This is a genomic window from Brevibacillus borstelensis (assembly GCF_037834415.1).
In the GTDB taxonomy this organism is placed as follows: Bacteria; Bacillota; Bacilli; order Brevibacillales; family Brevibacillaceae; genus Brevibacillus; species Brevibacillus borstelensis_A.
Genome location: NZ_JAUMSJ010000027.1, coordinates 1 through 57,671, shown reverse-complemented (window position 1 = coordinate 57,671; position 57,671 = coordinate 1). Strand labels below are relative to the sequence as shown.

Sequence of the window (57,671 nt, the reverse complement as noted above, 5' to 3'; positions counted from 1 at the left end):
AGCTCCACATAATCCTCGTGCGTAACCGTCTGATACGACAGGTATGCGTTTTTGATCTGCTCTGTATTGACCAATCCCTTGTCGCGGATGTATTGAAACAGCTCCGGTCCCGACATCGCCGTCCACCCTTTGTTCTGGACGTAGCGGTCCAGATCGATCAGGGAACGGTCCATCGTCACTACCTGGCCCGCTTCCATCGTCACCCGGATCGTGTCGATCGGGTAGCCTTCCTTGCTGTAGAGCGGATACGCTCCGATGTACTGGCGGAAGGTAACGACGTCTTTCTCGTTATAGCTTTTTTTGATCGTCTCGAAATGAAAATCATCTGTCCATCCCAAATGCTTGTTAATAAAGGAAACCGCCGCTTTTACCTTTTCCTCGTCCGTCAGCTCCGGTGCGGCTGACAGAATGGCCGGATCCGTAAACGTGATCGCCTGCTGATCCGAACGCAGCTGGATCGAACGGCTGCCATCGGTGTAAATGATCGTCTTGTCCCGCTCTACGATTTGGCGGACGAGCGTCCGGTCGAGAAAGTACGCATCCAGCAGCTGATCGTTGTCAATCGCCCGGTAGGTAAAGCGAAACGCCTGCATTTTCACCGGGTTTTTCGGCAAATAGTAGATCGATCCCGCAGATTTTCCCTGCTCCAAAATCGGGAGGACAGGGTTCGGCTTGACGACCTTCATGATTTGTTCCGGCATCAGGTTGCCCGTCGGCAGATAGGACTGCCGCAAATCCTTTGGACTGATCGAGGTACGGCTTCTGAGAACCATATCCTCGCCGGAGAGGATAAACAAGGCGTAGACCAGGTCTTCCTCCTCCTCGTAATAAAGCATCAGGCGGTCGATTCCCTTTCCTTTTTCGCTTACCTCATCGCGAAATGTCACAAGCCGTCCGACGACAGACAGAGGGATGCTGTTGCGAAAGCGAATTTCGATTCCTTGCTTCTCCCGGGCAATCTTCTCCCACTTTTCGATCGGGAGCGAAAACGGAGCGAAATCAAGGAAGATCCATTTCCTCATCTCTTCCTTGACGATCCGATACTGGCCGTCCGTCGCCGTCGCTTTGGTGTGCCGGTTCTCCCCGTAGTGAAAGATAACCGACTCCGGAGCGATCAGGTCTTCCAATTGTCTTTCCTGTACCGGCTTTGACTCCTTGTACTGAGCCGGCTCGATCAATTGAAATTGGGGCTGGTTCGTCCACAATAGCGCGGTCAACAGAAAGCTGGACAGAACCAGCAAGGCGAGCAGCAAGGTTTTGGCCGGCTCCTTCCACCGTATCATCCCGCCGTCCCTCCTTTAGCAAACGGCACCCAAAAGGTGACGGTCGTACCCACATTCAATTCGCTCGAAATCTCGATTTCCGCTCCGTGAGCCTGAACCAATTCCCGGGCAATAGCGAGGCCGAGGCCTGTTCCGCCCTGTCCGCGCGAACGGGCCTTGTCCACTCGGTAAAAGCGTTCAAAGATGCGTTTCAAATCCCGGCTGGGAATCCCGATCCCGGTATCGGAAATGGAGATGTAGAGTCGCTTTTGGTGCCGGTTGACCTGTGCCATGAGCACGACCGTGCCTCCCTCCGGCGTATACTTGACCGCATTGGACAGCAGGTTGTCCAGCACCTGGTTGATCGCATCCTTGTCGACATAGATCGGAGGCAGATTTTCCGGCACCTCCAGCCTGAGCTGTACGCCCTGCTGTTCCCCGAACATGGAAAAGCGGTCTGCCGCATAACGTAGGAGCTGGTCGGCATCCACTTCTTTGCAATGCAGATGAATGCCCTGCGAGTCAAAACGGGACAGCTGGAGCAGGTCGTTTACGAGGCGGATCATCCGTTCTGTCTCCGACATGGTCACCTTTAAAAACCGGTTGGACAGATCAGGGTCCTCCACAGCGCCGTCCAGCAACGCTTCCACATAGCTTTTGATCGTCGTCAACGGCGTCCGCAGCTCGTGCGATACGTTGGCGACGAACTCCTTGCGCTGCTGGTCCAGCCGTTGCTGCTCCGTCACGTCCTGCAGCACCGTGATCAGGCCGCCTCGCTTGCCGCTGTCATGCTGCAGCGGCGTAAAGGTCACGCGCAGGATTAGAACTTCGCGGTTTGGCAGCACCATATCGATGATCAACGGCTCCACCTGCGAAGACAGCGGCATTTCTTCTTCCGGCGGCAGCTTCAACAAATTGTACAGGGTCAATCCCTTGACCATGCAGTCGGCCATGGTGACCTGCAGCATCTCTTCCGCCGAACGGTTCATCAAAATGATTTGACCGTTGCGGTTGGAGGCGACCACCCCATCAGACATGTTCCTGAGGATACCCGCCAGCTTCTCCCGCTCTTCCTCCTGCTGCATGATAGCTTCTTGCAGCCTGAAGGTCATATGGTTGAAGGCCATGCCGAGCTGTCCAATTTCATCATCACTATAAACACGTACATTTCTATTAAAATCTCCGTCAGCAACCGCCCGCGCCTGACGAGTCATTTCCTTCACCGGCGTCGTAATCGTCCTGGCCAGCACGACACCCAGAGCTGCGGTGAAAAGCAGCGCAATCATCGTCCCGGAGGCGAGAATCCCGTTCATCTTGCGGATCGTCGTATAGGTCGCCTCCATGGAAGCAGCCATGTAAACAGCGCCGTAGACGATGTTGTCCCCCTTTACCGGCAGCACGAGCACCTTGACCCGATCCCCTGTCCGCGGATCGATCCGGGTCGACTCGCTGCGCGTCCCCAGCAGCGCGATCGTTACCTCCGGCTGCGTGTTCCGCTGCCCGATCGTCCGCTTGTCTTCCGTCGTGCTGATGACCGTCCCGTTCGAATCGATCACGCGGACATTGGCTCCGTTCAGCTTCACCAGATGGGTGATGAGGTTGTCGATTCCTTGCCGGACCTCTTCCTGGGTTTGCTCCTTGCTTTCGTTTGGCCGCAGGTATCCTTGGGAAAGCGTCGCCAAAAGGCTCGCCTGCGCGTTTAACGTCTCCGAGAAGTTGTTGATGTAGTAGCTCTCCACTTCCCGGGCAAAGTACGCCCCGATGAACTGCATCGCCATCAGGATCAGCAGCATGTAGATGACGACCATTTTCCACTGGACCGTCTTGAAAACGCGGAACATACGGAATAGGCGAAACGGCCTCATCCGTGAGTGCCTCCCGCTCCCGGGTTGCGCATCGTATAGCCAAGTCCGCGCCTCGTGATGATATACCTCGGCTGACTCGGGTCGTCTTCGATTTTTTCGCGCAACCGGCGGATCGTCACATCGACCGTTCGCACATCTCCGAAGTAATCAAATCCCCAGACCGATTGGAGCAGATGTTCCCTCGTCATGACCTGCCCCTGATGGCGCGCCAGATATACGAGCAGCTCAAATTCCCGGTGGGTCAGCTCCAGCTGCTCCCCGAACTTCTCGACTGTATAAGAGTTCAGGTCGATCTCCAGTTCGTGAATCCGCAGCTGGTGATTGTCCTGCTCCTCACTCTTGGGCTGCTGGCGGCGAAGCTGTGCCTTGACTCTGGCCACCAGCTCCCGTGCGCTGAAGGGCTTGGTCACGTAATCATCCGCTCCCAGCTCCAGCCCCAGCACCTTGTCTACTTCGGAATCCTTGGCCGTCAGCATGATGATCGGCACATCGCAGCTTTTCCGAACGGAGCGGCAGACATCCATGCCGTCCCGGCCCGGAAGCATCACATCCAATAAAATAAGGTCCGGTTTTTCATTCTGCACAAGAAGAAGAGCCTCCTCTCCATCGTAGGCGCAGACTACCTGGTACCCTTCCTTTTCAAACGTAAACTTCAAGATATCGGCAATTGGTTTTTCATCGTCCACAACCAGGAGTTTTGCCATACCGCGCTCTCCCCCTTCTGTACGTAATGGATTCCACGAAAAGTGCGTGATCTCCTTCACCTCTGACGCCTGGTAATCTTTCCAGACACCATGCTCTTTCAGGCACCATTCTCTTATTGTATCAGACTGCTGCCATGGACGCTTCTTTCTGTGCCATAGGAAAAGGGCTCCCTCATTTGCGAGAGAACCCTTTGCTTTGTATCGATGAATGCAGGTTTTTGCAATTTCCTGTACTTTCCTGCTTATTTTAAGAAACGAACCGGGTTTTGAAGTCGTCCATTTTGTATAACCTCAAAATGCAGGTGGACACCGGTGGAATCTCCGGTAGATCCCATGATCCCGATTGCTTTGCCTTGGGAGACTACATCTCCCACTTTGACGCTGATCGAGCGGAGGTGACCGTAACGGGTCTTCATGCCGTTTCCGTGGTCGATCAAAATGGAATTTCCGTAATCGCCGTCCCATCCAGCCGATACGACGCGGCCGTTGTCGGCAGCGCGAACAGCTCCGGAGCCTGCAATGTCAATTCCTTTGTGCAGACGTCCCCAACGCATGCCAAAACCACTGCTGATCTTGCCTCTCGCCGGCCAGGAAAGACGGCCTGTCCCACGAGACGGAATCACCTTGGTTCCGCGTTCGACGATTTTCACCAACGGTTGCTCCATGACTTGCTGATCCAGAATGTTTCGGCCGATAACTTGTCCATTTTCTTTGACGACGAGATAACGGACATTTTTGCTGCCTTCTTTTCCTTCCTGGACAACCTTTGTTTCTCCTTTTGGCAGCTTTTCGTTGTTCTTGACCTGTGTCGTAAACGGAATGGCTTCTTTTTGGCTGACCTCTTCCTTCACCTGCACAGTCACTAACGGACGAAGAGCAGTTACATTGATCTTTTGACCCAATTGCAGCAATGTATTTTCAGTTATGCCAGGGTTGTTGGCATAAATATCTTTCGATGTAATGCCGTACTTTTTGGCGATGCAGCCGACGCAATCTCCCTCGACTACGGTATGGGTTACTTGCTTGAACGTGCCTTTGGACAGCAATTCCTCCAGCTTGTCCACCGGAAGAACCTGTGCGGCGGTTACCGAATCGTTTTCCAGCTTCACGTCTTCCTTGATCGACACCTCAACGGCAGGAGGCGCTTTTGGCTGATCGGTCGATGCGGCCGCTACCGCTTGTTTTTTCGCGTTGTTTACGGGAATGCCGGAGAACTTCTCCTTCACGAAATTCAATGCTTCCTCGGCTGCCTGCTTGTTTTCGGCATAACCGATCACTTTTCCGTCCACGACCAATTTGACAGCCTCTACCTTGATGTCGGCAATATCCGACAGAGCTTTGATGGCTGCCTCGTTATCGTAGTGTCCCTTATACAGTTTTTCTTCGGTAAACGTGATATAGTCGGACATCGTCAGGTTCAGGCCGTGCTTCGCCTTTTCCTCGTCCAATTTTGCCTTTGTCCACGAATGAACGACTTCCGGATTGTTGACGACGCCAATCTCCTGTCCATTCACGGCTACATGGTAAATCGAAATGATGTTGCTTTTGTAATAATAGTAGGCGGATGCCCCAATTGCTGTTGTGAGTACGAGTCCTGCTGTAATCGTTAGCGTTTGCTTTTTGTAAGTGCGGACAAACGTGCTTGCTCTCTCGACCGCCCGCTGTGTAGCTCGGCTGCTGTTTTCAACGAAGCTCTTCGTCTTGTTTTGCAGCTTGGCCATCCATTCGGCCCATTGCATACCTTGTCCCTCCTGAAAACAGATACATCTCCTTCATGAACGTAACTATTTTTTTAAATTTTTATACGATATGTACTAGGTCTAATATCCTGGATATTCATCTAGAATTATCTGCCAAATTGCCTAAAGAAACCAACTATGTCGACTTTACCACAAAAATAACGACAACATCAAGTGTAAAATGCCGTCGAATAAATTTTCGATTTCTACTCATAATAGGTACACCATATCTGACAGTTTTGATCAATAGGGTACGAGAGGAGCGGCGGGCTGTGAAGGAACGCAACATTTTAGCTGGCTTTAAGACGATGGAAGCGGCGGAGAAAGCGGCACAATCCCTTCGCCAGGCAGGCTTTGAAACCATTCAGATCGCACAGATTGGACAGTACCCCGGGGACGGTCTGGAGGAGATCACGAATCCCATTACGAGCGATTTCCCCAGCCTGGCCACTCTGACAGAGGCCGGTGATTTTCCCAATGGGCGGGATGCCAGCGTCCTGGCTGCCGCCGGTCCGGATGCTAGCGGAATGGCTGATCGCAGGGAGGAAAACATCGGAAGCATCCTGCTGACAGCAGTCGTCCCCGAAGAGCGGGGCGATGAAGCCGTGCAGATCATCGAATCGTGCGGGGGCGCCATATAACGGCAGCTACCTGCAAACGTATCAGCCGTAGAGACGAAAGCGCAACAAACGAGCCACCTCTCCCATTTCGGGACAGGTGGCTATATGCCGTTACGCATCTTGCTCCTACACCTCTACCATGGACGTAATGTCTTTGACAGCCAAACGGCGAATTGTCGTTTTTTGTTTGTCCTGTTGCTTGTACGTGGTAATAAAGCAAAGATAGCCGTTGTTAAAATGAGTCATGGTTCCTTTGATGACGACACCGTTAAACATCTTTACCTGAACATTCTTGCCCAGGAGCTTCATCGCTTTTTGATCAAATCCCATCATCATGGCCACCTCATTTTTCCGATATGCCTTACCATATGCCCAGAAGTCTGCTTTTCGTGTCTGTCCGGCAAAAAAAAAACGAGAAAAATCCCGGAAGCCGTGTCCCCCTCTTGCTCCCCCCTCCAATGTCTCACGGAAACGCGGAAAAGGAGAGGGGGTGCCGAAGACTTTGAAAAACATCCGCATGGGTTATCAGACAATCTCCAAAAGAGGTGAAAACGCTCCCGCCTTATCACAAAAAAGCTGCCGACCCCATGTCGGCAGCTTGAAAAGCAGACAGCTCCTTGTTTATCCGTAAATACCGCGTACAACAACCGTTTGCTCGCGATCCGGTCCGACGGAGAAGATGGAAAGCGGAATACCGGTCAGTTGGGTGATGCGTTCGATGTAATGACGAGCGTTTTCAGGCAGCTCGTGCAGGCTGCGAACGCCAGTGATATCCTCTTTCCAGCCTGGCAGCTCCTCGTAAACCGGCTCGCACTTCGCGAGTTGGTTCAGATTCGCCGGGAAGGACTCGATCAGCTCGCCGTTGTACTTGTAGGCTGTGCAAATGCGCAGCGTATCGATACCGCTCAGCGTGTCCAGCTTGGTGATGGCAAGTCCGGTAATGCCGCTCACACGGCGCGCATGGCGGACAACCACGCTGTCGAACCAGCCGACGCGGCGAGGACGGCCAGTCGTCGTTCCGTACTCATACCCTACCTCGCGGATGTGATCGCCGGTTGCATCGGTCAATTCGGTCAGGAACGGACCGTCGCCAACGCGAGTTGTATACGATTTGGCCACACCGATAACCTGATTGATCTTGGTCGGACCAACGCCGGAACCGATGGTGACGCCGCCGGCAATCGGGTTGGAAGAAGTCACGAACGGATACGTACCTTGATCGATGTCCAGCAGAACGCCTTGGGCGCCTTCAAACAGCACGCGGCTGCCCTGATCGATGGCATCGTTTAAGACAACAGACGTATCGGTAACGTACGGACGAATGATTTCGGCATAGCCAAGGTACTCTTCCAGCACCTCTTTCAGCTCAAACCCGCTCGTGTTGTACATTTTTTCCAACAGCATATTTTTCTCGGCGAGGTTGCGCTCCAGCTTGCGGGCAAACTCGTCCTTGTCCATCAGGTCGGCAATGCGAATGCCGATGCGCGCCGCCTTGTCCATGTAAGCCGGTCCGATGCCTTTACGGGTTGTGCCGATCTTGTTTGCGCCGCGGCTGTCTTCTTCCACGGCATCCAGCTTGATGTGGTATGGAAGGATCACATGCGCGCGATCGCTAATTTTCAAATTGTTTGTCTTGAAGCCAAAGCTGTGAATGTAATCCAGCTCCGTTACCAGCGCTTTCGGATCGATAACCATTCCGTTGCCGATGACGCAAGTTTTATCTGTATAAAAAATTCCGGATGGAATCAAGTGCAGCTTGTATTTGTTACCGTCAAAAATAATCGTGTGTCCAGCATTGTTACCGCCTTGGTATCTGGCTACCACTTCGGCGCTTTCCGCCAGATAATCGGTAATTTTCCCTTTACCTTCATCGCCCCATTGGGTTCCGACGACAACTACAGTTGACATCGAAAAACACCTCCTGATTTCATCATTGCCTTACCGGGCCTGAAACAATCTAAGTGTACTAAACGATTTGGCTGCTGTCAACGAAAATACGAACGTTAACAATTCAGAAACTTTATACGTTCGGTATTTTCATAATAGAAAAAAAGCCGGAGCATGTTCCGGCTTTTCCGTAAAAAAGGCGATTTTTAATCTGATCAAACGAATTTTCACCATTCCTCTTTACCCGGCAGCATCGCGGTAGCGATTGTCCAGGCTGACAAACTTGTTGTACTCCTTCAAAAAAGCCAGCTCCACCGTCCCGGTCGGGCCGTTACGCTGCTTGGCAATGATGATTTCGATGACGTTTTTGTTCTCGGTTTCCTTGTCGTAATAGTCATCGCGATAAAGGAATGCGACGATGTCGGCGTCCTGCTCGATCGAACCCGACTCGCGGATGTCGGACATCATCGGACGCTTGTCCTGCCGTTGCTCCACCGAACGGCTCAGCTGGGACAAGGCGATGACCGGCACGTTCAATTCCCTCGCGATTCCCTTCAACGTACGGGAAATTTCCGATACTTCCTGTTGGCGGTTGTCGCCTTTTCCCCGTCCGTGAATCAGCTGCAGGTAGTCGATCAGGATCATGCCCAGGCCGCGCTCCGCTTGCAGACGGCGGCATTTGGCCCTGATGTCCTGCACCGTTACGCCCGGCGTATCGTCGATGTAGATCGGGGCTTTCGCCAGTGTACCGATCGCCATTGTCAGCTTTTGCCAGTCGTCCTCTTCCAGCCAACCCGAACGCATGCGGGATGCGTCGAGATTGCCCTCGGCGCAAATCATCCGCTGCACCAACTGGGAAGCGGCCATCTCCAGTGAGAAGATGGCCACTGTCTCGCCAGCGCGGGCAGCTACATTCTGGGCTACATTCAAGGCGAAGGCCGTCTTCCCGACAGAAGGGCGGGCCGCCAAAATAATCAGGTCGCTTCGCTGGAAGCCGGCGGTCATCTTGTCCAGATCGGGATACCCGGAAGGAATCCCCGTGACGTCCCCGCGCCGCTGACTGAGAAATTCAATCCGCTCGTAGGTCTCCAAGAGGACGTCGCGAATCGGCGTAAAGCCGCCGCTGTTCCGGTTCTGGGCAATTTCGAGGATGTACTTCTCCGCATCCGCGATGATCTCCCCGACCTCGTCTTCACGGGAGTACCCTTCATTGGCAATTTTCGTCGCTGTCAGGATCAACCGCCGCAAGAGCGACTTCTCCTCGACGATCTTCGCGTAATACTCGATGTTGGCCGCAGTCGGAACCGAGCTGGCAATCTCCGTGAGATAGGGAACGCCGCCCACCTCATCCAGCAGCTTGTGATCCTGCAGCTCTGCCGTCACCGTTACGAGGTCGACCGGCTCCCCCTTGTCGTAGAGGTCCTGCATCGTTTTAAAAATGCGCTGGTGGGCGGTTTTATAAAAATCTTCAGGTCGAAGAATTTCAATTGCCGTGATGAGAGCTTCCTTCGATAAGAACACGGCCCCCAGAACTGACTGTTCCGCTTCGTTGTTTTGCGGCGGCACACGGTCCAAAAACAGGTCGCTCACGTCACACCCCTCACTTATCTCGTATTAGCATGAATACTGCTTGTTATTCTTCCACGACATGAACCTTGAGCGTTGCGGTCACTTCATTATGCAGCTTCACTTTTACCTGGGTCACGCCCAATGCGCGAATCGCTTCCATTTCGAGCTTGCGTTTGTCCAGTTTGATTTGGAACTGGTCTTCCAATGCCTGAATAACCTGCTTGCTGGAAATAGCGCCGAACAAACGGCCGCCTTCCCCGGCTTTCCCCGAAACCTTCACCGTGATCTCGTTCATCTTTTCAGCCAGCTGCTGCGCCTCGATCTTTTCCTGCTCCTTGCGCTTGGCTTCGCTGCGCTGCTGTGCATCCAGCGTCTTCATATTGGCCTCGGTGGCTTCCTTGACCAGTCCCCGCGGCAGCAGGAAGTTGCGTACATAGCCTTCCGACAAATCCTTGACTTCCCCTTTTTTGCCTTGACCCTTTACGTCTTTCAGAAAAATAACTTTCATCTGTGTTTCCTCCTCCTCTAGACGGCTGTTCTAAACGACTGCATCGATTGCTTCCTTCAGACGTCTGACGGCCTCTTTTAAGGAAATTCCTTCGATCTGGTTGGCAGCCGCGGTCAAATGCCCGCCGCCGCCCATGTGTTCCATGATCGACTGGACGTTGATGTCGCCCAGCGAGCGGGCGCTGATCAGTACCGTATCGTCGGCCCTTCTGGCAACGACAAACGACGCCTGAATGCCTGACAGCGTCAACAGCTGTTCGGCTGCCTGGGCCACCTGTACCTGCGTATACTCCTCGTTGGGATCGCCCACTGCGATCGCCATGTTATCCCGGTAGGTCTCGGTGTTCATGATCACCCGGGCGCGTTTTACATATTGCGTCAAGTCTTCCTTCAGCAAGCGTTGGACCGCTGCCGTATCCGCGCCATTCCGGCGAAGAAACGAGGCTGCTTCAAACGTGCGCGAGCCGGTGCGGAAAGCAAAGCTCTTCGTATCCACCACGATCCCTGCCAACAGGGCGGTTGCGATCAGGTTGTCGATGTTCAGACGATCGCTCTGATATTGCAAAAGCTCCGTAACCAGCTCGCTCGTAGAAGAAGCATACGGCTCCAGATACAAAAGCACGGGCTCGATAAATTCCTCCGAGCGCCTGTGATGGTCGATCACCACGATCCGGCTTGTTTCGCTGAGCAGGCGCGGCTCGATAACGAGCGACGGGCGATGCGTGTCGACGACGACCAAAAGGGTCCGCCCCGTAATCAGGCGTATCGCCTGCTCCGGCGTGATAAAAGCCTCGGCCAGCTCTTCATGGGCGTAAATTTCCTTCATCAGACGCTCCACGGACGAGTTGCCTTCGTCCATCACGATATACGCGTCTTTCTTGTGGAGCTGTACGGCTTTCAATACGCCCAAAGAAGCGCCGATCGAATCCATGTCAGGCTGCTTGTGCCCCATGACGATGACGTGCTCCGCCTCGTGGATCAGGTCGCGCAGCGCATGCGCGATCACGCGGGCACGCACGCGCGTCCGCTTTTCTACGGCATTGGACTTGCCGCCGAAAAACGTCAGTTTGTTTCCGATCTTGACCGCCGCCTGGTCTCCGCCGCGGCCCAATGCAATGTCCAAACTGGATTGAGCCATTTGTCCCAGCTCGATATAGGAGTTGGCGGCAGCGCCGGCCCCGATGCTCAGCGTGATCGGAATCTTGTTGTCTGCGGTCATCTCCCGGACTACGTCCAGAATGTCAAAACGGCTTTCTTCCAGTTTGTCCAGCGTTTCCCGCTCCATCAGAGCCAGGAATTTATCTGCGGAAATACGGCGCAGATAGATGCCGTGCCTGTTTGCCCACTCGGTAATAACCCCTGCCACACTCGTAGAAAGCAGCGTCCGGCTTTGGTCGTCCATCACTTGACCGACCTCGTCCAGATTGTCGAGGTGGATGATGGCCAGCACGGCCTTTTCACGGTGGTAGCGCAGCGTCAATTCTTTGAAGTTGGTGATGTCCGTAAAGTAAAGCAGACGCTCCTCTGCTCGGACAAGCACCTCATAGGTCCGCTCGTTGTAAACAAACTCCAGCCTTTTTTGGTCCGGTTTAATCACCAGCTGCGGGAATACATCAGGAAGTGTTTTCCCGATCATCATTTCATCACCGGACATATTGGTCATAAAGGGATTTACCCATTCGATGGTCTTTTCTTCGTTGAACAACAAAATCCCGATCGGCATTTCCTGGATGACGCCTTCGCCCGCTTTTTTCACCCGGTGCGTAACCGTAGCCAAATAAAGACGAAGGTCCCGCTGAAAGCCTTTTTCTGCCTGCAGCGCATAAACGACGAGCCCGATCAGGCAAATGATCCCGATCGCCCCGTACATCCAGTGATGAAGCGTCAAAATTCCCAACAGCAACAAGCTAAAGCTTAGAGCCAAGACCATGTGCAGCCCGTACCAACGCTTTAACAGGAATTTGGGCATTTCCTCAGCCCCTCTTCACTCTTGTTTCCAGTCTCTTTCGCAAGCCTAAACCCAAATCAAAGATGCCTAATAAGCTAAGTATAGTGGTTAGCGGGGGAAAAATAAATAGAGAGACAATAAGCACGGGGGCCAATCCCTTCCTGTTGTACAAATGAATGGCAAACAGACAAAAAGCAAGACCCTGCAACGTAAGGATCACATCGAGGATCACCTTTACGTTGAGTACGGCGCTTGTCCAAAACGTTCCCTGCAATTCTTCTCCCATCAAAAGAATGCTGACCATAGATATAAAGTAGTAGTAGAGGATGGAACGCGGAAAGGACCACTCTCTTGCGGGCGGCAAGGCCGGAACGGAAAGTCTCATCCGTTTGCCCACCAGTCGAGATACCCAGTGCGTTATCCCGCTTTGTATAAAACTCATCATCACTAAAAAGGCCGGCATGACCATTTTGATGAGCTGCATTCCCTGTTCAAATTGCTCCTGAGGCACGAAAGCAGGCCTGAGCTTCACTGCTTCCTTGACCATGTCATTCAGGCTTATGCCCATGACGTACGTGGAGAGAGCCAGCAGCGCCACATACCCGAGGAACACTACCGCCGCTCCCGCCACAATCGCGGGCATAGCTGTGCCTTTTCGGGTGTACATGTGCCCCATCACTGTTCCCCAGAGCGCCATCGTCAAAGCCATCATAGCCGAGAATACCCCGGTTAACACCCCGGCCAAAAACGTGAAAACGACTACAATCCAAACCGTGGATGAAATCGGCCGCCGCATCCCGAGGATGACAAACGGCAACGGCAAAAGCAGGCTGGTGACCATCCCTGCGATTGTATATGTACTGATAAACAGCAGCACCAGTGCAATTCCCAGCAAAAGGGCGTTTTCCGCCAATTGTTTTGTTTTTGAAGGCATGGCGACACCTCATTGTGTATCTTCAGAGTCATTCGCGATTCGACCAATAAAAAATATGGAAAAAAGAGGGCCACGCGATTGTGTCCCCCTTTTTTTGCTTGTAACAATTATTCAGTGGTGTACGGCAGCAGTGCTACTTGACGTGCGCGTTTGATCGCTACAGTCAGAGCACGTTGATACTTCGCAGAAGTACCAGTTACACGACGAGGCAGGATTTTGCCGCGCTCGCTGATAAATTTCTTCAGCAGATCGATATCTTTGTAGTCGATATGCTTGATTTTATTAACCTTAAAGAAACATACCTTGCGGCGTTTATTTGGACGTCCTTTACGTGCCATGAAAGTCCCTCCTTTTTTCAGGAAATGTGAACGTTATACGATCGAGTGTCCTTCAATCAAAACGGCAAGTCATCGTCCGAAATGTTGATCGGCTTGCCTGTATTCGCAAAGGGATCCCCAAACGCATCCATCTCATCTCTCTGACCGCCGGACGGCTTCATGCCGCCAAAGCCTGGATCGTAACCGCCGCCTTCTCCGCCTTTTCCGCCCAGAAACTGGACGTTTTCAGCGACGACTTCCGTTACGTACACCTTTTTTCCTTCTTTATTGTCGTAAGAGCGCGTCTGAATGCGGCCCTCGACAGCTGCTTGTCTGCCTTTGCGCAGATAGGTAGCGCACAGGTCTGCCAGCTTCTGCCATGCTACGATGTTGATAAAGTCGGCTTCACGCTCGCCTGCCTGATTGGTGCGCGGACGATTGATCGCCAGGGTAAAGGTAGTAACGGCCACGCCGTTTGGCGTATAGCGCAGCTCCGGATCTTTTGTCAGGTTGCCGATGAGAATGACTTTATTCATCTTGGGTCCCCCTCTGCCCGAGACGACAATTACTTCTCTTCACGTACGAACAAGAAGCGGATAATGTCGTCGTTGATTTTCATGAGACGATCTGCTTCCGCAACAGCGTCAGCATTCGCTTTGAAGTTCATCAAAACGTAGTAACCTTCACGGAACTTTTGAATCTCATACGCAAGACGACGCTTGCCCATTTCTTGAAGTTTGGTTACTTCTCCGCCAAAGCTGGTTACAACATCGCTGTAACGAGCCACGTTGGCTTTGATTTTCTCCTCTTCAAGGTCTGGACGCAATACGTACATTACTTCGTATTGACGCATACCTTTTCACCTCCTTATGGACTTAGCGGCCCGCAAGCGGGCAAGGAGCGAGTGCTGCCGAAACGCATGAAACATGCACTCCATAAATACTCGCATTATCGTATTATAGCAAAAGGCCTAGCCCGAAGCAAGGTTGACTTCTATACGTTGAACCGGAAATGCATGACATCTCCGTCCTTGACGAGGTATTCCTTGCCTTCCAGACGGTATTTCCCTTTTTCCCTCGCAGCCGCGACAGATCCCGCCTCGACCAGGTCGTCGTAAGCGATCACTTCGGCGCGGATAAAGCCGCGTTCAAAATCGGTGTGGATGACGCCTGCAGCCTGGGGAGCCTTTGTTCCCTTGCGGACGGTCCACGCCCGCACCTCTTGCACGCCAGCCGTAAAGTAAGTGATCAGGCCAAGCAATTCATACGCAGCGCGGATGAGGCGGTCGAGGCCGGACTCCTGCAGTCCCAGCTCTTCCAGAAACATCTGCTTGTCCTCGCCCTCCAGCTCGGCGATCTCGGCTTCTACCTTGGCACTGATGACGACTACCTGTGCGCCTTCCTCAGCAGCGTGCTTGCGGACAGCCTGCACATGAGGATTGCTGTCTGCGTCGTGAATCCCGTCCTCGGCTACGTTGCAAACGTAGAGAACCGGCTTGATTGTGAGCAGGTGAAGGTCGCGGATCAGTTTAAACTCGTCTTCGCTGATCTCGACGCTGCGTGCGGACTGCCCCGCTTCAAACGCGGCCTTCAGACGCTCCAGCACATCGAGCTCCAGCTTCGCTTCCTTGTCTCCCGCTTTTACCTTGCGGCCAATCCGGTCGATCCGGCGCTCTACGGAGTCGAGGTCGGCAAAAATCAGCTCCAGGTTGATCGTTTCGATATCGCTTAAAGGCTCTACCCGTCCCGCCACGTGCGTGATGTTTTCATCTTCAAAGCAGCGAACTACGTGAGCAATCGCGTCCACTTCCCGGATGTGTCCGAGAAACTGGTTGCCCAGCCCTTCTCCTTTGCTGGCTCCTTTTACGAGACCGGCAATATCCACGAACTCAAACGCCGTCGGAACGACTTTATTCGGAACGACGATCTCCGTCAGTTTGTTCAGGCGCGGGTCCGGCACCTCGACAATCCCCACGTTGGGATCAATCGTACAGAACGGATAGTTGGCCGATTCTGCGCCCGCCTGCGTAATTGCGTTAAACAGAGTCGACTTGCCTACGTTGGGAAGTCCTACAATGCCACAAGATGCACCCATCTATTTACAACTCCTTGTACTTTTTTCATTCACATCCTTTCTAGTATAAAAACTTGCGCCGCGGATTACAATCGAATCCATGTGGAAACTCGTTCTTCTCTCTTTTTTCTTCTATTATTTATATCTTTCCGAAAGACAGAGCTCTTGTCAAAAAAATTACCGGAGCTCGCCGCCATTCCCCGTCCTGTTTGGTTCCGCAGGAGATGAGAAGCATGGTTTTCAGCCAGGGCGTTTGACGTTTCCCTCTACAAAAGGGCATCGGCTGTTCATTTGTGATATGATGGGAATTGTTTTTCACCCTCTTTTTATTGAAAGGACTGAGCTATGCCCAGGTAGAGATCGCAGCTTTTTTATTTCTCAGGATCAATTCAATAAATGTGGAGGGAACGCAATGAACATGGAAAAGGTAACAACCGATCGGCTCGAATTAAAGCCAATGGAGCTGGCAGATGCTCCCGCGCTGTTTTCGTTTTGGTCTGATCCTGCTGTATCGAAATATATGAACATTGAAACGTTTACAGATGTGGCCCAGGCTGAGCAAATGATCTCGCTGCTGCAAGGACTCAGCCAGGAAGGAAAGGCGTGCCGGTGGACCATTGCGCTGCGGCAGCCATTTGAGATCATCGGGTCTTGCGGGTTCAACTACCTCGATCACGAAAATAAACGGGCGGAAATCGGCTATGACCTCGGGCGTCCATTTTGGGGAAGCGGCTATGCCTCGGAAGCTATTCAAGCTTTGCTCGATTACGGTTTTCAGCACCTGCGTTTAAACCGGATCGAAGCGAAGGTCGAACCGGAGAATATTCCGTCTATCAAGCTGTTGAAACGACTGCAGTTTACGGAAGAAGGACGGCTCCGTCAGTACGAAATGTCAAAAGGAAAGCTTGTCGATGTCATCATGTTTTCGCTGCTCGAAAGCGACTGGACCAGATAAACCAAACCTCTTTTTACCGCAGCACCCTGCCAGCTGTATAACATGACATTTCCGGTGGCCCCTGCGAAAGGCGGCCACCCTTTTTCCTTCCATTTAAAAAGCTTCTCTCACTCCATAAAAAAAGCAGGAGAAATTCTCCCGCTTTCTTTCCTTGCCGCATTTCTGCTTTATTGTTTATTGTTCACCATTCACTGTTCACTTTCATTGTTCCCTGTTCTTTATGCCGCGTTCCTTGTTCATTTATTTCTCATTCACCAGCTTCTCCAACTCGTTCAGCGTCTCTTCAAAGATCTGCATAGCCTGTTCGATTGGCTGGGAAGTGGACATATCCACGCCGGCTGCTTTCAGCACGTCGATGGGAGGTGCCGAGTTGCCCGCTTCGAGGAAGTTTTTGCGAATGCGCTCTACGGCTGGTTCTCCCTCGTCCAGGACTTGCTTGGCCAGCGCCTGTGATGCGGCGAAGCTGGTTGCGTACTGATAGACGTAGTATTTGTAATTGAAGAAATGGGAAACCCGCGCCCACTCCATCGAGATTTCTTCGTCGGAAACCATGTCCTTGCCGTAGTACTTTTTGTTGATGTCCAGGTAAATCTTCTTGATCGCTTCCGCGTTGAGAGATTCTCCCGCTTGCTCCTTCTCGTAGATCGCCCGCTCAAACTCGGCAAACTGCGTTTGGCGGAACAGGGTCGAACGGAAGTTTTCCAGATAGTGATTCAAGAGATACATTTTTTCAGCCTTGGTCTTGGCTTGGGCGTACATGCTCTTGAACAAAATCGTCTCGTTCATCGTTGAAGCGACTTCTGCGGTAAACGTCGGATAGTTGGATGTGATATACGGCTGGGTTTTGTTCGTGTAATAGGACTGCATGGCATGCCCCATCTCGTGGGCAATGGTGTAAACGTCGTCAAGCGTTCCCTGGTAGTTCAACAGCACGTAAGGATGGGTGTCGTAGCTGCCCCACTGGTACGCGCCGTTTCGCTTGTCGTCCGTGGAGTACACATCCACCCAGCCGCTTTCCAATCCCTCCGCAAGCACTTTCACATAGTCGTCGCCCATCGCCTTTAGGCCGTCCACGACCATTTTCTTGCCTTCCTCATACGGGATGTACTTGTCGTCGGACGGTACGATCGGCACATAAATGTCGTACATGTGCAATTCAGGAACGCCGAGCATCTTCTTTTTCAAGGAAATATAGCGGTGCAGCAGCGGCAGATTGTCGTTGACTGTATCGATCAGCTCGTCGTATACCTTGGTCGGGATGTTGTTCGGATTCAGGCTCGCCTCCAGGGCTGAATCGTAATGGCGGACGCTCGCGTAAAAGTTGTCTGCTTTCACCTTGGCAGCCAGCGTCTGGGCAAACGAATCCTGGAAATCGATCAACGACTTGTAATAAGCCTGATACGCATCCTTGCGCACCCGCTGGTCCTTGCTCTCCAGGTAGGAAACGAAATTGGCTCTGGTCAGCTGCACTTCCTTGCCGTTTTCATCCTTGATTTTTGGGAAACGCACGTCCTTGGAGAGCATCCCGTAAATGTTGTTCGGCGAGCTTCCTAGCGGCGACGATTTGGCCAAAAGCTCCTCGATTTCCTTTGACAAAGAGTGCGGCTTCGTCCGGAGCATATCCTCCAGCATCATTTTGTAAGCAGCCAGATCCTTTGATCCAAGCAAGCTCTTCATCTTGTCGTCCGGTATCGCGACAATTTCCGGCTGCATCCAGGCCGTTTTCTCCGAGACGAGCGTGTACATTTTTTCCGCGCGGTCGGCGAGCTTTTGCAGGTCTGCGTTCGCCGAGTTCACGTCCAGAGCCATGTTGGCGTATACGTAGGCCTTGTCGTTTACTCGCATCAGGTCACTGTAGTCATCGAGCGCCTTTTTCAGCGATTCGGCTGACTGGCCCAGCTTGCCCTGATGCTTGGTAAATGCGTTCGCCAGCTCCTCCGCTTTTTTCACATCATTTTCCCAATCCTTCACGCTCGGATAAATATGATCGAGCTTCCACTTGTAGGTGTCCGGTATTTCGGAGCGGTTTTTGTAGACGGGAGCTTTCTCGGCTGCCGCGACCACCTGCGTACTGTAAGGAATAAATGGAGTGCTGACGGTTGATAATGCAATCGCCATTGCTGTCAGTGTGATAAATGCCTGTTTTTTCAACAAAATCGCCCCTTTTCTCTATTATCTACCGTTTACTATATAGTCTAATTATATCCATGTCTGAAAATCCCTCCTGATTAATAAAAAATTTTTTAAATATTTTGGAAAAGCAGTCGATTTATCCAAAGAATTTTCTGTTTTGTGAATAATTTTGTGGATAACCTTAAAACTCACAGGTAGTTGTCCACATGTTAGTTAAAAAAGGCTTCTTTCGGCGATGACTTTTCCACATTTTCTGTGGATAGTATGTGCATAACTTTATTTTCCCCAGACTCGTGACAAACGCCCATACCGCTTTGCCCTACCCCGACATAGCATAAGTATTGAATCCATGGTAGGAGGTGTCAGCTAGTGGGTCTCTTCAACGGCAACTTCGACGGCTTCGCGCTTGTGCTGGTTCTCTTTATCCTGCTTGTTATCGTTGGTTGTGATTGCGACTAACCATCCCTCTGCCATCCAGCCAGTCGAAGGTAAGCTTGCACACACGTTGTAATCTTGCCTTCCACACCGACTTGATGAAAAAGGATGCAAGCCCATCAGGCTGCATCCTCTTTTCGTTTCGCCTATGCAGTTTTTACTCTTCCGGCGCCCCCTCGGCATGGATCAGCACTTTCTTCATCTTGCGCTCAAATTCCAGCCGTGGAATCATTACACTGTGCTCGCATCCTGTACATTTGATCCGGACGTCCATTCCCATGCGAATGACCTTCCATGCGTTCGTACCGCACGGATGCGCTTTTTTCATTTGAACCACATCCCCCAGGGCAAATGGCTTTCTCTGCATGTCGATCCCCCCCTTCGTTTCCCTTTTCCTGCTCCCGCTTTTCACAGCTTGCTCCCGCTGCCTTGTCCTGCCTGACCGCAGCCTTTTTAGGACTGCATCTGCTTTTGCCCTTGTTCAAATCCTCTTCCCGGCATGGTTACCACTCGCGGGTAAGGAATGTCGATCCCCTTCTGGCTCAGCTCTTGTCTGATCATCGCTCTCAGCTTCCGATTGACGCCGTGATGCGTGTTTGGCTTACATTCGGCAGTGACCCGCATGGTAACCTCGGACGGGCCCAATGCGTGAACGCCCAAAAACTGCGGCTCGGCGACGATGTCCTCCAATTCGGCCTGAGCCTTTTTCAGCGTCTCCCTGATGATCTCTTCGACCCGATTCAGGTCTTCCTCATATGCGACAGACACATCCACCACAGACAATGTGTTCTGCAAGGAAAAGTTTGTGACCTGATTGATGGTTCCATTGGGGAAAATATGCACCTCGCCTGTCCAGCTTCGAATCCGGGTAATGCGCAAGCCGATCTCCTGGACAGTTCCCGTCATATTGTTTACGGTCACAACGTCCCCGACCGCAAACTGGTCTTCAAAAATAATAAAAAAGCCGGTAATGACATCACGCACCAGGCTCTGCGCTCCAAAGCCCACAGCCAGCCCCAGCACACCCGCGCTGACCAACACTGGCCTGAGATCCACGCCCAGCTGCTGAAGGACAAGCAAAATCGCCAAAAAGTAGATTCCGTAGCGTACGACGTTGTTCACCAGCACACGCAACGTATCCACACGCCGCTGCTCCATCTGGAGCTTGCTTCCCTGCCGGTGCTGAAACACTTTGTTGACCGCCGCATTGACAATTGACACGACAATCCTTGATACAACCACAATCAGCAATATTTTTAAGAGGACCAGACCAATCCGCACCCACATCTCCGGGTCCGTCACATAAGCAATGGTTTTCTCATATACCGATTCCAACCAGTTTCCCTGTTTTGCGATTTCTTCTGTCATCTGTTCTGCTCCTTCCTGTTTCCGTATTCGTCAATTTCGTGGTAGCAGTCGGAAAACAAGCGAAAGTAGCCGCGTATCTCAACATGTTGCTCAGAAATGATCTCCCTGGCCTGCTGGTAGCTGTCCGCGGGAAACTCAATGGAAAGGGCACAGCCGGCCGTGATCTCTTTCGGGGTAGGACGGGTGTCAATGTCGATATCGGCATACTCCAGCAGCATTTCCGCCCGCAAAGCTTGTTGAGTCGAATCAAATGCGATCAAAACCGTATCCTGCTCCACGCCTCTCCCTCTCTCTTTTTGCTTGGCCAAAAAGCAATCAATGAAATGCTATTGATATAAGGGCGCGGCTTCGAGATTTCGAACGCAAAGCGAAGAAAGCGAGACTCGTGCCCTTGCCTGCCAAAGCCCAACCGAAACCCGGCGGAGCCATATTGGCTACTCCTTATTTTACTTGTTCGGCCCAGCCGGCGCCAGTTCCCTTCTCGTCAAACCATCCTTTCGGCATACATTTTTCATAGAATTACGAGTCGGGACTGTTGGCAAACTGTTCGAAACCTGCTCAACGTTGGCATTTGCGGGTATAAAAAAGTCCTTCCGGTACTATACTGTGAATACTCTTTTGATTTCGGCCGAGGCCAGGATTGGGGGTAGTCATGAATCTCTCTGACCACTGCAACGAACACTTGCTTCCGCCACTGAAAGTGGATTATCGCAATGAGGCTGCTGTCGACCAACTGGCACAACATCTTGTCCAGCGATTTCATTCGCACACGTACCGCGATGAGATTGTCATCGTTTGTATTGGCACTGACCGTTCGACCGGAGACGCGCTCGGTCCCCTCGTGGGCAGCAAGCTCTTGTCATACAAGCCCCTCTCCATGCATGTTTACGGTACGCTTGAAGATCCGGTGCATGCCATGAATTTAGGAGAAAAGCTGGAGGCTATCCGTCAGCAGCATCCCCGTTCCTTGATCATCGCCATCGACGCCTGTCTCGGACAGTTCAGCAATGTCGGCAGCATCAATGTCAATGACGGACCGCTGAAGCCCGGTGCCGGCGTAAAAAAGGAGCTTCCCTCTGTCGGGACCTTCCACATCACAGGCATTGTGAATGTCGGTGGGTTCATGGAGTACTTTGTCCTGCAAAATACCCGGCTGTATGTAGTCATGCGGATGGCCGACATTATTGCGGCCGGTTTGTTTCAGGCCTCCCTGCTTCACACTGCGGGCGATTCCCAGCGAATCAGCGCTTTTCCTGAGTAATTCGCAGAGCATACGCTCCTGCGAGTATGGACGGAGTCTTTGACTTTCCGGGGAAAATAGAACAGAATCGATGGAATCTCGTCGAACCGAAAAAGACTTGTTTCCCGCATCCCGGGATCTACAAGTCTTTGTTCCATTTGTACGGAAACTCGCGAACGGTCCTTTCCTCTAGTCCTATGCACATATCATCTGTTTTCTATGCTCTACTTCTACCGTAATCGGCGTCGATTCCGACACTTCTCCGTCTACGTGCACCTTCAGTTCTCTTTCCGACTCTATTACGATCTGTTGCCCCCGGAAAAATCGAACGCCTGGATGATGTACGTGCGAACCGGTAAAGATCATTGGAAACGCGCTAATAAGCGACCATCTGGATACATTGCAGACGACGCACACTTCCGCCATCCCGTCATCTGGCACCGCTCCCGGGCAAATCAGCATGCCGCCGCCGTAATTCGGGATGTTTGCCACCGCCACCAGCCATACGCTGTCCAATATTGTCTCTTGCCCGTCGACCCTCAGTGTTACCCGGCATGTTTGATAAGACAAAAATACGCGAATTACAGAAATGATGTAGGAAAGCTTTCCGAGCCGCCAACGATTCAACCAGCTTTTATAAGCAGCTTCATTCGTTACCTTGGCCACTTCTCCGTCGAAACCGGCTCCAACCGCGTTCACGGCGATTTGTCCGTTTACCCTGAACAGGTCGATCGCTTTTCCCTCACCTTCGGCCAGGATGTGCTCCAGCACAGCAACCGGATCGCTCGGCAACGAATGTCCACGGGCAAAATCATTTCCTGAACCTGCCGGAATATGTCCAAATGTGCAAGGAATGCCGGCCATTTTCATCCCGCTGATGACCTCGTTTACCGTTCCATCTCCCCCGACCGCTATGATTTTGCTTACTTCCTCTTTTTGCAGCAGTTCAACAGCCATTTTTTTGGCTTCCCCCTGCTTCGCTGTCATTTTTACTCGAAAAATGGCTCTGCGCCGCTCCAGTTCCTTCTGGGGCCGATTCCATACCAGCAGCCCACGACCATTTCCCGCCACTGGATTTACGATAAATCCGAACATCCGCTTTCTCCCCGCGAACTCTGCTGTTTTTCTCTGTATTATCACATGCTGTATTTTGTTTGCCTAGCATGAACCCTAATATAAAAACGGACTCCTTGTTCAAGGAATCCGTTCGCTTGCTCCATAATGGCTTGCATGCCCGTTACCTAAATCACACCGAAAGCCACCGTATCAGCGGCACCCCGATTGCTGCGATCGCCAATGCCGGCAGCATGTTGGCCACATTGATTTTTTTCAGTTCCAATATGTTAATGCCGATCGCGATAATCATCAAGCCGCCTACCGCCGTCACTTCAACCAGCATGGCGTCCAGTGTTTCCTGGCTGACAAAGTTGTAAATCTGTGTGGATAAAAGCGCAATCGCACCCTGATACAAAAAAACGGGAACTGCAGAGAACAAAACGCCAATTCCAAGCGTTGATGAAAAAATAATCGCAGAGAAGCCGTCCAGCATTGCCTTTGTGTACAATATTTCGTGATTGTTTCTTAGTCCGCTGTCCATCGCCCCAAGCACTGCCATGGCACCAATGCAATAAACCAGCGTCGTAGTGACAAAGCCAGTCGCAATACTCCCCTGGCTCCTCCCTCCCATTTTGCTCTCCAGCCATTGTCCCAGCTTGTTTAAGCCTGACTCGATACCAATGAGTTCTCCCAGGATCGAACCAATCACGATACTCAGGATAACGAGCAAGAAATTTTGTGTTTCCAGACTCATTTTGATTCCCAGCAAGACAATAGCAAGTCCAATTCCTTGCATGACGGTTTTCCGAATTGATTCTGGTATGCCTGACAGCAGGCGTCCCAACAGAGCTCCTGCGATAATGGCAATCGCATTAACCAGAGTCCCCAACAAAATCACTTACTCCACTCCCCTGCGAATCATGAAGACTGAAAGGCGGATGCGATTTCCCGTACCGCGTTCAACAGTGCTTCCACGTCCTGTTCTGTGTTAAATACGCCAAAGCTAGCCCGCACTGCTCCGCGTTGCTCTGTTCCGGCTGTCCGATGTCCCAGCGGTGTGCAATGATATCCTGCACGAGTTGCAATTCCGTATTGCTGATCGAGGATAAACGATGCTTCTGACGCATCGACTCCCTCTATGTTAAACGAAATCACGCCGACTCTTTCGACCTCTTCTCCCGGTCCGTAAACTTCTACGCCTTTTATTTGTCGCAAGCCTTTGATTGTTTGTTTTGTCAGCTTCCATTCATAGGCATGGATGTTCTCTACCCCTTTTTCCAGGACAAACGATACACCCGCTTGCAATCCAGCCAGTCCCACCGTATTGGCTGTACCGCTCTCATAGCGATCCGGTCTGGTAGTCGGTTGATCGATGGCCTCTGACTGACTCCCTGTACCGCCGTGAATCAACGGTTCCAAATCGACAGAAGGATGGACGTACAGTCCGCCTGTTCCCTGCGGCCCATACAGTCCTTTGTGCCCAGGGAAAGCAAGCATGTCAATCTTCATCTCTCCTACATGAATGGGCAAAACACCCGCCGTCTGCGAAGCATCCACGAGAAACAAAACCTGATTCTGTTTAGCCAAATCTCCCAGCTCCGCAATCGGGAGAATAACCCCCGTCAGATTGGAAGCGTGGCTGACTGCCAGCAGTCTGGTATTCGGCTTCATGGCCCGTTCAAAGTCTTCTGCGTAATACAGTTGGTCTTCCCGCGGTTCTACAAACGTAAGCTCGACCTTTTTCGTACGGGCCATATATTCCAATGGGCGTCTCACCGAGTTATGCTCGATCGAAGAGGAAACGACGTGGTCTCCCTCCTTCAGCAGCCCTTTGATCGCCTGGTTTAGGGCTTGGGTAGCATTCATATAAAAAAAGAGGTCATTCGGGTTTTGAATCCCAAACAACCGTGAAAGCTCGACCCGCGTTCGGAACACAGCCTTGCTTGCTTTCATTGCCAACGCATGTCCGCCCCGTCCCGGATTGGCCGCAAAGTGCTCGATTACCTCAGCCATGTTTTCCTTCACTGCCGGTGGTTTCGGCCACGTAGATGCAGCATTGTCCAAGTAAATCACTCGCATGGCTTCCTCCTTGTGATCTTACTCTTGCTCGAATATTTCCAGGATTCTCTGCAAATCTTCCTGTGAGTAAAAATCGATTTCGATCTTTCCTCTTTTGCTTCCCTTTTTGATTTTTACCGAGGTACCCAATCTGCTCCTTAATCTTTCTTCCATTTGAATCAGCTGGGGCTCCTTTTTCAACTGCTTCTTTTTCGATGTTTCACGTGAAACATTTGCCTGTTTCACCAGCTCTTCCAGTTGCCGGACACTTAGTCCCTTCTTTACAACCTCTTTTGCTAGCTGAAGCTGGAGCTCTTCCTTTTCTACCGACAATAGAGCGCGAGCGTGTCCCATGCTCAACTCCGCCGCCGACACCATTTTTCTGATCTGCTCGGGAAGCTGCAGCAAGCGAAGCATATTGGCGACATGCGGTCTGCTCTTGCCGATTTTTTTGGCCAACTGCTCCTGCGTATAAGCGTGATGGCTGATCAGTTTCTCATAGGCTTCCGCTTCTTCCAGCGGATTCAGATTCTCCCGCTGCAAGTTTTCAATCAACGCGATTTCCATCAGCTGCTGATCAGAGTATTCCTTTACGACTGCCGCAACCTTTTTCATCCCTAATGATTTGGCTGCACGAAGCCGTCTTTCCCCCGCGACCAACTCGTACCCCTTGATGCTCTTTCTGACGATGAGCGGCTGAATGATGCCGTGCTCTTTGATCGATTGCGCCAGTTCTTCGATGGCTGCCGGTTCGAACTCCTTCCGGGGCTGGTACGGATTGGGCCGGATATCTGCGACAGGAATTTCCGAAACATGCTCCTCTTCTTCAATCATGTTGGACGTAATCAGTGCATTCAGACCTTTTCCAAGTCCCCTGCTCATACACCTACCACTTCCTTCGCCAAGTCAGTATATACCTCCGCCCCTCTGGAGCGCGGATCGTACGTAATAATGGCCTGGCCATGCGAAGGAGCTTCGCTTAACCGTACATTTCGAGGGATAATTGTTTTGTAAACCTTGTCTTGAAAGTACTTTTTCACTTCCTCGATGACCTGCAATCCGAGATTGGTCCGCGCGTCCAGCATGGTCAAGACGACACCTTCAATAGCCAGCTGAGAATTCAGATGTTTTTGAACCAGACGAATGGTATTCAGCAGTTGGCTCAAGCCCTCCAGCGCATAGTATTCGCATTGGATCGGGATTAGTACCGAGTCGGATGCGGTTAGAGAGTTGACTGTTAAAATCCCCAAGGAAGGCGGACAATCAATAATAATGTAGTCGTATTTATCTTTTACAACTTCCAGTGCTTTTTTCAAGCGAACCTCGCGCGAGATGGTTGGGACTAACTCGATTTCCGCACCGGCCAATTGAATGGTAGCAGGAATGATCTTGAGACCATCGATTTCAGTAGGCAAAGTGGCATCCACAGGACTGATGTCATTGATCAGCACGTCGTAGATGCAATAACGAACGTCTGCTTTGTTCACGCCAACTCCGCTTGTCGCGTTCCCTTGGGGATCAATATCCACCAGTAGAACCTTTTTCCCCAGGGAGGCCAGACATGCGCTAAGATTGACGGATGTGGTTGTCTTTCCTACGCCACCTTTCTGGTTTGCTACCGCAATGATTTTACCCAACTTGTCCACCTCATTTTTACACCAATCTACTAAACATGTTACCAGATTTGTTGTTGCCGTACCCTGTTTTTTGGTAGGGAAAAAAATCCCAAACTGTTTCTGATCGCTGTCCAATTTGACACTGGATCACTGCAGGTTAGCACGTAACACTTCACCTTCGGTAGATGATGCCAGGAATTGTATCGTTACATCAACGAATGCAGCACGGAAGTTCCCTGCGGGTTAAAGCGGAAAAAAGGCACCTATCCCAGCGCCTCTTTTCTATCCTTTCCTCTTACTGCTTTTGACTTGGGTCCCTCATGACAGCGACATGGAAGACTCGGAAATACCGAGCGAATCAAAACATGTATCAGCAAGCTTTGCTTTCTATTGAAGAAGACTACCGCCAGAAAGCTCGGCCAAAAAGAAAGGCGGCCTGTTTTGCCACCATCTTTTCCTCTTTTCATTCCTTGCTCCCCGTTTTCCGGCTCCTTCGTCTTCTCCTCTATTCAACAAATCGTCAACTGGCTTGCTGCCATATCGAACATTTATCCCGCCATTCGATTAGAAGCGTTGTCACTTTCCGTCCCTTCGTTTGGGAATCCGAATCGTAAACTGGTAAAACTCCTCGTGATCTTCCTCGTCCGTTTCTACAGGAAGCCCCGTTTGCATGACCATATCTATCGACTGCCGAACCGTATTGATCGCAATCCGCGTATCTCTGGAAAAAGCCTTCCACTTTGGCTTCGGTTCTTTCTCCGGCTTCGGATTCTCCGATGCCTCCAACAGCTGCTTCACTCTGGTCTCCGTCTGCTTGACATTCCAATCGCGTTCCAGAATCTCGTGCAGCACTTTCAATTGGAGTTCGCTGTCCTTCAAAGGGATTAACGCTCGTGCATGTCTTTCGGTTACATGCCGAGCCAGCAGCGCATCCTGGATTTCTTGAGGCAGATTCAGCAAACGCAGCTTATTGGCGATGGTGGATTGTCCTTTTCCCAATCGCTGTGCCAGGCTTTCCTGCGTCAAATCATGTAAATCGATTAACTTTTGGTAGGCTACCGCTTCCTCAATCGCAGTTAATCCTTCCCGCTGCAAATTTTCGATTAAGGCAATAGAAGCTGTCTGCGTGTCATTAAATTCTTTAATGATCGCAGGAATCCGTTCCAACCCCAGCTTCCTGGTGGCACGCCAGCGACGTTCACCGGCTATCAACTCATATCGGTTATCTCTCATCCGTACAACGATAGGTTGAATCAAGCCGTGCGTCCGAATCGTCTGGCAAAGCTCATCAAGCTTTTCATCGTCAAATACCGTACGAGGCTGATACGGATTGGGAACAATCTCATCTACCGGTATTTGCCTGATCTCCTCATTGTCTGTCTTGTCCGTCAACCCGAATATACGAGAAAACGAATCCTTTACTGCCATGGTAAAATCCCCCACTTCCAACCGTTCCATCAGCCGTTGCGTTCATAAGCTTTCTATGGCAAAAAATCGCGACAACTTTTCTGTTTATAATCGTTATGGAATAATTCTGCACCCAAAGGCCAATTCCTGCTGTGAAAAGCGTGTTTCACGTGAAACAATCTGCTGCTTTCACCCTAGTGCCACATTTCCAAACGGTGGCGAGGTACAGTTTGGAAATGAAAGGCGCTCATCCAAAGAAACATGCTGTAAAGACTTGCTATATTATCTGTTTCAAGTTAACTTCATCTTGAAATTTTTGGGAATTATAGCAATGTGGAGGATAAACCGTTCATCATACCTGGCTGCGATTTTTTGTGTATGCATGAAGTCCTATCGTATGCCGTACAAAAATAGAAAGAAACTAGCAACAGATATACAAGAATCCTTTCCCCAACATCCAGCAGTCTTCTTTTGCAAATTTCGCATACCCGGCACTATATGAAGGCAAATAACAGGTGTTACTTGTTACTTGTTACTTGTTACTTGCAATTCCACTTCCTGCTTTGAATCAATCTGCAGTTTTCCCAATACCACTTTTCAATAAGTAAAGAAACAACATTCAAGCTGAGCCATGCCATCGAACCTTATTCTCTGGAAGGAATGATCCTTTTTCCATGGTGTATCCTTCTCATCATTGTTCAGAGCTTTCCTTGCCGTTTAAAACGAATGTCCCTCACGTTCTTCCTCGAGAAGAATAGGTAAAAAAGAGAAAGCTCTTCCTCTGTTTCACGTGAAACACCTTTCTGTCAGCTGTCCTCATACGGGTATTTTACTTGATCTTCCCCTTTATCCCTTCTTTCATCTTCGGAAAAGACATCATCATCTCCCTCATGCGCGTCATTCGAAAAAAGAAACAGATGCGGAAACAGACGATGAAAATCCAGTGTCAGGTAGGCAAAAAAAGCAGCGACAATAGCCGTAATATACATTCCCGCGCTGAACAGCAAGCCAATGGCCGAAGCAACCCACATGCCGGCCGCTGTTGTCAGCCCTTTCACGTTTCCATTGAGCTTGATAATGGCTCCCGCTCCCAGAAAGCCCATTCCAGTCACCACCTGAGCCGCGACACGGCCCGGATCGTTATTTATGCCGCTTGACGAAAATCCGTAGATGGATGCCAGACCGAACAGGCAGGAACCAAAACAAACCAGACTATACGTCCGAAAACCGGCTCCGCGCTGCCTGTTGGCTCCCTTCATAAACCGCTCCCTCTCCAAACCCATGATGGCCCCTGCAAGAAAAGCGAGGAACAGACGAAGCAAAATGGTCGGCAATTCCGGCGGAAAAAATGCCGTCAGGGCAGTGTTCATCCTTTCCCCTCCTCTCCAACATTTCTTCGGATTGTTCTTCGACGAAGAGTCCCTGCCTTAGTTACATGTATGCAGACAAGACTCTATTTATCAGTTTTCGCGATAAAACAGGCAATCGCCTGGGACTTTACTGTCAGTTTGTGAAAGCCGGCTTTGTTAAGGCCAACTGTTTGTTCAAGACCAGCTTTGTTCAGGACTAGCTGTTTGCTCAAGACCAGCTGTTTGCTCAAGACCAGCTGTTTGCTCAAGACTAGCTGTTTGCTTAAGAGCAACTGTTTGTTTCAGATCAGCTGTTATTCCAACAGCCGACTGCCCACGCTTTTTCGCCTTTTTTGGCTGAAAAGGCCGGAATGACCGCCGTTTCAGCAGCGGAAAAAACGGTATCTTATGTAGCTTCCACTTATGTTGATACATTTGACAGGTACATTTTTTATAAACACACCTATTCAAATCAAATAGCAATATGAAAAGAAAGTATTCATTCTACAAGTAGTTCTGCAGGCAGTTTTGCAGGCAAACGCTCTTTCCAATAGCAGGCGACTTCGCAGCGTAAGATGTCAGATCGTTCACCTCAAAAAGCCATCCTCTTCGCACAGAAAAAGGGCTACAGCAAAAATGCCATAGCCCTTTGCCCTACTCCCTATTCAACGGAATCAGCCCTTTTCTGGCTGCATATCCCTCACGATCGGTCAAATCAGAGGTTTCTTCGCCGGGGTGCCGGCTTTGCGCGGATATCCCTTTGGCGTATTCTCCACCTTTTCCATAATGACAATGTTCCGCTCCCCCGCATCCTCCATCAGCTGGAACGTCTCGACCAGCTTGGTCTTGCCTCCGAGCGTCTTGATTGCTTTTTTGGCCTCATTCAGCTCAGGAGAAATATCTGCCCCTTTCAGAGCGATGAAATGACCGCCCACGCGTGCAAAAGGAAGGCAGTATTCAGACAACACATTTAACCTGGCGACCGCACGAGCAACGACCAGATCGAACGCCTGCCGGAACTGAGGCTCCTGTCCCCGATCCTCGGCTCTTCCGTGTACAGGAAAGAGGTTTTCCAATCCGAGTTCGCTCGCTACATGCTGCAAAAAATTCATCCGCTTGTTCAGCGAGTCAATGATGGTCATATGCAGGTGAGGAAAGACAATCTTCAGCGGAATGCTGGGAAAGCCCGCTCCTCCCCCGATATCTGCCACCTTTTCTGCCTGATCAAAGGAAAAGAAGAAAGCAGGCGTGATCGAATCGTAAAAGTGCTTGTTGTACACCTGTTCTTCCTCGGTAATCGCCGTCAGGTTCATCTTCTCATTCCATTCGACCAACAAACGGAAGTACATACCGAATTGCTCCCGTTGGCGTGCAGAAAGCTCGATTCCCTTGGCAGACAACGCTTGCGCAAATTGCTCCTTGTTCATACGCTATACTCCCTTACCCACTGGCTTACCCGCTCGTTATACCGCTGCCGCATTTTGGGGCTTACATCACCTTGCGGCTTACTCTGCCGCCGTCCCTGCACAATTGTACTGCTCCAAATAGACCATCAGAACCGAGATGTCTGCCGGATTCACTCCCGAGATGCGAGAAGCCTGCCCGATGTTGATCGGCCGGATTTTGCTCAGGTTTTCGCGAGATTCCTTGGACATGCCGGAAATCTGATGATAGTCGAGCGAATCCGGGATGCGCCGCTCCTCCATCTTTTTCATCCGCTCGACTTGCTGCAATGACTTGCGGATATAGCCGTCGTATTTGATTTGGATTTCAACCTGTTCCGTCACATCCTCCGGCAGAGTCTCCGGTGACGGCGCCATCTGAGAAATATGCTGATACGTGATCTCTGGACGACGCAAAAGCTGCGCCAGCTCGATCACTTCTGTCAGTTCCGGAGAACCTGCCTGACGCAGGACTTCCTGGACCTCTGCCATGTCTGGACGGACACGGGTATTAGTGATCCGTTCTTTTTCCTTTTCGATCAGCTCACGTTTTTCACAGAATTTCTGGTAACGCGTTTCACCGATCAAGCCGATTTCATGGCCAATATCGGTCAGACGCAGATCGGCATTGTCATGCCGCAAAAGCAGGCGGTACTCCGCCCGGGAAGTAAGCAGACGGTACGGCTCGCTGGTGCCTTTTGTAACGAGATCGTCGATCAGGACGCCGATATAGGCTTGCTCGCGTCCGAGAATGACGGGAGACTTGCCCTGGATTTTGCGGGCAGCATTGATTCCCGCCATTAGGCCTTGCGCGGCAGCCTCTTCATATCCGGATGTGCCGTTGATCTGGCCGGCTGTGAACAAGCCTTCGATTTTTTTCGTCTCCAAGGTAGGCCACAGCTGTGTCGGAATGATCGCATCGTACTCGATGGCATATCCCGGACGCATCATGCGGACGTTTTCCATTCCGGACAAAGAGCGCAGCATCTGAATCTGCACTTCCTCCGGCATGCTGGTCGACAGTCCCTGGACGTACATCTCTTCTGTATTGCGGCCTTCCGGCTCCAGGAAGATCTGATGGCGCGGCTTGTCGTTGAAGCGCACGATCTTGTCTTCGATGGACGGACAGTAACGCGGCCCGGTTCCTTCAATCGTGCCGGAATACATCGGGGCGCGGTGCAGGTTGTCGTTGATCAAATGGTGCGTATCTTCATTGGTATAGGTAAGCCAGCAAGGGAGCTGGTCCATGATAAACTCGGTTGTTTCATAGGAAAACGCGCGCGGGACATCGTCTCCGGGCTGAATTTCCATTTTGGAAAAGTCGACGCTGCTTTTGTGGACACGGGGCGGCGTACCCGTCTTGAATCGCACCATGTCGAAGCCGAGTTCTTGCAAATGATAGGCGAGACGCACAGATGGGCGCATGTTATTCGGACCGCTTTCGTACTGCAAATCACCCAAAATGATTTTTCCGCGCAAATACGTTCCAGTCGTCAGAACGACCGCCTTTGCTTTGTAACGGGCTCCCGTCTGGGTGATGACACCCTCGCAGACGCCGTTGTTAATGATCAGCTCTTCAACCATCGCCTGGCGCAAAACAAGATTGGGCGTGTTTTCGATCGTCAATTTCATCTCGTGCTGGTAGGCAAATTTGTCCGCCTGGGCACGCAAAGCATGCACGGCCGGTCCTTTGCCGGTATTGAGCAAACGCATCTGGATATGCGTTTTATCCGTATTTTTCCCCATCTCTCCGCCCAGGGCGTCGATCTCCCGGACCACATGTCCCTTTGCTGGACCGCCTACAGACGGGTTGCAGGGCATAAACGCAACGGAATCGAGATTAATGGTCAACAGCAATGTACTGCACCCCATCCGTGCAGTTGCCAGAGCCGCCTCGCTTCCGGCATGACCCGCGCCAATGACAATGACGTCATACGATTCCGCTTCATAGGTTGCAATCATAAGTTCTCCTCCTCTAAGGTGAGTCCGACGGCGAAAGCTGTTTACTTGCCCAGACAAAATTGCGAGAAAATCTGGTCGATCAAATCTTCCCCTACACTCTCTCCGATCACTTCACCGAGCAATTCCCAAGCTTTTTTGATATCGATCTGTACCATATCGATCGGCATTCTCTCTTCAATCCCGTTTATCGCATCATCGATGGCTTGCTCCGCTTGCCGCAGCAGCTGGATATGTCTCGCGTTGCTGACATAGGTCAAATCATCCTGCTGGACTCGACCGGAGAAGAAGAGCTCGGCAATCGCCTTTTCCAACAGGTCAATGCCTGTCTCCTCCTTGGCCGACGTCATGATTAACGGCTGGTTGGGGAAATGGCGTTTTACCTCCTCCAGATCGATGCGTTGAGCCAAGTCGAATTTATTGATGATCAGAATCACTTCAAACCCTTTGGCCGCTTCAAAAATACGGTAGTCGTCCTCTGTCAATGGTTCATTATAATTGAGCACAAGCAGGACCAGGTCGGCCTTTTGCAAAAGCTGGCGCGATTTTTCCACGCCGATTTTCTCGACGATGTCCTCTGTTTCCCGTATCCCGGCTGTGTCGATCAAGCGAAGCGGCACACCGCGGACATTTACGAATTCCTCGATGACGTCGCGTGTCGTCCCCGCCACGTCTGTGACAATCGCTTTCTCCTCCTGGACGAGGCTGTTCAACAGCGAAGATTTGCCTACGTTCGGACGCCCGATAATCGCAGTGGACAGCCCTTCCCGCAAAATTTTCCCCTGTCTCGCCGTCTGCAGCAAGCGCCCGATCTCCGCTTTTACCTCTACGCATTTGTCCCGAAGCAGCTGCTGGGTTACATCCTCCACATCATGTTCCGGATAATCCAGCGTTACTTCAATGTGGGCCATCGCTTCGATCAGGTTTTGCCGCAGGCTCCGAATCAGCCTGGACAGCTTGCCCTCCACCTGGTTCAACGCTACCTTCATCGCCCTGTCCGTCTTGGCCCGGATCAAATCGATGACCGCTTCCGCCTGAGACAAATCGACGCGTCCGTTCAAAAACGCACGCTTCGTAAACTCCCCCGGCTCGGCCAGCCTTGCACCGTTCTCCAGAATCAGCTCAAGCACCCGCTCAACAGAGACAATTCCGCCATGACAGTTGACTTCCACCACATCTTCTCGTGTAAACGTACGCGGCGCCCGCATGACCGACACCAGTACCTCTTCCACCAAATCGCCTGTCTGTGGATTGCGCAAATGTCCGTAGTGTATCGTATGGCTATCCACAGTGGACAGCGTTTTTTTCCCTCGATAAATTGTATCCACAACTTCAATCGCTTCCGGTCCACTGACACGGATAATCGCGACCCCTCCTTCACCCATCGGAGTCGCAACCGCTGCGATCGTATCAAAATTCATGTTGTTCACCTCTAGCTTTCCAAACAAACGAGTGAGCCACTAACTTATTAGCATAACAGAACACCTTGAAAAATTCCAAGAAAAGAAACGATCCTGTGCACTTTTCCCGGAAAGTATCCACAAGCTTGGCCGGTTGTCCTTTTTTCGAGTTATCCACAGTATGTTCGATTTGATTCGACTCCAATCCATCATGCATGCGTTATCCACATTTACTAGTTGTTCAACGCTTTGGTTCTTTATTTCATTTTTGTGAGCACCCGGCTATGTTGCTTATACTCCAACATTGATTCCCATGATCATATCCCGAGAGAAACGCTTTTTCCATAAGCGTTTGTATTTCCATTGCTTGACGCAAAGTACCCCTCTTCATTCACTATTACAACATCATCATTCCTTCATTAATTGAATGAAAGCGAGAGAAAAATGAAATATGGTTCTCTCACAAAATTTGTATAATAAAAGAGCACGTACGTTCTCCTTTTTTTAACAATAATTGCTATGCAGGTTTTGTTTGCGGGGGATTTCCTAAAAGAGAGGGGGTCTATGAAAATTCAATCACTCAAAGCCGAATATTTGAAACAATTAAAGCGATTCGCATGGAAATTGCAGTATCACGCCAAAAAGATATACCGTCATGAACGTACGTTGAATGATGTTTGGACACAAGTGCAAATAAATGAAGTCGATTCCAAAATATTTGTTGAGGAATTGCTCAGTAGCTTGCCAGAGCGAGGGCGCTACATCATTAGAAAGGTGGTGATTGAAGGGTTAAGCGAAAAAGAAGTCGCGCGGCATTTACACATTTCCCAGAAACGTGTGAATGTATGTAAAAAAAGGTATTTGCAGCAGCTTAGCGAAAAGCTGACTTCTACCAAGGAGAGACTATTATGATGAACGATTTGCAACTTATAACCGAACCTGATTTTTGCAAGTTGGTACGTGACGCGCAAAAGGGAAGCGATCGGGCAATCCAAACCCTGCTTGAATTGTTTGAGCCTGATATAGAGCGGCTTTCATGGTTTATTCGTATGCCTCGCGAGGATAGTAAGCAATATATGAGAATGGAACTGTATTCCATGATTCGCAACACACCAGAAATTATGGACGGGAGGACTTAGTTGACTGTTACCAGGACTACCGAAATTGCAGTATCGTATGGACTTCTAGTCGTTTTTATCGGCTGCGTTCATAGGAAGATCCACATACAAATACGGGATATTGTAAATGTGAACTTAAAATCAAAAAAGAGACAAAAAAAGAACCCGATTCGCGGTCGGATTCCGTAAAGAAAAAGCTTCATAATAACATGGAGAAGGGATAAACTTCTCCATCTTCTCCAGTATATCAGAAAAAACTGTAATAGTGATGATTGTATTGGAATGATGTTTCGGCAATGTAAGCAATTAGTCACAAGCGTTATTCAAAGGCTTGCGAGCCATTAAGAAATATCAAAGAGTATGCTAAGTCCTTGCTGCTGCGAGGACTTTTTTACGTTCAAAAACTCTAGCACGGGATTAAATTATTTGCAAAATCAGGTATTAAACCAGTCTCTTTTTTTCCTAGTAGGTGAAAGCGATGTTTGAGCGCTCAAGACTGTTCGCTTATCTATTTACTCAAAAAGGAGAGATTATGAATGGCCTATAAAGCAATTCCAACGGAACCTGTAAAGATTGACGGTGTCAGAGACACCTACGTAGGGATAAATCCTAATACGAACGGCGACGATAAAATCAGAGCCTTTATCGACGCTTTTAAACGGGTAGCAGAGGATGCCAGTGACGATTGCTACGGTCTCCCCGTTGATTTAATCCTGGCCATGTGGGGCGGAGAATCGGGATGGTCTAAAAATGAAACACAGGTCAACAACCAGAACTGGTCTAACATGTCGTATGTCGACAGTTCTTACCCGGTTGGAAATATTGGTGAAGGAGAAGATGGATGGGCTGCTTTTCCAGGGCGTAAAACACATGGAAAGGCATTTTCCAGATTTTTAAAAGGAGACCGATACTCCAAATTAACCAATTATCTCAAAAACACAGCTGATCCTGATTCAAAAAAATGCGCCCGTTATATTGCGGATGCTGGTTACGGTGGTTCCAACCATGACCGATACTACAAAGAAGTTATTGACTACCTTGACTCGGTACGTAAACGCCTCTAACTTAAGGACTATAGCTAAAAAGGAAGCACGCTTTATGGTGCTTCCTTTTTAGCTATAGTCCTTTGTATAAAGACAGATATAGATCAATGTCTTTTTTTAGCCAATTACCATAGCCTTTTACTTGGTAAATTGTCCATTCCTCCAATTTTTTAGGATTTTGTTCACCAACAAAAGCATCATCGGGATACCGAGCATCCAAATAAATGACAATATCCTTTCGAGGATGAGCATTTTCCCCGATTTCAGGGATATATGGAGTTTGCACAAGCCTTATATACGTATAGTCATTTTGGCTTGATCCTTCTTCCTGACTTTCTTGAAGAAATTTCAATTCCTTCTCGTTTTTTATCCCCAAATTCTCCCCTTCCCGTCTATAGGCAAACCGATAAAAATCTTCAGCATTGGCGATAAGACCTCTTTCCGGCGAAACCTCCGCTAAATTAATAATGTCATGTCCTCTTTGAACGATCACCTTCTCGATATCGGACTGATTTTGGCTTTGGATTGATTGACTTAAAGCTGATTTTTCTTGTTCTGTTTGTTGCTGTGTATGTATTTGGCTTACTGAATTTGTTTGATTTGACGATACGCATCCACTTAACAAAACACATATTGTTAAACCTGAAATGAGCTCTTTCATCAATCCTCATCACCTTTATCCAGCGTTTATAAATTTGACGTAATCCACAGCTCCAAGTTTCACGGTCCATCAGTATTTTTTACAAAAACAACCAGATTATAATATAGGCTATTCCAGCACCCATTACCTTCACTCGTCTCTAATGAATGTACCTTTCATTTTGCTATTGATCACATTTATGTAAGAAAAAAATCCAAAAAAAGAAGCCTACGACGAGGCTTCTTTCGGCGCTATGACAATATAGCGGTTGGGCTCTTCGCCCTCACTGTACGTAACCACATCCGTACGCTTTTGCAAAAACGAATGGATCACTTTCCGTTCAGCCGCGGACATTGGCTCCAGACGGACGCTTCGTTTCATCGCCAGCGCCTTTCTGCTCACCCGCTCGGCAAGCTGCTCCAGTGTTTCTTTACGGCGCTGCCGGTAGTTTTCGGCATCGAGCACGATTCGTACATGCTTGTCCGCATGGCGGTTTGCTACGACGTTTACGAGATACTGCAGCGAATCCAGCGTCTGTCCCCTGCGGCCAATGATCATTCCCAGGTTGGCACCTTGAATGTCAAACAGCATGCCTTCTTCTCCACGGCGCATTTCTACTCTGGCGTCCACGTTCATGTTGGCAAGTACGTCCTGAAGGAAAGCAAGCCCTTGATCTACCGGATCGTATTGAACTTCCACTTCCACTTTGGCATCGCGGGAACCGATCAGCCCGAACAATCCGCGGCTCGGTTCTTCCAGGATGCGAACGCTAACTTTTTCACGAGGCACACTCAGCTCTTCCAAGGCCTTTTGCACAGCATCGTCAATCGTTTTAGCCGTAGCTACCACCTTTTTCACTTGGAGGTTCCCTCCTTCGGACGGGGCGCTTTATTGGTATCGCGATACAAGAAATACGTTTGCACAATGGTGAACAGGTTGCCGTATACCCAGTAGAGCGACAGAGCGGACGGCAAGGTGACGGCGATCGCCAGAATCATCAGCGGCATGATCACCATCATCATCTGCATTTGCGGGTTGCCTTGAGTGACCGAACCCATCATTTTTGACTGCAAATACGTGGTGACCGCAGCGATGATCGGCAGGATGTAATACGGGTCCTTCTCGCCCAAGGACATCCACAGGAACGTATGTGTCTTGATGTCTTCTGTCCGGATAATCGCGTGATAGAACGCAATCAGGATCGGCATTTGCACAAGCAGCGGCAAACAACCGGCCAATGGATTCACTTGATTTTTCTGGAACAAAAGCATCGTTTCCTGTTGGGCCTTTTGCGGATCGTTCTTGTGTTTTTCGCGGATTTTCTGCAGCTCAGGCTGCAGCTCCTGCATCTTCTTGGAACTTTTGATCTGTTTCACCATCAGCGGAAGCACGATCAACCGGATGATGATGGTCGCTACCAAAATTCCCAAGCCGTAGCTGCCTCCCAGCAGCATGGCACTTTCCTTAATCAGCCAGGACAGCGGATAAACAAAGTACTTGTCCCAAATTCCTTCCGCGTCCGGCCCGATAGGTGCTGCCGCTTGAGGATTACAGCCCGACAGGATCAAAACCAGCAGGGCCAGCATGGAAATGCTGAGGATGCGTCTGCTCAAGGGATGGTCCTCCTTTTCCCTGTAACGGTTATCGGTTATCTTTCATCAATACTGCTATTGATTGCGGCGTTCGGGTACAGGATCGAATCCACCCGGATGAAACGGATGGCACTTCAGGATCCGGCGAATGGCCAGCCAGCTTCCTTTCCATGCCCCAAAACGGCGAATCGCTTCGATCGCATAGTGGGAGCACGTTGGAGCAAAACGGCAGGATGGCGGCTTATACGGCGAGATGAACAACTGGTATCCTCGTATCAGCCATATGAATACACGCCCCACGACCGCCTCACCCTCTTTTGTGGTTATGTACCGGTACCTGCCTGATTACCTTGGCCCGCTTCATGACATGGACCAAGGACTGTTCGATGGCATCTAATGACATCGCTTCCACACCAGGGCGGGCGATAATGATCAAATCAAGCCCGGACGGGATCTTGTTTTCCAAACGGGAGAGCGCCTCGCGAATCAACCGTTTGACCCGATTGCGGATAACCGCGTTGCCTATTTTTTTGCTGACGGAAATCCCGGCGCGAAAAGCGGCTTGTCCCTCCTGTTTGGCGGAATAGAGAACAAACTGCTTGTTGGCAGCTGAGCTTCCCTTTTGAAACACTTCCTGAAATTGCTCATTCTTTCTGAGCCGATGGGAACGATGCAAGGTAAACAACCCCTAACATCATAATTATAGTAGAAAACGTATGCAGCATCTACCAGTATATCCTTGTTTCGACCACTTTTTTCCCGAAACCGGCATCTATTCTTCTTTCCTTCTCTGGAAAACTGTCTCGACAACCTCATCACACAACCCGCTGATGTGCCGGATCATATCTGCATCAGCCTCGGAAAAACCGATTTTCCCGAGCTTTTCTTGCAAAGGCAGCGGCAGTTGTGCGATATGTTCGTCGAGGCTCTCCTCCTCGGAAGACGACAAATACAGCCAGGCTGCTTCGGTCAGCAAAAGCCAGCGGGCCGCTTCTTCGTCCCCTTCCCGGATGTGGCGTTCGAGCTTTCGCTCCAGCAGCAGATCCTGCACCTCTGCGGAGGCAAATTCGTCACCGCCGGCTTCCCGGAAATACCGGCGATACGCCGAAACGTCCTGAAAGCGCTCCCGCAGATTGTAGTCATCGTTGTACATGCCGGGAATCAGCGCGACGAATTCACGGTAAGCCGAAAGCTCCCTCATCGCCGGAACCAGCTTCCCCGTTGCGAGAGAATGCTTCTCGAACCAGGCGTACATGATGACGGCATCCAGCCAGGCCGACACTCCAGCCAGCCACGCTGTCTTGGTCTGCCCGCTTTGCAGCGATTCCTCCGCCCAGCGCTTCCTCTCGTCCACAACCGCCCGGGCCTGAACAAGCATTTTGCGTTTTCCTTCCTGCGAATCCAGAAAGCGAATCGCTTCCTCTTTCCACTCTCGAAATCGGCCATCCGGGTCAAAGACACAGCGGGCTTCCTTTACAAACCGAAACGCCCAAGGCTCCTGCTTTACCGCTTCGACCGAAGGGAACGCATGCGCATGCAGCTGGATTACATGTCGATCCAGCACCCTGTTTTCACTTGTCGCCGGCGCCGAACCTTCCAGAAACAGATTCAGGTCCAGATCGCTGTACATATCGGCCTCTCCCCGTCCGACGGAACCGCCGGCGTATGCACTGATCATTCCCGGAAACGAATTTTGCTTCAAGTACAGCTCAGCCAGATTAAGAAAAAAGTCGGTGAAATCCCCTTTGCGTTCCATGTGCAGCCTCCTCATCAAATACACTTTCTTCTGCAAAAACAAATCCGGGGATTGAACTATAAAACGATTCCGTTACCCGAAAGTTTCACATTTTGAATGAGAAAAAGCACATGCTTCTCCCCCCAGGGAGCCTACGCACAAGAGAATTTTCCCGACCGATATGCAACAAAAAAGGCCACTGATGTTGTGGCCTATGCGGAAAGTACCTTTCTACCTTTACGACGGCGGGCAGCCAAGACTTTACGGCCGTTTTTCGTGCTCATACGCTTGCGGAACCCGTGGTCCTTTTTACGTTTGCGATTATTTGGGTTAAACGATGGTTTCATTTGTATACACCTCCGTCCTCAAAAACCATTACCTACGCATTATAAGGAGATTCGTCTCAAAAGTCAAGAAAGGCTGGAAATCGGGTTCCTCGGTAAATATCCCCAAGCAGATATTTCCCATGACTGTGGATATCCTCTTATCCACATTTACACTTTTCGACAAGATTATCTACAGCTTGTACACAAAATATGGGGGTGTGAATATGTGTGGAATACAATCCGTTGTGTTTGTGGATAACTACGAAAAAACCATTGCTGTCATGCCTTTTATCTGTTATTATGTTTTTGTTTTGGAACGTGAATAACTTCAGCCGAGTATTTTACTTTTCCACACCTTGTGGATAAGTTTGTGGACAGATTTCCTCACCTGTGAATGATTTTATTCACATAGGTGCGGATAACGTCTGCTTTTTTTCGCTTATCCGAGCGGAATCCCTTTTTTTCGACTTTTTTTATCCACAGTCGATTCTCTCATTACAGCTGATTTCATACACGTTTTCCCTTGATCGTTGGCTCTTATTTCTTATTTCTCTATATGTTCCCGAAAGGAGGGATTCTGGTTGGATGCAGCGATTAGCGAGCTTTGGCGCAAGGTGCTTGCCAAGATAGAAAAATCGCTCAGTAAACCAAGCTTCGATACATGGCTGAAGGCGACAAAGGCGACCACACTGGAAGAGGACGCGCTGATTGTCGTCGCTCCCAACGACTTTGCCCGTGATTGGCTGGAAACTCGTTATTCTCAATTGATCACTGATACACTCTATGAGGTAACAGGCGTCAATATGAAGGTAAAATTCGTAGCCATGCAAAATCCCGATGCTGCTTTCGCCGATGAACAACCGGCTCCCCGCGCAAAGGTATCTGTAACTCCCAGCAATGGTGACGACCAGCCCCCAAGCATACTGAACCCGAAATACACGTTTGATACATTTGTGATTGGTTCAGGAAACCGCTTTGCGCATGCTGCTTCTCTTGCTGTGGCGGAAGCGCCCGCGAAAGCGTACAATCCGCTGTTCATTTACGGAGGAGTCGGACTCGGCAAGACCCACTTGATGCATGCGATCGGCCATTATGTGATACAGCATAATCCCTCTGCGAAAGTCGTTTATTTGTCGTCTGAAAAGTTTACCAACGAATTTATCAACTCGATCCGGGACAATAAAACGGTAGAGTTTCGCAATAAATATCGCAGTGTAGACGTGCTTTTGATCGACGATATTCAATTTTTGGCGGGCAAGGAGCAGACCCAGGAGGAGTTTTTCCATACCTTCAATGCGCTGCACGAGGAAAGCAAGCAAATCGTCATTTCCTCCGATCGTCCTCCCAAGGAGATCCCGACGCTGGAGGACCGACTCCGCTCCCGTTTCGAGTGGGGCTTGATCACAGATATCCAGCCGCCTGATCTGGAGACGAGGATTGCCATTCTCAGAAAGAAGGCAAAGGCGGAGAACCTGGACATTCCCAATGAAGTGATGATTTACATCGCCAATCAAATCGACAGCAACATTCGCGAGCTGGAAGGCGCGCTCATCCGCGTAGTCGCTTATTCGTCCCTGATCAACCGGGACATCGATACACAGCTGGCCGCGGAAGCGCTGAAAGACATCATTCCGTCTTCCCGCCCGCGAGTGATCACGATTATGGACATTCAACGCGCCGTCGGCGAAGAATTCAATCTCAAGCTGGAAGACTTCAAGGCCAAAAAACGGACCAAGTCAGTGGCATTCCCGCGGCAGATCGCGATGTACCTGTCCCGCGAGCTGACAGACGCGTCTCTGCCCAAGATCGGAGACGAATTCGGCGGCCGCGACCATACGACCGTCATCCACGCTCATGAGAAAATCTCTCGCGCGCTGGCGACCGATCCGGAAATGCAAGTGACGATCCAGTCTCTGATTGAAAAATTGAAAGCAAACCATTAACCTGTGAATAACGCGAAAAGCCTATACACAACTTACCCACATGTGTATAGGCTATCTTTTACGCACCGATTACAGATATCCACAAATCCACAGGCCCTATTACTACTTCTGTTAAAAAGATATATCCTAATAGATTATGAATGGGCGCCAGCCAATATGCCGTAAGCTCATTACACAGATGGAACGAACGAGGGAGGTTCACGTTGATGCACATTACCGTTCAACGGGACAAGCTGTCCAATGCCGTTTCGCACGTCAGCAAGGCGGTTTCCAGCAGAACGACTATTCCAATTTTGACAGGGATCAAAATGAAAGCGGATCAGGAGGGACTGACGCTGACTGCCAGCGACTCCGATGTATCCATCGAGGTTTTGATTCCGACCGAAGAAGCAGATGAGTGGGGTGTCACCGTTCATCAGCCCGGCAGCATTGTTCTGACTGCTCGTATTTTCAGTGAAATTGTCCGTAAGCTGCCAAACAGCGAAATTCAAATCCAGGTAGACGATCGGCTGGTGACCCAGATTCGTTCCGGACAAGCCGAATTTACGATCAACGGCATGGATGCAAACGAGTTTCCGCAATTGCCGCAACTGGAAGAAGATAAAGTATTCAGCGTTCCCAGCGATTTGTTGAAGTCCATGATTCGGCAAACCGGCTTTGCCGTGTCTACATCGGAAATGCGTCCGATCCTCACGGGTCTGATGTGGTCTTTGGATGGCGGGCAGCTGAAATTCGTGGCGACCGACAGCCACAGGCTCGCCAGCCGCACGGCTATGGTAGAATGTCCGGAGGAGCTGTCCTTTACCAATGTGGTCGTTCCGGGAAAAAGCTGCAATGAATTGGTAAAGATATTGGATGAAGACCAGAATCCAGTCGATATCGTTGTATCGGACAACCAGATTCTGGTAAAATCAAAGCACATTTTGTTCTACTCCCGTCTGCTGGAAGGGACCTATCCGGACACGGCCCGGATCATTCCGCAAAGCAGCAAGACGGAAGTAACCGTAAACACGAAAGAATTCCTGCAGTCGATTGAGCGCGCCTCCTTGCTCAGCCGCGAAGGAAAGTCCAACGTGGTGCGTCTCGTCACGCTTCCGGACGGCAGCGTGGAAATCACATCCAACGCTCCGGAAATCGGAAAGGTGACCGAGATTGTCATGCCGAAAGCGATGGATGGCGAAGAGCTGAAAATTTCGTTCAACGCCAAGTACATGATCGATGCGCTTCGTTCCATCGACAGCAGCGAGATTAAAGCATGCTTTACCGGTCCGATGAGCCCGTTTGTCCTTCGCCCGACCGATCACGAGTGGACGCTGCACCTCATTTTGCCGGTCCGAACTTACTAGCAGCCAACAGAAAGGAGGCCTATCCATGCGTGAGGTTTCCATTCAGACCGAATACATTGCCCTTGGCCAGTTTCTCAAGCTGGCCGATCTCATTGATACCGGGGGAATGGCGAAAGCGTTTCTTGCGGAAGTCCCCATTCAGGTAAACGGCGAAGAAGAAAACCGTCGCGGCCGAAAGCTTTATCCCGGAGACGAAATTGACGTCGAGGGACACGGCCGCTACAAAGTGACTCGCCGCTGAGAGGAGAGCGCCATTCTTGTTTATCAAGAACCTTTCGCTTACCCATTTTCGCAATTACGAGCAGCTCTCTCTTTCCTTTGACAGCCCGATCCAGCTGTTTATCGGCAACAATGCGCAAGGCAAGACCAATGTGCTGGAGTCGATCTACGTGCTGGCCCTGGCCAAGTCGCATCGCACCCCCAGAGACAAGGAACTGATCGGCTGGGGAGCCGATTTTGCATCGATCCGTAGTGATGTCGAGCGTCGCTACGGATCGGTTCGCTTGGAACTGCAGTTGACGGGAAAGGGAAAGAGGGCCAAAATTAATGGGATGGAGCAGCAAAAGCTGAGTGCATACGTTGGAGCCCTGAATGTGGTCATGTTTGCTCCCGAGGATTTGGCGATCGTCAAGGGAGCGCCTGCCCAACGGCGCCGGTTTATCGATATGGAAATCGGCCAGGTGTCTCCGACGTATCTGTATTATTTAAGCAATTACAACAAAGTGTTGGCCCAGCGCAATCAACTGCTGAAAGACATGGCGATGAAAAAAAGCAGATCAAAGGAGATGCTGGGGATCTGGAATATTCAATTGGCGGAATTAGCGGTAAAATTGTTGCGGAAGCGCTTTGAGTTTCTCCGCAAGCTGGAGGCGTGGGCCAAAGACATTCACAGCGGCATTACCGACGGCAGAGAAGCCCTTTCTCTGCATTATGTCAATTCCTCGCCGGTTACGGAGGAGCAGACTCCGGAGCAGGCAGTGGAAGCGCTGCTGGCGGCTTACGAGGAGGTCTTTGACCGGGAACTGGCGCGGGGAAGCACGATCATCGGCCCGCACCGCGACGATTTTACCTTGAAAGTAAACGATATGGATGTGCAGACATACGGTTCTCAAGGACAGCAGCGTACGAGTGCGCTGTCTATTAAATTAGCCGAAATCGAATTGATCAAGGAAGAAGTGGGAGAGTATCCCGTCCTCTTGCTGGACGATGTGCTCTCCGAATTGGATGAACATCGGCAAACCTTGCTGTTGGAAACCATACAAGATCGGGTCCAGACGTTTGTAAGCACCACAGGTGTGGAAGGCTTAAAACATCAGGTTCTCCAGCAAGCCTCTCGTTTTTATGTGCGGGAAGGGGAAATCTCCGGGGAAAGGTAGGGGGAACAGGCATGTTTATACACATTGGTGGCGATACTGTTGTGAGCACCAAGGACGTGATCTCAATCTTGGATCATCAGACCGTGAAATCGTCAAAGAACAACAAGGCGTTTTTGCAGGAGAAACGAAAGCTGGTCGTAGACCCGGACCAGGAGGAGACGAAGTCGTACGTCATCACAACAGAGGCCATTTATTGTTCGCCTATTTCTTCCCTGACGCTGAAGCGACGCGCTCAGTTCGTGGACAGCTTGGATCAGGTTTCCTTTGTACAAGCTGAAGTGGAGGAGTTGACTAGTAGTGGATCAAGTGACGACGAAAGATAATACAAACTATGATGCGAGTCAGATTCAGGTTCTGGAAGGCTTGGAAGCGGTCCGAAAGCGTCCGGGGATGTATATCGGCTCTACCAGCAGCCGCGGGCTGCACCATCTGGTATGGGAGATCGTGGACAATGCCATCGACGAAGCGCTTGCCGGGTATTGCGACAGCATTCTCGTCCAAATTCATCCTGACAATTCCGTGTCGGTAACGGATAACGGCCGCGGGATTCCTACGGGGATTCATGAGAAGACGGGGAAATCGACGGTCGAGACGGTTCTGACGGTTCTTCACGCCGGCGGGAAGTTTGGCGGCGGCGGATACAAGGTGTCCGGCGGTCTGCACGGTGTCGGCAGCTCCGTCGTAAACGCTTTGTCCGAGTGGATGGAAGTAGAGGTAAAGCAGAATGGCAAGATTCATTTTATGCGATTCAATGTGGGGGTTCCCGAGGCCGATCTGGCTGTGGTCGGAGAGACCGAAGAGACAGGGACGAAGGTGACCTTCAAGGCCGACCCGACGATTTTTACCGAAACGACTGAATACGAGTACGAAGTGCTGCAAAAGCGGATTCGCGAGCTCGCCTTTTTGAACAAAGGACTGAAAATTACGCTGAAAGACGAGCGTCCGGAGCGGGAGAAGGAAGAAACCTTCCACTACGAAGGCGGTATTATCCAGTTTGTGGAATACCTCAACAAAAACCGCGAAGCGCTGCACGAGGAAGTCATTTACTGCGAGGGAGAGAAAGATGGACTGATGGTTGAAGTTGCCCTGCAGTACAACGACAGCTATGTCAGCAACATCTACTCCTTTGCCAACAATATCAACACCCATGAGGGCGGAACGCATGAATCCGGCTTCAAAACGGCGCTTACCCGCGTGATCAACGACTACAGCCGGAAGTTCAACTTCCTGAAGGAAAAAGATACGAACCTGTCCGGCGACGATGTGCGCGAGGGTATAACAGCGATCATCTCGGTGAAAATTCCCGAGCCGCAGTTCGAGGGTCAAACGAAAACGAAGCTGGGCAACTCAGAGGCCCGCAGCATCACAGAGTCGATCTTTGGCGAGCGGTTCAACACCTTTATGGAAGAAAATCCGGGTGTGGCGAAAAAGGTCGTGGAAAAGGCTCTGATGGCTGCGCGGGCGCGTGAAGCGGCGCGGAAAGCGCGCGAGCTGACCCGTCGCAAGAGCGCGCTGGAGGTAAGCGCACTGCCGGGCAAACTGGCGGACTGTTCGTCCAAGGACGCATCCGAGTCGGAGCTGTTCATCGTAGAGGGCGACTCCGCCGGCGGCTCTGCCAAAATGGGACGCGACCGTCATTTTCAGGCGATCCTGCCGCTGCGCGGTAAGGTTCTGAACGTGGAAAAAGCCCGCCTTGACAAAATTCTCGGCAACAACGAGATCCGGATGATCATCACCGCGCTCGGTACGGGTGTGGGCGAAGACTTTGACATTACCAAAGCGCGCTACCACAAGATCGTCATCATGACGGACGCCGACGTCGACGGCTCCCATATTCGCACGCTGCTGTTGACGTTCTTCTACCGTTACATGCGTCAATTGATCGAGTCCGGCTATATTTACATTGCCCAGCCGCCGCTCTACAGCATCAAGCAGGGCAAGCAAATTCATTACGCCTACACCGATCAACAACGAGACGAAATTCTGGCTACGCTGAAGACTACGCCAAAGCCGAACATCCAGCGCTACAAAGGGCTGGGGGAAATGAACGCGGAGCAGCTGTGGGAGACGACCATGGACCCTGAGGTTCGCACCCTGCTGCAGGTTGACCTGGATGACGCGATGGAGGCCGACCTGGTCTTCCAGACGCTGATGGGCGACGAAGTGGAGCCGCGCCGCGAATTTATCGAACAGTACGCGGCGAATGTGCGGGATTTGGATATTTAGGTGTACCGCTGACCAAAATTAATTTGGAAACAAAACAAAAAAGCTTGTCCTCTCCAGGGCAAGCTTTTTGCTTTGCTGTTTATTTGCCTTCTTTCAGGAACTGCTCGATCCGACTTTTAATAGAATCGCGTACAGCCCGGAACTGGTTCAAAATTTCTTCTTCCGTGCCGCTGGCTTTTGCCGGATCGTCAAAGCCCCAGTGCCATTTCACTGAGCCATTGCCGGAAATCGCCGGGCAATGCTCGTCGGCGTGGCCGCAAAGCGTAATTACGTAGTCCGCGCGGTTAAGCGTGTCAGGATCAATCACATCGGAAGTATGCGAACGAATATCTACATTAGCCTCCTTCATTACTTGTATCGCAAGCGGGTTTAGTCCGTGAGCTTCCAGACCTGCGCTTCTCACCTCATAACGGTCGCCGCCAAGCGATCTCATAAAACCTTCAGCCATTTGACTGCGGCAAGAGTTTCCCGTGCAAAGGAAGTAAATCAACGGTTTTTTCGGCATGACATAGCCATTCCTTTCATTGATGAGCCGTTGTTTTCATTACGAAACGATTTGCAGCCATAGATACAAGCCCAGCAGTGTGATGAGCAATGTGGGAATCGTCAAGACAATCCCGGTTTTGAAATACTGTCCCCAGCCGATCGTGACTCCTTTCCGGGAAAGCACATGGAGCCAGAGCAAAGTGGCAAGCGAACCGATTGGCGTAATCTTTGGACCCAGGTCGGAACCAATTACGTTGGCGTACACCAGTGCTTCGCGAATCAGCCCGGTTGTCTGCGTCCCATCAATAGCGAGAGCATCGATCATGACAGTAGGCAAGTTGTTCATAAGCGATGACAAGATCGCCGACAAAAAGCCCATGCCAATTGTGGCAGCGAACAACCCCCGGTCGGAAAACGTCTGTATAAAACCGCCGAGCATATCAGTAAATCCAGCATTCCGCAACCCGTACACGACAACATACATCCCGATTGAAAAAATGACAATCGACCATGGGGCCTCTTTTATGATCCGTTTAACGGGGATGTCTTTGCTGCGCCGAGCCATCAGGATAAACAGGATAGCGGCAATCCCTGCTGTTACCGACACGGGAACAGCGAGAAGCTCGTTCATCACGTAACCAATGAGCAAGAGCCCCAAAACTACCCACGATAGCCGGAACAGCTGCCTGTCTTTTATCGCTGCATGAGGCTGTTTCAGCTGTGACAAATCGTATTGCCGGGGGATATCGGATTTGAAATACAAATACAAGACAAGCAGGCTTGCCCCGAGTGCAAAGAAATTCGGGACGATCATGCGGGAGGCATATTCGACAAACCCGATGCCAAAGTAATCGGCGGAAACAATGTTTACCAAGTTGCTGACGATCAGAGGCAAGGATGTCGTATCTGCGATAAAACCGCTCGCCATGACAAAGGGCAAAATCATTTTGTCCGGGAGCCTCAACGCTCTGACCTGCGCAAGGACAATGGGGGTCAAAATGAGCGCTGCTCCGTCATTGGCGAAAAAGGCGGCGACTGCGGCTCCGAGGAGTACGACATAAACGAACATAAGCCGGCCGTTTCCTTTTGCCAGACGGGCCATATGCAAAGCTGCCCACTCAAAAAAGCCAATTTCCTCGAGGACCAACGATATCAAAATGATCGCTACAAAGGCTAATGTCGCATTCCACACGATACTGGTGACGGCAGCAACATCCGCAAAGCTGACAACGCCGCATAGCAAGGCCAGGATTGCTCCGCCGGCAGCAGACCAGCCGATGTTAAGACCTTTTGGCTGCCAAATAACAAAGATGAGTGTCAATGCGAAGATGAGAAAGGCACTCCAGATAGCAAACATGTTTTTTTTCAGTCCTTCCTATTCGCAGGTAACCAATAGCCCCTGCTGCTCCAGTTTTGAAAACTCTTCGGAGTAATCGGGCAGGTTGCCCAGTGCCTGCGCTGCTTGTTCCAGGCGTGCTTTATTGAGGGTGTAAAATACCCATTGGCCTTTTCTTGACTCGATCACAAGGTCCACACTTTTCAAGCGGCTCATGTGCTTGGAAATCGCCGGTTGGGATATGCCGAAGATCGGAACAAGCTCACATACGCAGCAGCTTCGAGTTTGCAATAAGGCAATAATTTTTAGCCTTGTAGGGTCAGCTAAAGCCTTTAACATGGCTACTACCTGTTTCGTGTCCATCATTCTCCTCCAACTTCTTTTCTGAGTTAAATACTAATATAACCATATGGTTATTTCAATATTTATTTGTCGCATGTTTTGCAGGCAAATGCTTCGGCCGAGGGCGACTGTTTTTATGTGCAGCTCCCTCTTTGGCAGCAGAGGTAGTGATGATCCAACGCCGTTTTTGCCTTACGAGATTGTAAGAAATCTGAAAGGCAATTCAATGGCAGCGCTGTACCGTTCCCCCTTACAATGAGAGGAGAATCGACAGCAAAGAAGGGGAGAGCACTTATGAGACGGGTTATTCATATGTTTCTCATTGCCATCAGGTTAGTCGTGGACACCAAATCCGCGATCCAAAACAGCAGTCTCGAGGGAGTCGTCAAGCTGTGATCAGCCGATCAAAAAACGGTTGATTCGCAGCTGGAAAGCTTGAATCACTGCAAGATGATGCTCACCGTGGCAGCTTTTTACGTCATCACGCCGTTTGGCTGCTTCTGCAGATAAAAGGGTTGATGTTACTGAAAGCCAACAGAATGACTGCGGCGGCTGTTTTCATCTGAAAAAAAACAAACAATTGTTGCTTGCCATTTCTTGTTTTGGGGAATGATGTAAGTTATACTATAAGTAATTCATTACTGTGGTCAGAACCGGAGGGCACGTCAATGTTGGTTGTTTTCGTTACTTACAAAAACCAATTGCATAGTAACGAAAACATATCGGGTGCTCTTTAACCTTATCTTTTGCCGTGATGAAAATCAGGCATACAAACGCCGAACGAGACAGAAAGGGACCGATATGCCGGTGCCTTTTTTTATTGCGTTTGGTTGAATAACGGGCTTCCGGCATATCGGGAGCGTTTGTATTTGGAAAAACGAGCGCCGTATTGCGAGCGCTCTTTTTTATAGCTGCATGAAGAAGGCGAGCGCAAGCGGCGGCGTTCGTTTTTCCCGGAGGAGACGTCGATATGTTCGGCGTCTCTTTTTGTTCGCCCGGATGGTCGAAGGTTTTGTTTACCGGCCGGGGATTCGCCAATACGAAGCAGCGAAAGGGGAAATTCTTTATGTTATTGCTGGAAGCGCGTCAGATGGAAAAGAGCTATGGCGACAGATTGATATTCGAAGCAAAGAAACTGGAAGTATTCTACGGGGACCGGATCGGGATCGTCGGCCAAAATGGCGTCGGAAAAAGCACGTTGATGCATGTGCTTGCCGGCGTTGAAGAGCCTGACTCGGGCCAGGTCAACTGGTACGGGTCAACCGCCTTGATCCAGCAGATCGATCAGGGGGAAGACGCGGCAGAAACAACCAGGCACGCTCGGAGTATGTGGGGCATCTCCCACGTCCATTCGCAGATGAGCGGGGGCGAGACGGTCCGGCTAAAAATTGCCGCGGCGTTGGAGCAGCAGGCTCCGCTCCTTTTTGCGGACGAACCGACGAGCCATCTCGATATGGCCGGGATACGCCAATTGGAGGAGGCCCTGCTCGCTTACGAAGGAGCCGTGATCCTGATTTCGCACGACCGCGAGCTGCTTGACACGATTTGCACCCGCATTTGGGAAGTCGAAGACGGCAAGGTATGTGAATACAAGGGGAATTACTCCGAGTATCGCGAGCAGAAGGAAAAGAAGCGAGAGCGGGAGTGGTTTGAATACGAGGAATACCGCAAAGAGAAGGAGCGGTTGAGCCAAGCGCTTATCGAAATCAAGCAGCGGGCCGCCGGGATCAGGAAGGCCCCAAAGCGGATGGGAAATTCTGAAGCCCGTCTGCATAAAAGAAAAGCAAACGGCAAACGGGAAAAAGTAGAGAGGGCTGCTATTACCCTGCAGAGTCGACTGGAGAGACTGGAGAAAAAGGAGAAGCCAAAAGAGCAGCCAGTCGTCAGATTCGATGCAACCTCTCACGGGGAACAGCATGGACGCACAATTATCCGGGTCCAGGACATCACCCGGAGCGTGGAAGAGAAAACGCTGTTCAAGCGGCTGTCCTTCTCCGTCCGCCCCGGTCAAAGAGTGGCGTTGATCGGAGCAAACGGCAGCGGAAAATCGACGCTTCTCTCCATGATATACAGCCAGGCAGACGGTATATATGTAGCTCCGAGCAGCAGAGTCGGATACTTCAGCCAGACCTTGTCTTTGCTTGACGAAAGCAAGAGCATATGGCACAACGTGAGCGAAAGCAGCGTCCACTCGGAAACGGTGATTCGAACCGCGCTTGCCCGGATGTTGTTTAAAAAGGACGAGATTCACAAACCGATATCGGTTTTAAGCGGCGGCGAACGAGTAAAGACCGCACTGGCGAAGGTTTTTCTGGGGGACTACAATGTGCTTCTGCTCGATGAGCCAACCAACTTTCTCGATATTCCCACGCAAGAAGAGCTGGAACGGATTTTGCTGGAGTTTCCCGGAACGATCCTGTTTGCCTCCCATGACCGCAAGCTGATTCACCGGCTTGCGGACGCCGTTCTCTGTCTTGGCGAAGAAAGCACCACGCTTTTTTGCGGAACCTATCAAGAATATCTGGATCGGAAAACCAAACCAAAGCGAGGACATGAGGAGGAGCGGATGGTGTTGGAGACGAGGCTGACAGACCTGATCGGCCGCCTGTCGTCGCCAAAGCTGGAACAAGTGGAAAAGGAAGAATTGGAGCAGGCCTACCGGGAAACGCTGAAGCAACTGCGGGAGATGGAAAAGGAATGAAGTTTGCTGGTTGACATTAATAAACTTATAAAAGCATAATGTATAGGAAGTGTATTTCTTACTTGTTCGGTATTGCAGGAAGGGGAAAAGCCATGAATGAAACAGAGTCCCTCTGGACGAAAAACTTCATACTTCTGGCGCTATCCAACTTTTTGTTGTTCATCGCCTTCCAAATGTTGATACCAACCCTTCCGCTTTTCGTTACCGAACGCGGCGGGGACCAGGTAGACGTCGGATTGGTGATCAGCATCTTTACCATTTCGGCGCTTCTGATCCGCCCCTTCGCCGGAAAAGCGCTCGATTCCATCGGAAGAATGCCCATACTCGTAGTGGGACTGGCGATTTTTTTCCTGTCGGTCTCCGGCTATTACTGGATGACGACAGTAGCTCTTGTCCTCGTGGTCAGATTCATCCACGGCATCGGCTGGGGCATTGCTACGACGACCTATGGAACGATCGCATCCGACCTGATTCCGGCTCAGCGGCGGGGAGAAGGGATGGGATACTTTGGGATGTTCGGCAATCTCGCCATGGCTCTTGGACCGATGTTCGGACTGTGGCTGGTTGAATCCAGCGGATACGGATGGCTGTTTGCCATCTCTGCGCTGCTTACGGTGGCTGCTCTGCTGATGTCCAAGTTTGTGAATGTCAGTGAGCCCGTGAAAGCTGAAAAACGAGTGGCTGCGGCGCCAGCTGCTTCTGCGGCAAGCGGATTGGTAGAGAAAAAGGCCTTGTTTCCCGCTCTGTTGGCCCTGCTGTTTGGCGTTACCTACGGCGGTATCGTCAGCTTCATCACCTTGTTTGGCCAAGAGGTCGGCATAGGCAATGTTGGACTGTTTTTCCTGTTCAATGCCGTTTCCCTGATGCTTATTCGTCCCTTTGCCGGGAAGCTGTTTGACCAAAAAGGCCATGTCTGGGTGCTGATCCCCGGAGCATTGATAGCGGGTATCGGACTTGCGGTTCTTTCCTTTAGCACTTCGTCTGTCGGGCTGGCGATTGCCGCCGTTTTGTTCGGAGCCGGTTTCGGAGCTGTTCATCCTTCGCTGCAGGCATGGACGATCAACAGAGTAGAGCCGGGCAGGCGCGGTGCAGCGAACGGCACTTTCTTCTCCGCCTTTGATCTGGGCATCGGGATGGGGGCGATGGTGCTGGGCGCAGTGGCTAAAACAACGGGCTTTGCCCTCATGTATCGCTACTCCACTTTGTTCGTGATACTCTTCTTGCTTATTTACTGCGTTTATGTGTGGCGACGGGTAGAGGGCAAAGACAAAATGGACTCCCATTCATCTTGAGAACCAGCTTGGTTGCGCTTTTTGCGATACTTTGGACGAGGCCCGTCCGAATATGGTATAATGACGTATTGCGATAACCAGTTGGAGGTTTACTCTTTATGGCTGAAGAAACAGCTCGGTTTCCTAAAGTTGACATTAGTCATGAGATGAAAGAATCGTTCATTAGCTACGCGATGAGTGTAATTGTGAGCCGTGCGTTGCCAGATGTTCGCGACGGGCTGAAGCCGGTTCACCGGCGTATTTTGTATGCCATGCACGACATGGGACTGACTCCGGACAAAGCGTTCCGAAAGTCGGCAAACGTCGTCGGTGAAGTAATGGCCAACTACCATCCTCACGGTGACAGCGCCATCTACGAAACAATGGTCCGGATGGCTCAGGACTTCAACATGCGCTACCTCTTGGTCGAGGGCCAGGGGAACTTCGGTTCCGTGGACGGCGATCCTGCCGCTGCGATGCGTTATACCGAGTCCCGCATGTCCAAGCTGGCGCTCGAATTGCTGCGAGATATCGATAAAGAAACGGTCAATTTCACTCCCAACTACGATGGGCGGAAAGAAGAGCCTGTCGTGCTCCCATCCCGTTTCCCAAACCTGATGGTGAACGGCTCTGCAGGTATTGCCGTTGGGATGGCGACCAATATTCCCCCGCATAACCTGATAGAAGTCATCGATGGTGTTGTTGCCATGATCGACAACCCCGATATTACCCTGCAGGATCTGATGAAGATCATCAAGGGACCTGACTTCCCGACAGCGGGTGAAATTTTGGGCTACAGCGGTATCCGCCGGGCCTACGAGACTGGCCGCGGTTCGATTATTATGCGCGCCAAAACGATGATCGAAGAAGACAAAGGAAAGCCCCGCATTATCGTGACGGAGCTTCCTTACCAGGTAAACAAAGCGCGGCTCGTCGAGAAGATTGCCGAGCTCGTTCGCGAAAAGAAACTGGAGGGCATTACCGACCTGCGTGACGAATCCGACCGCAAAGGAATGCGGATCGTGATCGAGCTGCGCCGCGACGTGGTACCGAAGGTTGTCTTGAACAATCTGTTCAAGCATACGCAGATGCAGAGCACTTTCGGCGTGAACATGCTGGCTCTGGTCGACAATCGTCCCCGCGTCCTGAATTTGCGGGATATGCTGTACTACTATCTCCAGCATCAGCGTGAAATCATCCGCAGGCGGACCGAGTACGATCTGAAGCAAGCGGAAGCCCGCGCTCATATTTTGGAGGGCTTGCGGATCGCGCTCGATCATATCGATGAAATCATCAGCCTGATTCGCTCATCGCAAACGACCGAAGAGGCGCGTGACGGCCTGATGAGCAGCTATGGTCTCAGCTACGAGCAGGCTCAAGCGATTCTGGACATGCGCCTGCAGCGCCTGACCGGATTGGAGCGGGAAAAAATCGAGAACGAATACCGGGAGCTCGTGGCGAAAATCGCCGAGCTGCGCGCTATTCTCGCCGATGAAAACAAAATCTACGCGATCGTCCGCGAAGAGCTTGAGGAGATCAAAGAGAAGTTCGGCGACGATCGCCGTACGGTGATTACCTTTGACGAGGAAAGCATCGAGGATGCCGACCTGATTCCGGAAGAGGACGTGGTGATCACGCTCACGCACGACGGGTACATCAAGCGTCTGCCTGTGACTACCTACCGTGCGCAGAAGCGGGGCGGCCGCGGCATCCAGGGGATCGGCACCAAGGATAACGACTTTGTCGAGCATCTGTATATCACCAACTCGCACGACCACATCATGTTCTTTACCAGCAAGGGCAAGGTGTATCGGTTGAAGGGCTACGAAATTCCGGATCTCAACCGTACAGCCAAAGGCACCCCGATTATCAACCTGATTCAGATTGAAAAAGGGGAGCGAGTCAGCGCGGTCATCCCGGTAAAAGAATTCAGCGAAGACAGGTACCTGTTCTTCGGGACGAAGAAGGGGATTATTAAAAAGACCGAGCTGGCGGCCTATGCCAACATCAGAAGAGGCGGGCTGTTTGCCGTCAACCTTCGCGAGGACGACGAGCTGATCGCCGTGCGCCTCACGGATGGCAATCAGGAGATCATCATGGGTACCCGCAACGGAATGTCGGTCCGCTTCAAGGAAAGCGACGTGAGGACTATGGGCCGCAGCGCGACCGGGGTCAAGGGGATATCGCTTGATGGTGACGATGACGTAATCGACATGGATGTTGTCAAGCCGAATGCCGAGGTGTTGATTGTCACGGCGAACGGCTACGGAAAGCGGACGCCGGTAGACGAGTACCGGATTCAGTCTCGCGGCGGCAAGGGGATCAAAACCCATAATGTTACCGAGCGTAGCGGGCATGTCGTCGGTCTGAAAGTCGTTGAGCCGGAAGAAGATCTGATGATCATCACCACTTCGGGAATCATTATCCGCACGGAGATGAAGGGCATTTCTGTCATGGGACGCTATACGCAGGGTGTCAAGCTGATCCGTCTGTCGGAAAATGAACAAGTAGGTTCGGTCGCCAAGGTGCCTCCGAGCGATGATGAAGAGTCGCACGATGAAGCAGAAACGGAACCGAATGAGCAGGAACCATTGAACAGCGATGAACAGTCCGGTTCGGTTGCAGAAGATGGCGGCTCGGAGGGGAACGAAGAATAGTCGATTGCATGCCAATAACGGCAAAAATTAGGAAGAAGGATGTTCTGGTTTGAACAGAGCATCCTTTTTCTTTGTTCGCAATAGTCTTTTTTCCTTGAATTGGGTTTCAAGTTGTCAATAAAATGGGAAAAGAGTACTATATCAGTAACTAATGAAGATTCGGAGGGTGGGAACCTTGCCCATCATAGAGGTAAAAAGCACGATTGCCGGAGCGACTTTGGCGGAGGATGTCCATACCATGCTGGGAGGGATTCTCTTTGTAAAGGGGACGACTCTGTACGAAAAGGAAGTGGAAGTTCTTCAGGCCTTTATGGTCGATCGGGTCGTGATAGAAGATAACGATGAAAGCAGGACGTCTGCTTCTGACGAGACCCGGATTGATGCCGGATCAAGCAAAACGGTCGCAAGCGGAACGGAAGCAAAGGAAAAGCTCCCCTTCCATACTTCGTTCGCGAAGGCCGTATCTACATTTAAAAACCTGGTGATCGGTGTGCAGGGCGGACAGAATATCCCTGTCATGGAAGTGCGCGAAGTCATCACTCCGCTGCTTCAGGAAGTACAGGATCAACCGGAGTTTCTCTTGTCCTTGCATCGCATTTCCCGGGTAGACAGCTATGCGTATGAGCATTCCATTGCGGTCGGTTTGATTTCCTATATGATTGGAAGATGGATCAAGATACCGGAAAAAGAATGGATGCAGGTGGCTCTGGCCGGAACCTTGCTGGATATCGGAAAAACGAGGATTGACAGAAGAATTTTGCAAAAGCCGGGCAAATTGACGCCAGAAGAATTCGAAGAGATGAAGAAGCATACGGTGTACGGCTATCAATTGATTAAAGCCTCTCCTGGCCTGAGTGAAGGAGTGGCTTTGGCAGCTTTGCAGCATCATGAGAGAGAAGACGGCTCGGGGTACCCTCTGGGGTTGCCGGGAGGAAAGCTCCATCTGTACAGCAAGATTGTAGCTGTAGCGGATGTTTACCATGCGATGTGCTCCAATCGCATATACCAGAAGGGGAAATCTTCGTATGTGGTAGCTGAACAGCTGCTGCAGGACAGCTTTGGAAAATTAGACCCTCATATCGTTCATACTTTCGTGAGGCGGATAACCGATTTTGCCGCTGGAACAGTAGTGGAATTGAGCGATGGGACAATTGGAAAGGTCATTTTTACCGACAGCAAACAACCGACCCGCCCGATGATTGAGGCCAATGGACGCATTATTAACCTGGTTGAAAATCGGAGTCTATCAATTGTGAGTGTATGGGAACAGTAAGCAACAACGGTAGGAAAGAAAGGGACCCTGCTGATCTAAACGGCAGGGTTTTCATTTCCATTGAACTTTTTTAATCAATTTTATAAAAAGGTGTTGCATTTTAAAAATAGACATGCTATATTAATAAGCGTCCTTCCGATACGGAGAGCGCCTGATAAGGAAGATGAGTTTCTTTTTTTAGAAAAACATTGACTTCTTATCTAACGTATGATAAAGTATTGAATTGTCGCCACTGAGAAGTGGACGGCACCAAAAAAACGAAATGTTCCTTGAAAACTGAACAGCGAAGCGTTTTTACCGAAGTAATGCCAGTTGTCACGCTGAGGCACTTCAGTATCGAAGTGATGCCGGTTGTGACTGCTGAAATACTTCGTTCGTGAGCAAATCACAAGCCTAGCAATTTTTTTCTTGAAGTCA

56 protein-coding genes (1 of these 56 running past the window's edge) are annotated in these 57,671 nt (G+C 50.7%); 17 read left to right on the top strand and 39 right to left on the bottom strand.

What is annotated here, in order from left to right; translation table 11 throughout:
* The 4 genes from Q3F21_RS19155 to Q3F21_RS19140 form a co-directional block, all read right to left on the bottom strand.
* On the bottom strand, positions 1 to 1,283 hold the 5' portion of the coding sequence (locus Q3F21_RS19155) for a YycH family regulatory protein (protein WP_340256645.1). It extends 97 nt beyond the left edge of the window; the window shows 1,283 of its 1,380 coding nt (coding positions 1-1,283); its start codon is at positions 1,281 to 1,283; its stop codon lies beyond the left edge, outside the window.
* Positions 1,280 to 3,103, bottom strand: coding sequence for a cell wall metabolism sensor histidine kinase WalK (gene walK / locus Q3F21_RS19150; protein ID WP_340256680.1), 1,824 nt, complete (start codon positions 3,101 to 3,103; stop codon positions 1,280 to 1,282). The genes Q3F21_RS19155 and walK overlap by 4 nt, the downstream gene beginning before the upstream one ends.
* Before the next feature lie 20 nt (positions 3,104 to 3,123).
* On the bottom strand, positions 3,124 to 3,831 hold the full coding sequence (gene yycF / locus Q3F21_RS19145; protein WP_340256641.1) for a response regulator YycF: 708 nt from the start codon (positions 3,829 to 3,831) through the stop codon (positions 3,124 to 3,126).
* A 242-nt stretch (positions 3,832 to 4,073) separates the two neighbouring features.
* Positions 4,074 to 5,570 carry a peptidoglycan DD-metalloendopeptidase family protein gene (locus Q3F21_RS19140; protein ID WP_340256639.1) on the bottom strand — a complete coding sequence of 499 codons (1,497 nt, stop codon included), beginning with the start codon at positions 5,568 to 5,570 and terminating at the stop codon, positions 4,074 to 4,076.
* Positions 5,571 to 5,842: 272 nt separating this feature from the next.
* Between Q3F21_RS19140 and Q3F21_RS19135 the strand changes: the two genes are divergently transcribed.
* On the top strand, positions 5,843 to 6,211 hold the full coding sequence (locus Q3F21_RS19135) for a hypothetical protein (protein WP_340256637.1): 369 nt from the start codon (positions 5,843 to 5,845) through the stop codon (positions 6,209 to 6,211).
* Positions 6,212 to 6,316: 105 nt separating this feature from the next.
* Here the strand turns inward: Q3F21_RS19135 and Q3F21_RS19130 are convergent, their stop codons facing one another.
* The 10 genes from Q3F21_RS19130 to ychF all read right to left on the bottom strand — a co-directional run bounded on the left by Q3F21_RS19130 (position 6,317) and on the right by ychF (position 15,446).
* Entirely contained in the window at positions 6,317 to 6,520 is a 204-nt protein-coding gene (locus Q3F21_RS19130) for a hypothetical protein (RefSeq protein WP_340256636.1), read from the bottom strand.
* 291 nt (positions 6,521 to 6,811) lie between these two features.
* On the bottom strand, positions 6,812 to 8,098 hold the full coding sequence (locus Q3F21_RS19125) for an adenylosuccinate synthase (RefSeq protein WP_340256634.1): 1,287 nt from the start codon (positions 8,096 to 8,098) through the stop codon (positions 6,812 to 6,814).
* Between the two features lie 219 nt (positions 8,099 to 8,317).
* Positions 8,318 to 9,667, bottom strand: coding sequence for a replicative DNA helicase (gene dnaB / locus Q3F21_RS19120; protein WP_003388825.1), 1,350 nt, complete (start codon positions 9,665 to 9,667; stop codon positions 8,318 to 8,320).
* 43 nt (positions 9,668 to 9,710) lie between these two features.
* Entirely contained in the window at positions 9,711 to 10,154 is a 444-nt protein-coding gene (gene rplI, locus Q3F21_RS19115) for a 50S ribosomal protein L9 (RefSeq protein ID WP_340256631.1), read from the bottom strand.
* A 30-nt stretch (positions 10,155 to 10,184) separates the two neighbouring features.
* Complete coding sequence (locus Q3F21_RS19110; protein WP_340256629.1) at positions 10,185 to 12,122, bottom strand: DHH family phosphoesterase; 1,938 nt, start codon at positions 12,120 to 12,122, stop codon at positions 10,185 to 10,187.
* A gap of 4 nt (positions 12,123 to 12,126) precedes the next feature.
* Complete coding sequence (locus tag Q3F21_RS19105; protein WP_340256627.1) at positions 12,127 to 13,035, bottom strand: YybS family protein; 909 nt, start codon at positions 13,033 to 13,035, stop codon at positions 12,127 to 12,129.
* Between the two features lie 107 nt (positions 13,036 to 13,142).
* On the bottom strand, positions 13,143 to 13,373 hold the full coding sequence (gene rpsR, locus Q3F21_RS19100; RefSeq protein WP_251872869.1) for a 30S ribosomal protein S18: 231 nt from the start codon (positions 13,371 to 13,373) through the stop codon (positions 13,143 to 13,145).
* Positions 13,374 to 13,429: 56 nt separating this feature from the next.
* The gene (locus Q3F21_RS19095; protein ID WP_003388831.1) at positions 13,430 to 13,888 is read right to left on the bottom strand and encodes a single-stranded DNA-binding protein; all 459 of its coding nucleotides are present in this window, start codon (positions 13,886 to 13,888) and stop codon (positions 13,430 to 13,432) included.
* A 29-nt stretch (positions 13,889 to 13,917) separates the two neighbouring features.
* Complete coding sequence (rpsF, locus tag Q3F21_RS19090; protein WP_024984456.1) at positions 13,918 to 14,205, bottom strand: 30S ribosomal protein S6; 288 nt, start codon at positions 14,203 to 14,205, stop codon at positions 13,918 to 13,920.
* A 140-nt stretch (positions 14,206 to 14,345) separates the two neighbouring features.
* The gene (ychF, locus tag Q3F21_RS19085; RefSeq protein ID WP_340256621.1) at positions 14,346 to 15,446 is read right to left on the bottom strand and encodes a redox-regulated ATPase YchF; all 1,101 of its coding nucleotides are present in this window, start codon (positions 15,444 to 15,446) and stop codon (positions 14,346 to 14,348) included.
* 397 nt (positions 15,447 to 15,843) lie between these two features.
* Here ychF and Q3F21_RS19080 point away from each other — a divergent pair, with 397 nt between their 5' ends.
* Entirely contained in the window at positions 15,844 to 16,380 is a 537-nt protein-coding gene (locus Q3F21_RS19080; protein ID WP_340256677.1) for a GNAT family N-acetyltransferase, read from the top strand.
* Between the two features lie 240 nt (positions 16,381 to 16,620).
* On the opposite strand, the gene pepF is transcribed toward Q3F21_RS19080, so the two are convergent.
* Entirely contained in the window at positions 16,621 to 18,531 is a 1,911-nt protein-coding gene (pepF, locus tag Q3F21_RS19075; protein WP_340256619.1) for an oligoendopeptidase F, read from the bottom strand.
* Between the two features lie 351 nt (positions 18,532 to 18,882).
* Between pepF and Q3F21_RS19070 the strand changes: the two genes are divergently transcribed.
* The gene (locus Q3F21_RS19070; RefSeq protein ID WP_340256616.1) at positions 18,883 to 18,972 is read left to right on the top strand and encodes a YjcZ family sporulation protein; all 90 of its coding nucleotides are present in this window, start codon (positions 18,883 to 18,885) and stop codon (positions 18,970 to 18,972) included.
* A 133-nt stretch (positions 18,973 to 19,105) separates the two neighbouring features.
* Here Q3F21_RS19070 and Q3F21_RS19065 read toward each other — a convergent pair whose 3' ends face one another.
* The 3 genes from Q3F21_RS19065 to Q3F21_RS19055 form a co-directional block, all read right to left on the bottom strand.
* Entirely contained in the window at positions 19,106 to 19,315 is a 210-nt protein-coding gene (locus Q3F21_RS19065; RefSeq protein ID WP_340256614.1) for a DUF951 domain-containing protein, read from the bottom strand.
* A gap of 86 nt (positions 19,316 to 19,401) precedes the next feature.
* Positions 19,402 to 20,316 (bottom strand): mechanosensitive ion channel family protein, encoded by a 915-nt coding sequence (locus tag Q3F21_RS19060; protein WP_340256612.1) that lies wholly within the window; start codon positions 20,314 to 20,316, stop codon positions 19,402 to 19,404.
* Positions 20,313 to 20,594: a DUF3343 domain-containing protein gene (locus Q3F21_RS19055; protein ID WP_340256610.1), complete on the bottom strand. Its 282-nt coding sequence runs from the start codon at positions 20,592 to 20,594 to the stop codon at positions 20,313 to 20,315. The genes Q3F21_RS19060 and Q3F21_RS19055 overlap by 4 nt, the downstream gene beginning before the upstream one ends.
* Before the next feature lie 374 nt (positions 20,595 to 20,968).
* On the opposite strand from Q3F21_RS19055, the gene yyaC reads away from it, so the two are divergent.
* Entirely contained in the window at positions 20,969 to 21,577 is a 609-nt protein-coding gene (gene yyaC / locus Q3F21_RS19050; RefSeq protein ID WP_340256608.1) for a spore protease YyaC, read from the top strand.
* A 174-nt stretch (positions 21,578 to 21,751) separates the two neighbouring features.
* On the opposite strand, the gene Q3F21_RS19045 is transcribed toward yyaC, so the two are convergent.
* From Q3F21_RS19045 to mnmE, 10 genes are all read right to left on the bottom strand, one after another.
* On the bottom strand, positions 21,752 to 22,651 hold the full coding sequence (locus Q3F21_RS19045; protein ID WP_340256606.1) for a diacylglycerol/lipid kinase family protein: 900 nt from the start codon (positions 22,649 to 22,651) through the stop codon (positions 21,752 to 21,754).
* A 151-nt stretch (positions 22,652 to 22,802) separates the two neighbouring features.
* Entirely contained in the window at positions 22,803 to 23,510 is a 708-nt protein-coding gene (locus Q3F21_RS19040; protein ID WP_340256604.1) for a DUF554 domain-containing protein, read from the bottom strand.
* 20 nt (positions 23,511 to 23,530) lie between these two features.
* Entirely contained in the window at positions 23,531 to 24,691 is a 1,161-nt protein-coding gene (locus Q3F21_RS19035; RefSeq protein WP_340256602.1) for an aminotransferase class V-fold PLP-dependent enzyme, read from the bottom strand.
* 18 nt (positions 24,692 to 24,709) lie between these two features.
* The gene (locus Q3F21_RS19030) at positions 24,710 to 25,552 is read right to left on the bottom strand and encodes a ParB/RepB/Spo0J family partition protein (RefSeq protein ID WP_340256600.1); all 843 of its coding nucleotides are present in this window, start codon (positions 25,550 to 25,552) and stop codon (positions 24,710 to 24,712) included.
* Positions 25,549 to 26,307, bottom strand: coding sequence for a ParA family protein (locus tag Q3F21_RS19025; RefSeq protein WP_003388847.1), 759 nt, complete (start codon positions 26,305 to 26,307; stop codon positions 25,549 to 25,551). The genes Q3F21_RS19030 and Q3F21_RS19025 overlap by 4 nt, the downstream gene beginning before the upstream one ends.
* Before the next feature lie 555 nt (positions 26,308 to 26,862).
* Positions 26,863 to 27,714 (bottom strand): nucleoid occlusion protein, encoded by an 852-nt coding sequence (gene noc, locus Q3F21_RS19020; protein WP_340256597.1) that lies wholly within the window; start codon positions 27,712 to 27,714, stop codon positions 26,863 to 26,865.
* Positions 27,715 to 28,499: 785 nt separating this feature from the next.
* The gene (locus Q3F21_RS19015) at positions 28,500 to 29,063 is read right to left on the bottom strand and encodes an MgtC/SapB family protein (RefSeq protein ID WP_340256595.1); all 564 of its coding nucleotides are present in this window, start codon (positions 29,061 to 29,063) and stop codon (positions 28,500 to 28,502) included.
* 689 nt (positions 29,064 to 29,752) lie between these two features.
* Positions 29,753 to 30,469, bottom strand: a complete 717-nt coding sequence (rsmG, locus tag Q3F21_RS19010; RefSeq protein ID WP_340256593.1) for a 16S rRNA (guanine(527)-N(7))-methyltransferase RsmG — start codon at positions 30,467 to 30,469, stop codon at positions 29,753 to 29,755.
* A 78-nt stretch (positions 30,470 to 30,547) separates the two neighbouring features.
* Positions 30,548 to 32,446 carry a tRNA uridine-5-carboxymethylaminomethyl(34) synthesis enzyme MnmG gene (gene mnmG / locus Q3F21_RS19005; RefSeq protein WP_340256591.1) on the bottom strand — a complete coding sequence of 633 codons (1,899 nt, stop codon included), beginning with the start codon at positions 32,444 to 32,446 and terminating at the stop codon, positions 30,548 to 30,550.
* 41 nt (positions 32,447 to 32,487) lie between these two features.
* Complete coding sequence (mnmE, locus tag Q3F21_RS19000; RefSeq protein ID WP_340256589.1) at positions 32,488 to 33,864, bottom strand: tRNA uridine-5-carboxymethylaminomethyl(34) synthesis GTPase MnmE; 1,377 nt, start codon at positions 33,862 to 33,864, stop codon at positions 32,488 to 32,490.
* A 543-nt stretch (positions 33,865 to 34,407) separates the two neighbouring features.
* Between mnmE and Q3F21_RS18995 the strand changes: the two genes are divergently transcribed.
* From Q3F21_RS18995 to Q3F21_RS18985, 3 genes are all read left to right on the top strand, one after another.
* Positions 34,408 to 34,755, top strand: a complete 348-nt coding sequence (locus Q3F21_RS18995; RefSeq protein ID WP_340256587.1) for a sigma factor-like helix-turn-helix DNA-binding protein — start codon at positions 34,408 to 34,410, stop codon at positions 34,753 to 34,755.
* Positions 34,752 to 34,982, top strand: coding sequence for a helix-turn-helix domain-containing protein (locus tag Q3F21_RS18990; protein WP_340256586.1), 231 nt, complete (start codon positions 34,752 to 34,754; stop codon positions 34,980 to 34,982). The genes Q3F21_RS18995 and Q3F21_RS18990 overlap by 4 nt, the downstream gene beginning before the upstream one ends.
* Before the next feature lie 515 nt (positions 34,983 to 35,497).
* Positions 35,498 to 36,025: a glucosaminidase domain-containing protein gene (locus Q3F21_RS18985; RefSeq protein WP_340256585.1), complete on the top strand. Its 528-nt coding sequence runs from the start codon at positions 35,498 to 35,500 to the stop codon at positions 36,023 to 36,025.
* A 52-nt stretch (positions 36,026 to 36,077) separates the two neighbouring features.
* Here Q3F21_RS18985 and Q3F21_RS18980 read toward each other — a convergent pair whose 3' ends face one another.
* From Q3F21_RS18980 to rpmH, 7 genes are all read right to left on the bottom strand, one after another.
* Entirely contained in the window at positions 36,078 to 36,665 is a 588-nt protein-coding gene (locus Q3F21_RS18980) for a hypothetical protein (protein ID WP_340256584.1), read from the bottom strand.
* Positions 36,666 to 36,872: 207 nt separating this feature from the next.
* Positions 36,873 to 37,502: an RNA-binding cell elongation regulator Jag/EloR gene (gene jag / locus Q3F21_RS18975; RefSeq protein WP_340256583.1), complete on the bottom strand. Its 630-nt coding sequence runs from the start codon at positions 37,500 to 37,502 to the stop codon at positions 36,873 to 36,875.
* Positions 37,499 to 38,257 (bottom strand): membrane protein insertase YidC, encoded by a 759-nt coding sequence (yidC, locus tag Q3F21_RS18970; protein WP_340256582.1) that lies wholly within the window; start codon positions 38,255 to 38,257, stop codon positions 37,499 to 37,501. The genes jag and yidC overlap by 4 nt, the downstream gene beginning before the upstream one ends.
* Before the next feature lie 54 nt (positions 38,258 to 38,311).
* Positions 38,312 to 38,536, bottom strand: a complete 225-nt coding sequence (gene yidD, locus Q3F21_RS18965; RefSeq protein ID WP_340256581.1) for a membrane protein insertion efficiency factor YidD — start codon at positions 38,534 to 38,536, stop codon at positions 38,312 to 38,314.
* Positions 38,537 to 38,543: 7 nt separating this feature from the next.
* Positions 38,544 to 38,912 (bottom strand): ribonuclease P protein component, encoded by a 369-nt coding sequence (gene rnpA, locus Q3F21_RS18960; protein WP_340256580.1) that lies wholly within the window; start codon positions 38,910 to 38,912, stop codon positions 38,544 to 38,546.
* 96 nt (positions 38,913 to 39,008) lie between these two features.
* Complete coding sequence (locus tag Q3F21_RS18955) at positions 39,009 to 39,992, bottom strand: nucleotidyltransferase domain-containing protein (protein WP_340256578.1); 984 nt, start codon at positions 39,990 to 39,992, stop codon at positions 39,009 to 39,011.
* Between the two features lie 191 nt (positions 39,993 to 40,183).
* Positions 40,184 to 40,318, bottom strand: coding sequence for a 50S ribosomal protein L34 (gene rpmH / locus Q3F21_RS18950; protein ID WP_003388866.1), 135 nt, complete (start codon positions 40,316 to 40,318; stop codon positions 40,184 to 40,186).
* 560 nt (positions 40,319 to 40,878) lie between these two features.
* Here rpmH and dnaA point away from each other — a divergent pair.
* The 6 genes from dnaA (at position 40,879) to gyrB (ending at position 47,188) form a co-directional block, all read left to right on the top strand.
* Complete coding sequence (gene dnaA, locus Q3F21_RS18945; RefSeq protein ID WP_340256576.1) at positions 40,879 to 42,240, top strand: chromosomal replication initiator protein DnaA; 1,362 nt, start codon at positions 40,879 to 40,881, stop codon at positions 42,238 to 42,240.
* Positions 42,241 to 42,446: 206 nt separating this feature from the next.
* A complete protein-coding gene (gene dnaN, locus Q3F21_RS18940; protein ID WP_340256574.1) occupies positions 42,447 to 43,586 on the top strand; it encodes a DNA polymerase III subunit beta in 1,140 nt (379 codons plus the stop codon).
* 25 nt (positions 43,587 to 43,611) lie between these two features.
* A complete protein-coding gene (gene yaaA, locus Q3F21_RS18935; RefSeq protein ID WP_003388869.1) occupies positions 43,612 to 43,827 on the top strand; it encodes a S4 domain-containing protein YaaA in 216 nt (71 codons plus the stop codon).
* A 16-nt stretch (positions 43,828 to 43,843) separates the two neighbouring features.
* The gene (gene recF / locus Q3F21_RS18930; protein ID WP_340256572.1) at positions 43,844 to 44,962 is read left to right on the top strand and encodes a DNA replication/repair protein RecF; all 1,119 of its coding nucleotides are present in this window, start codon (positions 43,844 to 43,846) and stop codon (positions 44,960 to 44,962) included.
* A gap of 11 nt (positions 44,963 to 44,973) precedes the next feature.
* Positions 44,974 to 45,285: an extracellular matrix regulator RemB gene (gene remB, locus Q3F21_RS18925; RefSeq protein WP_340256570.1), complete on the top strand. Its 312-nt coding sequence runs from the start codon at positions 44,974 to 44,976 to the stop codon at positions 45,283 to 45,285.
* Positions 45,260 to 47,188, top strand: coding sequence for a DNA topoisomerase (ATP-hydrolyzing) subunit B (gyrB, locus tag Q3F21_RS18920; protein ID WP_340256568.1), 1,929 nt, complete (start codon positions 45,260 to 45,262; stop codon positions 47,186 to 47,188). The genes remB and gyrB overlap by 26 nt, the downstream gene beginning before the upstream one ends.
* 79 nt (positions 47,189 to 47,267) lie before the next feature.
* Here gyrB and arsC read toward each other — a convergent pair whose 3' ends face one another.
* Genes arsC through Q3F21_RS18905 form a run of 3 tightly spaced genes read right to left on the bottom strand, consistent with a single transcriptional unit; the run spans position 47,268 to position 49,373 of the window.
* Positions 47,268 to 47,693, bottom strand: a complete 426-nt coding sequence (arsC, locus tag Q3F21_RS18915) for an arsenate reductase (thioredoxin) (protein WP_340256566.1) — start codon at positions 47,691 to 47,693, stop codon at positions 47,268 to 47,270.
* A gap of 39 nt (positions 47,694 to 47,732) precedes the next feature.
* Positions 47,733 to 49,031, bottom strand: a complete 1,299-nt coding sequence (locus Q3F21_RS18910; RefSeq protein WP_340256564.1) for an arsenite/antimonite efflux transporter — start codon at positions 49,029 to 49,031, stop codon at positions 47,733 to 47,735.
* A gap of 18 nt (positions 49,032 to 49,049) precedes the next feature.
* A complete protein-coding gene (locus tag Q3F21_RS18905; protein ID WP_340256562.1) occupies positions 49,050 to 49,373 on the bottom strand; it encodes a metalloregulator ArsR/SmtB family transcription factor in 324 nt (107 codons plus the stop codon).
* A gap of 1,045 nt (positions 49,374 to 50,418) precedes the next feature.
* On the opposite strand from Q3F21_RS18905, the gene abc-f reads away from it, so the two are divergent.
* The 4 genes from abc-f to Q3F21_RS18885 all read left to right on the top strand — a co-directional run bounded on the left by abc-f (position 50,419) and on the right by Q3F21_RS18885 (position 57,254).
* Entirely contained in the window at positions 50,419 to 52,053 is a 1,635-nt protein-coding gene (gene abc-f / locus Q3F21_RS18900) for a ribosomal protection-like ABC-F family protein (protein ID WP_340256560.1), read from the top strand.
* A 92-nt stretch (positions 52,054 to 52,145) separates the two neighbouring features.
* Positions 52,146 to 53,345 carry an MFS transporter gene (locus Q3F21_RS18895; protein WP_340256558.1) on the top strand — a complete coding sequence of 400 codons (1,200 nt, stop codon included), beginning with the start codon at positions 52,146 to 52,148 and terminating at the stop codon, positions 53,343 to 53,345.
* 98 nt (positions 53,346 to 53,443) lie between these two features.
* Positions 53,444 to 55,981, top strand: a complete 2,538-nt coding sequence (gene gyrA, locus Q3F21_RS18890) for a DNA gyrase subunit A (RefSeq protein WP_340256556.1) — start codon at positions 53,444 to 53,446, stop codon at positions 55,979 to 55,981.
* Between the two features lie 175 nt (positions 55,982 to 56,156).
* On the top strand, positions 56,157 to 57,254 hold the full coding sequence (locus tag Q3F21_RS18885) for an HD-GYP domain-containing protein (protein ID WP_340256554.1): 1,098 nt from the start codon (positions 56,157 to 56,159) through the stop codon (positions 57,252 to 57,254).
* A 200-nt stretch (positions 57,255 to 57,454) separates the two neighbouring features.
* Here the strand turns inward: Q3F21_RS18885 and Q3F21_RS18880 are convergent.
* Positions 57,455 to 57,671 (bottom strand): hypothetical protein (locus Q3F21_RS18880; RefSeq protein ID WP_340256552.1); only part of this gene is annotated, 217 nt, incomplete at its 5' end.

What these genes read in the sequence shown, in the direction of transcription:
- walK (WP_340256680.1), bottom strand. Translation starts at nt 3,103, where the DNA reads ATGTTCCGCGTTTTCAAGACGGTCCAGTGGAAAATGGTCGTCATCTAC.
- yycF (WP_340256641.1), bottom strand. Translation starts at nt 3,831, where the DNA reads ATGGCAAAACTCCTGGTTGTGGACGATGAAAAACCAATTGCCGATATC.
- Q3F21_RS19140 (WP_340256639.1), bottom strand. Translation starts at nt 5,570, where the DNA reads ATGCAATGGGCCGAATGGATGGCCAAGCTGCAAAACAAGACGAAGAGC.
- Q3F21_RS19130 (WP_340256636.1), bottom strand. Translation starts at nt 6,520, where the DNA reads ATGGGATTTGATCAAAAAGCGATGAAGCTCCTGGGCAAGAATGTTCAG.
- Q3F21_RS19125 (WP_340256634.1), bottom strand. Translation starts at nt 8,098, where the DNA reads ATGTCAACTGTAGTTGTCGTCGGAACCCAATGGGGCGATGAAGGTAAA.
- rplI (WP_340256631.1), bottom strand. Translation starts at nt 10,154, where the DNA reads ATGAAAGTTATTTTTCTGAAAGACGTAAAGGGTCAAGGCAAAAAAGGG.
- Q3F21_RS19110 (WP_340256629.1), bottom strand. Translation starts at nt 12,122, where the DNA reads ATGCCCAAATTCCTGTTAAAGCGTTGGTACGGGCTGCACATGGTCTTG.
- Q3F21_RS19105 (WP_340256627.1), bottom strand. Translation starts at nt 13,035, where the DNA reads ATGCCTTCAAAAACAAAACAATTGGCGGAAAACGCCCTTTTGCTGGGA.
- rpsR (WP_251872869.1), bottom strand. Translation starts at nt 13,373, where the DNA reads ATGGCACGTAAAGGACGTCCAAATAAACGCCGCAAGGTATGTTTCTTT.
- Q3F21_RS19095 (WP_003388831.1), bottom strand. Translation starts at nt 13,888, where the DNA reads ATGAATAAAGTCATTCTCATCGGCAACCTGACAAAAGATCCGGAGCTG.
- rpsF (WP_024984456.1), bottom strand. Translation starts at nt 14,205, where the DNA reads ATGCGTCAATACGAAGTAATGTACGTATTGCGTCCAGACCTTGAAGAG.
- ychF (WP_340256621.1), bottom strand. Translation starts at nt 15,446, where the DNA reads ATGGGTGCATCTTGTGGCATTGTAGGACTTCCCAACGTAGGCAAGTCG.
- Q3F21_RS19080 (WP_340256677.1), top strand. Translation starts at nt 15,844, where the DNA reads ATGGAAAAGGTAACAACCGATCGGCTCGAATTAAAGCCAATGGAGCTG.
- Q3F21_RS19065 (WP_340256614.1), bottom strand. Translation starts at nt 19,315, where the DNA reads ATGCAGAGAAAGCCATTTGCCCTGGGGGATGTGGTTCAAATGAAAAAA.
- Q3F21_RS19060 (WP_340256612.1), bottom strand. Translation starts at nt 20,316, where the DNA reads ATGACAGAAGAAATCGCAAAACAGGGAAACTGGTTGGAATCGGTATAT.
- yyaC (WP_340256608.1), top strand. Translation starts at nt 20,969, where the DNA reads ATGAATCTCTCTGACCACTGCAACGAACACTTGCTTCCGCCACTGAAA.
- Q3F21_RS19045 (WP_340256606.1), bottom strand. Translation starts at nt 22,651, where the DNA reads ATGTTCGGATTTATCGTAAATCCAGTGGCGGGAAATGGTCGTGGGCTG.
- Q3F21_RS19035 (WP_340256602.1), bottom strand. Translation starts at nt 24,691, where the DNA reads ATGCGAGTGATTTACTTGGACAATGCTGCATCTACGTGGCCGAAACCA.
- Q3F21_RS19030 (WP_340256600.1), bottom strand. Translation starts at nt 25,552, where the DNA reads ATGAGCAGGGGACTTGGAAAAGGTCTGAATGCACTGATTACGTCCAAC.
- noc (WP_340256597.1), bottom strand. Translation starts at nt 27,714, where the DNA reads ATGGCAGTAAAGGATTCGTTTTCTCGTATATTCGGGTTGACGGACAAG.
- Q3F21_RS19015 (WP_340256595.1), bottom strand. Translation starts at nt 29,063, where the DNA reads ATGAACACTGCCCTGACGGCATTTTTTCCGCCGGAATTGCCGACCATT.
- rsmG (WP_340256593.1), bottom strand. Translation starts at nt 30,469, where the DNA reads ATGAACAAGGAGCAATTTGCGCAAGCGTTGTCTGCCAAGGGAATCGAG.
- mnmG (WP_340256591.1), bottom strand. Translation starts at nt 32,446, where the DNA reads ATGATTGCAACCTATGAAGCGGAATCGTATGACGTCATTGTCATTGGC.
- mnmE (WP_340256589.1), bottom strand. Translation starts at nt 33,864, where the DNA reads ATGAATTTTGATACGATCGCAGCGGTTGCGACTCCGATGGGTGAAGGA.
- Q3F21_RS18995 (WP_340256587.1), top strand. Translation starts at nt 34,408, where the DNA reads ATGAAAATTCAATCACTCAAAGCCGAATATTTGAAACAATTAAAGCGA.
- Q3F21_RS18990 (WP_340256586.1), top strand. Translation starts at nt 34,752, where the DNA reads ATGATGAACGATTTGCAACTTATAACCGAACCTGATTTTTGCAAGTTG.
- Q3F21_RS18985 (WP_340256585.1), top strand. Translation starts at nt 35,498, where the DNA reads ATGGCCTATAAAGCAATTCCAACGGAACCTGTAAAGATTGACGGTGTC.
- Q3F21_RS18980 (WP_340256584.1), bottom strand. Translation starts at nt 36,665, where the DNA reads ATGAAAGAGCTCATTTCAGGTTTAACAATATGTGTTTTGTTAAGTGGA.
- Q3F21_RS18955 (WP_340256578.1), bottom strand. Translation starts at nt 39,992, where the DNA reads ATGGAACGCAAAGGGGATTTCACCGACTTTTTTCTTAATCTGGCTGAG.
- rpmH (WP_003388866.1), bottom strand. Translation starts at nt 40,318, where the DNA reads ATGAAACCATCGTTTAACCCAAATAATCGCAAACGTAAAAAGGACCAC.
- dnaN (WP_340256574.1), top strand. Translation starts at nt 42,447, where the DNA reads ATGCACATTACCGTTCAACGGGACAAGCTGTCCAATGCCGTTTCGCAC.
- yaaA (WP_003388869.1), top strand. Translation starts at nt 43,612, where the DNA reads ATGCGTGAGGTTTCCATTCAGACCGAATACATTGCCCTTGGCCAGTTT.
- remB (WP_340256570.1), top strand. Translation starts at nt 44,974, where the DNA reads ATGTTTATACACATTGGTGGCGATACTGTTGTGAGCACCAAGGACGTG.
- arsC (WP_340256566.1), bottom strand. Translation starts at nt 47,693, where the DNA reads ATGCCGAAAAAACCGTTGATTTACTTCCTTTGCACGGGAAACTCTTGC.
- Q3F21_RS18910 (WP_340256564.1), bottom strand. Translation starts at nt 49,031, where the DNA reads ATGTTTGCTATCTGGAGTGCCTTTCTCATCTTCGCATTGACACTCATC.
- Q3F21_RS18905 (WP_340256562.1), bottom strand. Translation starts at nt 49,373, where the DNA reads ATGGACACGAAACAGGTAGTAGCCATGTTAAAGGCTTTAGCTGACCCT.
- abc-f (WP_340256560.1), top strand. Translation starts at nt 50,419, where the DNA reads ATGTTATTGCTGGAAGCGCGTCAGATGGAAAAGAGCTATGGCGACAGA.
- Q3F21_RS18895 (WP_340256558.1), top strand. Translation starts at nt 52,146, where the DNA reads ATGAATGAAACAGAGTCCCTCTGGACGAAAAACTTCATACTTCTGGCG.
- gyrA (WP_340256556.1), top strand. Translation starts at nt 53,444, where the DNA reads ATGGCTGAAGAAACAGCTCGGTTTCCTAAAGTTGACATTAGTCATGAG.